Below are 57,671 nucleotides of genomic sequence, written 5' to 3'. Positions count from 1 at the left end.
ACGGTCCGCTCGTCGCACAATCGGCTCAGCCATGGCTCGGCGGCCGCGTTCTGGGTGTCCTTGACGGCCAGTAGCACGACGTTCACCGGGCCATCGACCTCGGCTGGGTCGGTATGGACCGGACCGGGCAGGACTATCGGATCGCCGACGCCCGGGTCGGGCCGCACCTCGATAGAATCTCGCGGGGTGTGCCCGCAGATCAGCACCGAGTTTCCGGCGGCGTGCAGGTAGGCGCCGAGCGTCGAGCCGATGGCGCCGGGGCCGACAAGTGCGATGGAGGTTCCCACCGACGCCAACGTACCGGCGAAACTGCCACTACTACACTGTTGCAGTCCTCATATCAGGCCTTACCAGATCCAACTTTTGGGAGTTTTTGTGCTGCGCAGTCACACCGCCGGATCGTTGAGAGCCACCGACGCCGGTGCGAAGGTGACGCTCGCCGGCTGGGTGGCGCGCCGGCGCGACCACGGTGGCGTCATCTTCATCGACCTGCGCGACGCGTCAGGGGTGTCGCAGGTGGTGTTCCGTGACGGTGAAGTCCTGGCTCAGGCGCACCGCCTGCGGGCCGAGTTCTGTATCGCCGTCGAGGGCATCGTCGAGGTCCGGCCCGACGGCAACGCCAACGCCGAGATCCCGACCGGTGAGATCGAGGTCAACGCGACATCGCTGACGGTGCTCGGCGAGTGCGCGCCGCTGCCGTTCCAGCTCGACGAGACTGCGGGTGAGGAAGCCCGGCTCAAGTACCGCTACTTGGACCTGCGCCGCGAGAACGGTCCCGGCGCGGCAATTCGCTTGCGCTCCAAGGTCAATGCCGCCGCCCGCGGGGTGCTGGCCGGACACGATTTCATCGAGATCGAGACGCCGACGCTGACCCATTCGACCCCCGAAGGCGCCCGTGACTTCCTGGTGCCCGCCCGGCTGCAGCCGGGCTCGTTCTACGCACTGCCGCAGAGCCCGCAGCTATTCAAGCAGCTGCTGATGGTGGCCGGGATGGAGCGCTACTACCAAGTCGCGCGGTGCTACCGCGACGAGGATTTCCGCGCGGATCGCCAGCCGGAGTTCACCCAGCTCGACATGGAAATGAGCTTCGTCGACGCCGATGACGTGATCGCGGTGGCGGAAGAGGTGCTGGCGGCGCTGTGGGCGTTGATCGGCTACGAGGTCCCGCTGCCGCTGCCGCGGATCGGCTACGCCGAGGCGATGCGCAGGTTCGGCTCCGACAAACCGGACCTGCGTTTCGGCGTCGAGCTGGTGGAGTGCGCGGAGTTCTTCTCCGACACCACCTTTCGGGTGTTTCAGGCGCCGTACGTGGGCGCGGTCGTCATGCCAGGCGGGGCGTCGCAGCCGCGTCGGACGCTGGATGGCTGGCAGGAGTTCGCCAAGCAACGCGGTCACAAGGGGCTGGCGTATGTACTGGTCGCCGAGGACGGCACCCTGGCCGGTCCGGTCGCGAAGAATCTCACCGACGCCGAGCGGGACGGACTGGCCGCGCATGTCGGTGCCAGCCCCGGTGACTGCATCTTCTTTGCCGCCGGCTCGGCGAAGTCGGCGCGCTCCCTGCTGGGCGCGGCGCGAATCGAGATCGCGCACCGCCTCGATCTGATCGACCCGAGCGCCTGGGCTTTCACCTGGGTGGTCGACTGGCCGCTGTTCGAACCGGCCGACGACGCCACCGCCTCCGGTGATGTCGCCGTCGGCTCCGGGGCGTGGACGGCAGTGCACCATGCCTTCACCTCCCCGAAGCCAGAGTCGGAGGCCACTTTCGACACCGATCCGGGTATCGCCCTGGCCAACGCCTACGACATCGTCTGCAATGGCAACGAGATCGGCGGCGGTTCGATCCGCATCCACCGCCGCGACATCCAGGAGCGGGTGTTCGCGATGATGGGAATAGACAACGCCGAAGCTCAGGAACAGTTCGGATTCCTGTTGGACGCGTTCGCCTTCGGTGCACCACCGCATGGCGGTATTGCGTTCGGCTGGGACCGCATCACTGCACTGTTGGCCGGTGTCGACTCGATCCGCGAGGTGATCGCCTTCCCGAAATCCGGCGGCGGTATCGACCCGCTGACCGATGCGCCCGCGCCGATCACCGCGCAGCAGCGCAAGGAGTCCGGCTTGGATGCCAAACCGAAGTCGGCCGAGGCGCCCAAGACCGATGCGCCCAAGGCCGAGGCGCCGACGCCGAACTAGCGTCTGCGGGGGCTCGGTTCCCCGGGCTCCAGGAGCTCCCTGGCGCAGTCGCCGAAATCCCTGACCAGGGAACTGGATTCATCTGTGCGGTGCATCAACGCCACCTGGCCGGGGCTCACGTCTCGCAACGGGATGGTGGTGAGTTCTGGCTGCAGATCGGGAACCCGACTGTCGGCGGGCACGATCAGCACCGCATCGCCCGCGGTGAGGTAATCGAACAAATCGGCTGCGTCGTCGAGGACGGGCCCGTCCGGTGCGGGTCGACCATCCGGCCGAGGGTCGATGCGCCAGAATGCATCCCACACAGGGTCGCTCACCCTCGGCATGATCTCGTCGGCGATGTCCGCGAGTTCGACGTCGTCGCGTGATGCCAATCGGTGCTCCCGTGACAAAAGCAGCGCCCTCGGTTCCTGGTAGATGACCTCGATCTCGACGCCCTCGGCAGGGGTGGGCAGGCGGGTGAGTGCGATGTCAACGACGTGCTCGGTGACCGCTGGGTGGGCGCCGTTCCAGGGCAGATGCCGGGTGGTTACCTCGGCGTCGGGATGACGTCGACGCAGCTCACGCACGGCGGCTCCGATGACGAGATTGGTGGTGTATCCGATTGTGATCGTGTGCGGTGCCGCGGCGGCGCGGGTGTGCGCGGCGGCCCGAGCCGCGGTGGCGAGCATCGTCCGGGCATGGATCAGGAACGCCTGGCCCGGGTCGGTCAGCCGGCTGCCCTGCGACGTCCGCAGCAGAAGCATTGCACCGAGCTGCTTTTCGAGCCCACGGATCTGTCTGCTCAGCGATGGCTGGGTCATGTGCAGCGCCGCCGCGGCCCGGCCGAAGTGGCCGTATTCGGCGACGGCGACGAAGTACCGCACCACGCGCAGGTCGAGGTCGACGGGGGACAGCCCAGAATCGGACCCGGCATCGGGCACCGGGCCAGCTTAGCGTGCGTTCATGCCCATCAGGCATGGACCGATGCGAAAGAGGCGTTGGACGCGTCGGCCCGGTGGACCGCACGGTGGAAGCATGGCCACTGGAGTGTTGCTGACCCCGAATCGTTCCGCCCAGCATGTCGTCGACGACGCCGTGGCGCAGGCAGCACTGGCGTACGAAGCCGGTGTGCGCCAGGTGTGGCTGGGACAGCAACTCGACCTCGACGCGATCGCGGTCGCCGGGATGATCGGCGCGATGGTCCCCGGGTTGGGAGTCGGGACCTCGGTGGTACCCATCAACCCTCGCCATCCGCTGATCCTGGCGGCCGCCGCGCAGACCGCGCAGTCCGCCGCCCACGGTCGCTTCAGCCTGGGTCTCGGACTGGGCGTCGCCGTACTCGAAGGGCTGGCTTTCGGCATATCCACCAGTCAAGCCGCCCAACGGCTTCGGGAGTACCTGACCGTACTCCGGGCGGTGCGTGACATCGGAACCGTCGAGTTCCGCGGCACCCACATCACCGCAGTGGACCCACACGTCATGCCGGTCGCGTTGCCGTCCGCAGCGCCTTACCCGCTCTACGTCGCCGCGATGGGCCCGCAGACCCTGCAGGTGACCGGCGAGCTGGCCGACGGCACCCTGCCCTACGCCGGCCCACGCACGCTCGAGGAGTTCGTCGTTCCGACCATCGGCAAGGCCGCGGCCGATGTGGGTCGGCCGGCCCCGCGGGTGTTCGGTCTGGTCAGCGTCGCGGTGACGGACGGCAGCGAGGGCGCCGACGCTGCCCGTGCGGTCGCCGTCGAGACCATGGCCATCTACGACCAGGTGCCGTCGTACCAACGCGTCAACGCCCGCGAGGGAGTGGACAGCGTGGTCGACCTCGCTCTGATCGGGACTGCCGAAGACGTCGCCCGCGGGCTGGCGCGGTACGTAGATGCCGGGGCGACCGATCTGGTGTTGATGCCGCTGCTGAGCGGCCATGAGGAGCGACGTCGGGTGTATGAGCTCGCGGCCGGATTCTCGGCCATTACGTCCTAGGTAGTCGCCTTACGCGCCGCGGTGCGTAACGCTGACCCGATGACGACACCTGATGCTGAGGCTACGGACTTCGCGGCGAAGATGCCGCTGGCAGCGACGCTCGGCATCACCATCGACCACGCCGACGCGGCGTGCGTCACGGGTTCGATGGCCTGGGCTGCGGACCGTTGCACGACGGGCGGGCTGTTGCACGGCGGTGTGTTGATGGCGTTCGCCGACACCATCGGTGCGGTGTGTGCCTTCCTGAATCTGCCGCCGGATGCCGGCACTTCTACCATCGAGTCGAAGACGAACTTCTTCCGTGGGGTCCGCGGCGGCGTGGTGGCTGCGACGTGCACACCGCTGCATGTGGGGCGGATGACGATAGTCGTACAGACGGACCTGATCGATGACCGCGGCAAACGGGTGGCACGGGTGACACAGACCCAGGCGGTGTTGCCGGCTTCGGCCTAGGTGGCGAACACCTGGCTGTCATCGGCAAATGCCTTGAACTCCAAGGCATTTCCCGCCGAATCGTAGAGAAACATCGTCCACTGTTCGCCGGTCTGTCCTTCGAACCGCACGTACGGTTCGATCGCGAATTGCACTTGCGCGGACTGCAGTCGCGTCGCGAGATCGTGAAACGTGGGCACCGTCAGGATCAGGCCGAAATGCGGTACCGGAACGTCGTGTCCGTCGACCGGATTGTGCGCACGAGCGGGCGGGTCGGCGACGAGGTGAGTGACCAGCTGGTGGCCGTACAGATTCCAGTCCACCCAAGTGTCTGCGCTACGGCCCCGCGCGCAACCCAGTAAGTCGCCGTAGAAATGCCGCGCCGCCTGGAGATCGTCGACAGGCACTGCCAGATGGAAACGGGGGATGGGGGAGTCGAGCTCCGAGGTCATGGGTACCTTCCAAGAATCGTCCAAGGATGGGAGAAGTCCGGCCGCATAAGCTGGACCACAACCCAAGTATGGGGAAGAGAAGCCAACCCGAAGGGTCTTGACCGACGACATGACCGAAATCGACAAGAGCAAACTCGCCTCCGACGTCGCCGCGCTCACCGACTTCAACCGCACTATCGTCGAGGAATTCCGCGCCAATGGTGGCAAAGTCGGTGGCCCCTTCGAGGGTGGCACCCTGCTGATTCTGCACACGACGGGGGCGAAGTCCGGCGAGTCACGGTTGTCGCCGCTGGCTTACAAGTGGATCGACGGGAAGATGATCATCTTCGGGTCGTACGCCGGTGCCGATCGCAATCCGGCCTGGGTGCACAACCTGCGCGCCGATGCGCGGGCGCACGTCGAGATCGGGTCCGACACCTACGATGTGACCGCGCGCGAACTTCCCGCCGGGGAGCGGGAGGCGATGTACGCCAAGATCATCGACGTCGTGCCTGTCTTCGCCGACTACCAGGCCAAGACCAGCCGGGTCATCCCGCTGTTCGAACTGACCCGGGCGTAGGTCGCCGGAACAGCTGTTGCCACCAGTTTCGGTGCGGCTCGGGCCTTGTCCGCTGTCCGGCCTGGCGGGACGTGGCGTCACGATTGCGTCAGAAATGGTATTGCAGTACCACTCCGCAGACACTGAACTGGACGTCCCGGTGGGGACGGCCAGTTCGTGCCTACTCGAGGTTGGTTGGGCGGCTACAACCGTTCGATGATCGTTGCGTTGGCCATGCCGCCGCCCTCGCACATCGTCTGCAGCCCGTAACGACCGCCGCGCTGCTCCAACGCGTTGACCAACGTCGTCATGATGCGGGCACCGCTGGCGCCGAGCGGGTGGCCGATCGCGATCGCACCGCCGTTGACGTTCGTGCGCGCCAGGTCGGCGCCGGTGTCCTTGGCCCAGGCCAGCACCACCGGCGCGAAAGCCTCGTTGACCTCGAACAGGTCGATATCCGGCAGTGACAACCCGGCGCGGGCCAGCACCTTCTCGGTCGCCGGAATGACGCCGGTCAGCATGTACAGCGGGTCCGATCCCACCACGGTCGTGGTGTGAATCCGGGCCAGCGGCTTGAGGCCGAGGCGTTTGGCGACCGCGCCGCTGGTGATCATCACCGCGGCGCTGCCATCGGACAGCGGCGACGAGTTGCCCGGTGTGATCTCCCAATTTATCTGCGGGAAGCGCTCTTTGAAGCTCTCGTTGTAGAACGCGGGCCGCAGACCGGCCAACGTCTCCACCGTCGTGCCCGGGCGGATGATCTCGTCGGTCGAGAGTCCGGCGATCGGGGCGAGCTCATTGTCGAACAAGCCGTCCTTGGTGGCGCGGGCCGCCTTCTCATGGCTGCTTGCGGAAAATTCGTCGAGTTCGGTGCGCGACAGGTTCCATTTCGCGGCGATCAGTTCGGCGCTGATGCCCTGGGCCACCAGACCCTCGGGATAGCGCTGCGCCATGCCGGCGCCGAACGGGTTGCTGCCCGGTAATACCGAGCTGCCCATCGGCACCCGGCTCATCGACTCCACGCCGGCGGCGATCACGATGTCGTAGGCCCCGGCGAGGACGCCCTGGGCGGCGAAGCTGATGGCCTGCTGGCTGCTGCCGCACTGGCGGTCGACGGTGGTGCCGGGCACGGTCTCGGGGAAGCCGGCGCCGAGCAGCGCGTTGCGCGCGATGTTGACCGCCTGGTCGCCCACCTGGGTGACGGCCCCGGCGATGACGTCGTCGACCCGGCCCGGATCGATCCCTGTGCGGGCAACGATCTCGCGCAGACTGTGGGCCAGTAGATCTGCGGGCAGGACGTCGTGTAAGGCACCGTTGGCTTTGCCTTTGCCTACCGGGGTGCGGACGGCCCCGATGATCACTGCATCCCGGTCCGAGTATCCGGTCATTATTTCCTCCTGAATCTCACCGCTGAGTAAACTGATATGTACCCAGATTGTGACACCTGGGTATAGTTGAAACAACTCAGTAGTGAGGATGATTCCTATGGCGGTGCTCCTGGGCCCCCTGGCCGACCGTGACGCATGGTCGGCAATAGGGGAGTGCCCGATCGAGAAGACGATGGCGGTGGCGGGGACCAAGTCGGCGATGCTGATCATGCGGGAGGCCTATTACGGCACCACCCGCTTCGACGATTTCGCCCGTCGCGTCGGAATCACCAAGGCCGCGACCTCGGCACGCCTTTCCGAACTCGTCTCGGCCGGCATGCTGCAGAAACGCCCCTATCAGGAGCCTGGTCAGCGGGTCCGAGACGAGTATGTGCTCACCGACGCGGGCCGGGATTTCATGCCGGTGGTGTGGGCGATGTTCGAGTGGGGCCGAAACCATCTGCCCAACAACACCCGGCTGCGGCTTACCCATCTGGACTGCGGCGCGGACGCATCCGTTGAAATCCGCTGCGAGAAGGGTCATTCCGTGCCGCCCGACGAGCTCGGTGTCCGAGTGGTCCGACGCAGCCGGCCCGAGGGGCAGTGACGCCCGGCGTGCGCGACGGCCTGGATTCGAGGGCGGGCCAAATCTGACAGATCCGAGCCGCCCGGTCCGGTTCGACCGGTCCAGCCGCGGCGTGGAGCGGGTCGTGAACCCTGTTCCGCGCCGCGCGCGCTCCGGTAACGCGGGATGGCGCTGAACTCGCGCAATGCGATTGCGTGCCGGTTGTGATGGGATCTTCGCTATGGGAATCAAAGTGGCGCTGGAGCATCGCACCAGCTACACGTTCGACCGCTTGGTTGAGGTGTACCCGCATGTGGTCAGGTTGCGGCCCGCTCCACACTCCCGCACTCCCATCGAGGCTTATTCGCTAGAGATCGAACCGGCCGACCACTTCATCAACTGGCAGCAGGATGCTTTCGGTAACTTCCTGGCCCGGCTGGTTTTCCCCAACCGCACCCGCAGCCTGACGATCACCGTGGGGCTGATCGCCGATCTGAAGGTGATCAACCCGTTCGACTTCTTCATCGAGGAATGGGCCGAGCAGATCGGTTGGGAGTACCCAAAGGCCCTGCTGGAAGACCTGAAGCCATACCTGCGTCCGGTCGACGAGGACGGTGAGGGATCAGGGCCCGGTGGGCTGGTCCAAGAATGGGTGCGCAATTTCCACACCCGCCCCGGCATGCGGACCATCGACTTCCTCGTCGCGCTGAACCACGCGGTGAACACCGACGTCGGATACAGCCTGCGGATGGAACCCGGCGTCCAGACACCGGACTTCACCTTGCGCACCGGGATCGGGTCCTGCCGGGATTCGGCGTGGCTGCTGGTCTCGATCCTGCGCCAAATGGGGCTGGCTGCCCGATTCGTCTCCGGCTATTTGGTGCAGCTGACCAGCGATGTCAAGGCTCTCGACGGGCCCTCCGGGCCAGCGGCCGACTTCACCGATCTGCATGCCTGGACCGAGGTCTACGTTCCGGGTGCGGGCTGGATCGGGATGGATCCGACGTCGGGACTGTTCGCAGGCGAGGGGCACATCCCACTCTCGGCCACCCCGCACCCCGCTTCGTCGGCGCCGATCAGCGGTGCGACGGACAAAGCCGAGACGGTGCTCGATTTTTCGAACACCGTCACCCGTGTGCACGAGGATCCCCGCGTCACGCTGCCCTACACCGATGACGCCTGGGCTGACATCACCGCACTGGGCGCCAAGGTCGATCAACGTCTGACCGCCGCCGATGTCCGGTTGACGGTGGGTGGTGAACCGACATTCGTCTCGATCGACAATCAGGTCGACCCGGAATGGACCACCGACGCTGACGGCCCCCACAAGCGTGAACGGGCCTCGGTGCTGGCCGGTCGGCTCAAGAAGATCTGGGCGCCGCAGGGCCTGGTGCAGCGCAGCCAAGGCAAGTGGTACCCGGGCGAACCCCTGCCGCGCTGGCAGATCGGGCTGTTCTGGCGGGCCGACGGCGAACCCTTGTGGACCAACCCCGAGTTGCTGGCCGATCCCTGGCCCACTCAGCCGAACACGGCCTCCATCGCGCCGGATGCTCCGGCGCAGCTTCTGGCGGCGATCGCCGACGGACTCGGGCTGCCGCTGACCCAGGTCCGGCCTGCGTACGAGGATGCGCTGAGTCGGTTGGCCAATGCCGTCCGGCTGCCCGCGGGCGACCCCCCGGCTCCCGAGGACGACCTGACCGAAGACACCCCCGACGCCAGGGCGGCGCTGCTGGCCCGGCTGGAGAATTCCGTGGCGGAGGCCGCCGCGTATGTCCTGCCGCTGCACCGTCGCGACGACGAGCTCGGCTGGGCCAGTGCGGACTGGCAGCTGCGTCGCGGCCGCATCGTCCTGCTCGACGGCGATTCGCCGGCCGGGCTGCGGCTGCCCCTGAACTCGATCAGCTGGCACCCGCCGCAACGGACGTACCAAGCCGACCCGCTGCTATCCCGGGGTGGTCTGCGAACCAAGCCCGAAGCGGTCGAGGCTGTCGTCGAAGTGGACGAGACCGCGCCACCGACGGCGATGGTGGCCGAGATCCGGGACGGCCTTCTGTACGTCTTCCTGCCACCCACCGAGGAGCTCGACCACTTCGTCGACCTCGTCGCCCGCATCGAGGCCGCGGCCGCCAAGATCGACTGCCCACTGGTGGTCGAGGGTTACGGACCGCCGTCCGACCCGCGGCTGACGTCGATGTCGGTGACCCCCGACCCGGGTGTCATCGAGGTCAACGTCGCGCCGACGAAGAGTTTCGTCGAGCAGAAGGAACAGCTGGAGACGCTCTACGAACAGGCCCGGCTGTCGCGGTTGTCCACCGAATCCTTCGACGTGGACGGCACCCACGGCGGTACCGGCGGCGGCAACCACATCACCCTCGGTGGGACGACGCCGGCGGACTCGCCGATGCTGCGTCGACCCGACCTGCTGGTCTCGCTGCTGACCTACTGGCAGCGGCATCCCTCGCTGTCCTACCTGTTCGCCGGGCGGTTCATCGGCACCACCTCGCAGGCCCCCCGAGTCGACGAGGGCCGGCCCGAGTCGCTCTACGAGCTGGAGATCGCCTTCGCCGAGATCGCCAGACTGGCCGGTACCGAAGGGTCAGCGAAACCGTGGATCACTGACCGCGCGCTGCGGCATCTGCTGACCGATATCACCGGTAACACGCACCGGGCCGAATTCTGCATCGATAAGCTCTACAGCCCCGACAGCGCCCGCGGGCGGCTCGGCCTGCTCGAGCTGCGTGGCTTCGAGATGCCGCCGCACTTCCAGATGGCGATGGTGCAGTCGCTGCTGGTCCGGTCGCTGGTCTCCTGGTTCTGGAACGAGCCGCTGCGGGCACCGCTGATCCGACACGACGCGAACCTGCACGGTCGGTACCTGTTGCCCCACTTCCTCATCAACGACATCGCCGACGTCGCCGCCGATCTGCGGGCACACGGCATCGATTTCGACACCAGCTGGCTCGATCCGTTTACGGAGTTCCGTTTCCCGCGGATCGGCACCGCGGTGTTCGACGGGGTGGAGATCGAGCTTCGTGGCGCGATCGAACCGTGGAATGTGCTGGGTGAGGAGTCCACGGCCGGGGGCACCGCGCGGTACGTCGACTCGTCGGTGGAACGGATTCAGGTGCGGATCATCGGCGCCGACCGGCACCGCTTCGTGGTGTTGTGCAACGACCAGCCGATCCCACTGTTGGCAACGAACAAGGCCGACATCCAGGTCGGTGGCGTGCGTTTCCGGGCTTGGCAGCCTCCGAGTGCGCTGCACCCGACGATCACCGTCGACGGCCCGCTGCGGTTCGAGCTGGTCGACCTGTCCACCGGCACCTCACGCGGTGGATGCACGTATCACGTCTCCCATCCCGGTGGCCTGGCTTACGAGACGCCACCGGTCAACGCCGTCGAAGCCGAGTCGCGGCGAGGCCGCCGATTCGAGGCGACGGGTTTCACCCCGGGGCCGATCGATCTGGCCGAGATCCGCGAGAGGCAGGCCAGACTGTCCACGGATGTGGGCGCGCCCGGCATCCTCGATCTGCGCCGGGTGCGTACCGTGCTCCAGTGATAGATCGCCGCACCGCAGTAGTCGGGTCGGCGTGGGAGGCAGTACGGCAGGGCCGCACTTCGTGTCGGTGTCTGTCTCAAGAGAGAGTCAGGAGGTAGGCGTTGTCTGTTCCGCTGCCCGCTTCCGGACCGGGCCTCCGCGCTGACGGGCACGACCACGATCAAATGCTCACCGGATATCGGGCGGCGCGGGCGCAGGAAGCGCTGTTCGATGTCCGCGGCCAGCGCAACGCCTCAGCCGGAAACGGATACGACGAATTCGTCGATGCCGCGGGCAACGTCCGGCCGACCTGGCAGGAGTTGGCCGAGGTCATCGGCGACCGCGGTCGGCAGGGCCTGGACCGGCTGCGCACGGTGGTGCGCGGACTTGTCGACAACGACGGCATCACCTACATCGAGGTCGACCGTCACGGCGACAAGGTCACCGATGGCGAAGGTGCGGCGTCGCCTGGGCCCTGGCACCTGGATTCGCTTCCGCTGCTGATCTCGTCGTCGGACTGGGACACCCTCGAAGCCGGCGTGGTGCAACGGTCCCGGCTACTCGATGCGGTCCTGGCCGATCTGTACGGGTCCCGGCGAGCCATCACCAGCGGGGTACTGCCGCCGCAACTGCTGTTCGCCCACCCTGGTTATATCCGGGCGGCCCGCGGTATCGACATTCCCGGGCGTCATCAGTTGTTTTTGCACGGCTGCGATGTCAGCCGGTCCGCTGACGGCACGTTCCGCGTCAACGCCGACTGGACCCAGGCGCCGTCCGGCGCGGGTTATGCACTGGCCGACCGCCGTGTCGTCGCGCACGCCATCCCTGATCTGTACGAACGGATCGGACCCAGCCCGACGTCGCCATTCGCGCAGGCGCTGCGCTTGGCGTTGATCGATTCGGCCCCCGAAGGTGCCGACGATCCCGTCGTGGTGGTGCTCAGCCCCGGCACCTACTCCGAGACCGCCTTCGACCAGGCGTACCTGGCCAGTGTGCTCGGCTTTCCGCTGGTGGAGAACGCCGACCTGGTGGTCCGCGACGGCAAACTGCTGATGCGTTCGCTGGGCACCCTCAAACGGGTCGACGTGGTGTTGCGCCGAGTCGATGCGGACTATGCCGATCCGCTCGATCTGCGCAAGGACTCCCGCCTCGGCGTGGTCGGCCTGGTCGAAGCCCAACGCCGCGGTGCGGTGACCGTCGTCAACACCTTGGGCAGCGGCATCCTGGAAAGCCCTGGGCTGCTTCGATTCCTGCCAGAGCTCGCCGACCTGCTGCTCGGTGAGACGCCGTTGCTGGAGACGCCGCGGGTGTACTGGGCCGGCATCGATACCGAACGGTCTCATCTGTTGGCCCGGCTGTCGTCGCTGCTGGTCAAGTCGACGATCGGCGGCGAGACGATCATCGGGCCGGCGTTGTCGTCGTTCGAGCGTGACGAGCTGGCCGCGCGCATCGAGGCCACCCCGTGGCAGTGGGTCGGCCAGGAGCTACCCCAGTTCTCCACGGCGCCAACGGATTATTTCCGCGGCGGGGTGTCTGCCGCGAGTGTCGGGATGCGTCTGTTCACCGTGGCGCAGCGCGGCGGTTACGCGCCGATGATCGGTGGACTGGGCTACGTACTGGCCCAGGGTAATGCTGCGCACAAGCTCAATACTGTTGCTGCTAAGGATATTTGGGTGCGTCCGCCGGCACGCGCCAAGGCTGAGCGGACACCGACGGTGCCGACGGTGCAACTGCCCGCGATGACTCCTAGCGGTACCCGCGGGATCAGCTCGCCGCGCGTGCTGTCGGATCTGTTCTGGATGGGCCGCTATTCGGAGCGTGCCGAGAGTCTGGCCCGGCTGTTGATCGTGACCCGCGAGCGTTATCACGAGTACCGATACCGGCAGGACATGGAGGGCAGCGAATGCGTGCCCGTGCTGTTGTCGGCACTCGGGCAGATCACGGGTACCGACGCTCGCGCCGGTGGGACCTATGCCGAGACCGTCGCCCAGGCCCCGGACACGTTGTGGTCGTTGACCGTCGACCGGCACCGTTCGGGATCGCTGGCACAGTCGGTCGAACGCCTTGGGCTGTCGGCGCGCGCGGTGCGTGACCAGATGTCCAACGACACCTGGATGGTGCTAGGCGCCGTCGAACGCGCGTTGGCCCAGCAGTCGGAGAAGCCGCCGATGTTGGGTCAGTCGAACCACCTGGACGACACTGTGCTGGCCGCGGCGCACACCCAGACACTGGCGGGCATGCTCGCACTGTCCGGTGTCGCCGCGGAGTCGATGGTGCACGACGTCGGTTGGACGTTGATGGACATCGGCAAACGAATCGAACGTGGGCTGGGGTTGACCGCGCTGCTGCGTGCCACCATCACCACGGTGCGCAGCCCGGGCGCAGAGCAAACGATTACCGAATCAGCACTGGTGGCGTGCGAGTCCTCGGTGATGTACCGGCGACGCACGCTGGGCAAGGTTAGTGTGGCCGCTGTGGCTGATCTGGTGCTTTTCGACGCGGAGAACCCTCGCTCGCTGGTGTACCAGTTGGAGCGGCTTCGGACGAACCTCAAATCGTTGCCGGGGTCGTCGGGTTCGTCGCGCGCCGAGCGGCTCGTCGACGAGATCAGCACCCGTCTGCGCCGCCTCGATCCGGCGGACCTCGAAGAGGTCGACAGCGACGGGGTACGGGCGGAACTGGCCGATCTGGTCGACGGGGTGCACTCCGCGCTGCGGGATCTGTCGCAGGTCATCACTGCGACCCAGCTCTCGTTGCCCGGTGGCACGCAACCGCTCTGGGGTCCCGACGAACGACGGGTGATGCCGTGACCGTCGTCGCCGACGGCTCGATCTTGTCACCTGGCGGCGCGGACGGCAGTCGTTGTTACCGGATCACCCATCGCACCGACTACCGCTACTCCGATGTGGTGACCAGCTCGTACGGTCGCGGTTTCCTGACTCCGCGGGATTCATCGCGTCAGCGTTGCCTGACGCACGATCTGGAGATCGACCCCGAACCCGCGGACAGCTCGACCAGCCGAGATGTGTACGGCAACCTCAGCTCGTACTTCCACGTAACCCAACGGCATTACGCGCTGAGCGTGACGGCTACCTCGGTTGTCGAGGTCGACCCACCGCCCCCCGATCTGTACGGCGCCGGTGCGGCCGTGGCACCGTGGGAGATCTCACGCCCGGTGGGGCCGGACGGAGCATTGGCCTCCGAATTCACTCTCGACCTGCAGCAGGCCGAGATCACCGACGCGGTTCGCGAATACGCCGCCCCGAGTTTCATACCAGGCCGGTCGCTGATCGAGGTGCTCATCGATTTGAATGCGCGCATCTTCGACGATTTCACCTATCGGTCCGGATCGACCACCGTGTCCACACTGGTGAGTGAGGTTTTGGCTGCACGTGAAGGGGTATGCCAGGATTTCGCGCGGCTGGCGATCGCCTGTCTGCGTGCAAATGGGTTGGCTGCCAGTTACGTTTCGGGATATCTGGCCACCGACCCGCCCCCGGGTAAGGAGCGGATGGTGGGTATCGATGCCACCCATGCGTGGGCAGCCGTATGGACCCCGCAAAACCAATGGCTGGGATTGGATCCCACCAACGATCAGATGGTCGACGAGCGATACATCATCGTCGGGTGGGGTCGCGATTACGCCGATGTGCCGCCGCTTCGCGGCATCATCTACACAGATTCTGAGCGCAGCGTGATCGACGTGTCCGTCGACGTGGCGCCCGTTGAAGATCCTGCAGAAGGAGTGCTTCACAATGCGTGATTTCATCTGTCCGAACTGCGGGCAGCACCTGGCGTTCGAGAACTCGGTATGTCTGTCGTGCGGGAGCAAGCTGGGTTTTTCGCTCGACGCCATGGCGTTTCTGGTGATCGCCAAGGGCGAGGAGAGCGAGCACGGCGGCGCCGTCGATGCCAACGAGTACCAGCTGTGCGCGAATTTGCATGCCGCCCAGTGCAACTGGTTGGTACACGTGGAACCGGTGCGCCAACTGTGCACCTCCTGCGCACTGACCCGCACCAGGCCCAGCGATGCCGACGCACCGGCGATGGCGGCCTTCGCGACGGCGGAGGCGGCCAAGCGGCGCCTCATTGTGGAGCTCGTCGATCTGAAGCTGCCGATCGTCGGGCGCGGCGAGGACCCGAACTACGGATTGGCATTCGACCTGCTCTCCAGCGAGTTCGAGAAGGTGTTCACCGGTCACGAGGACGGGGTGATCACCCTTGATCTCGCCGAAGGAGATGATGTGCACCGCGAGCAGCTGCGCATCGCGATGGCCGAACCGTACCGGACGCTGCTGGGACACTTCCGCCACGAGATCGGGCACTATTACTACTACCGGCTTGTCGGGGCGGCGCCGAAGTATCAGGAGCAGGCCCGCGCGCTGTTCGGTAACGCTGAGGCCGACTATCAGGCTGCGCTGGACCGCCATTACAGCGAGGGCGCTCCGCCGGGTTGGGAGAAGAACTACGTGTCGTCCTACGCGACGATGCACCCCGCCGAGGACTGGGCGGAGACGTTCGCGCACTACCTGCATATCCGCGACACCCTTGATACCGCAGCAGCTTTCAGCTTCGCGCCGGCGTCTGCTACGTTCGAACGCCGCAATCTGGGCCCCAGCGGTTTCGACTCCATCATCGAGATGTGGCTACCGCTGTCCTGGGCGCTGAACATGGTGAACCGCTCAATGGGTCACGACGATCTCTACCCGTTCGTGCTTCCGGCCAAGGTGCTGGAGAAGATGAGGTTCATCCACACGGTCATCGACGAGGTCACGTCTGACCCGGCGAAGCTGGCGGCGGCCGCCTCGCCGGCGTAGGGCTCGCGCGAGATTACGCGTATCGGCCTCGAATCGTGTTGATGACACGGGATGCGATGAGGTCGATATCTTCGTCGCTCATCGCGGTCGACAGTGCCAGTAGGCCGTTGGTGCCGACGAGAACGCCCGCTTCGTAGAGCCGCCACCACATCGCCGTGGCGTCATCGACGATCAGGCGTAGCAGCGACCCACTGCCGTTCACGGTCAGTCCCGCATCCACCAGCCGGTCGCGGAGCCGGTTTCCTTTTGCGTTGAGGGTGGCCACGCTGGACGCAGGAAAGCGATGTAAGGCTGCCAGGCCGGCGGCCATGGTGACCGGGTTGGCGCTGAAGGTGCCGCCCCACGCAACCGGTCCGTCTCCGAGTGGACTGAAGGCGTCGAGTACATCGGCGCGTCCGCCGATGGCGCCCACGGGGAACCCGCCACCAATGATCTTGCCGAGCGAGACGACATCTGGAGTGATGTCATAACTCTGGTGTAGTCCGCCGGCGCCGAGGCGGAACGTGATCACCTCGTCGATTGCCAGTAGTGCGCCGTAGGCAGTACTCAATGTGCGTGCAGCCATGGCGAATTCGCGCGTCACCGGCTGTAGGCCAGCCCGGTTGGGCATCAGGTCCAGCAGGATGACGGCAACGCGATCGCCATACTGTCGCATCGTTGCTTCGAGTTCGTCCAAGTCGTTTTGCGGCAGGACGATCGAAGCGGCGGCGACACTGTCGGGGACACCGGGCGCATCCGAGGCCACCACGCCGTCGTATGTTCCGTGATAGCTCCCGTCGAACCGCACGACCAGGTCGCGGCCGGTGTGGGCGCGCGCACCACGGATCAACATCATCACGGCCTCGGTTCCGGAATTGCAGAAGCGCCATCGTTGCAAACCGGTACGAGTGCTGAGTAGTTCAGCCATCTCGATTTCGTAGGAGGTCGGAAGGCCGAATGCGGTGCCTCTTGCGGCTGCATCCATTGCCGCAGAGAGAATCTCAGGGTCCGCGTGCCCGTGGATCAACGCGGTGTAATTGTTGTTGCAGTCGATACTGCGGTGCCCGACCGCGTCGACGACCGATGCTCCCTGGCCTTTCACGGCATAAGGCGGATGCGGGTTGACGAACAACGTCGAGCGGGTGTTGCCTCCCGGCATTACCTCGATGGCGCGGTGGAACAGGGCATCTGCGTCGTTCATCGGCCGGCGCTGATTGTGCGGCTCTGCTCTCGCATGAATCCGGGCAGGTACCACGGGCCGAGTCCGCCCTTGCCCGAGGAGCCGCTGGCCTTCCAGCCGCAGAACGACTGCAGGCCGGGCCATGCTCCTGTGGTGGCGCCCTCGCGACGATTCACGTAGACGACTCCGGCCTGGATCTCGTCGAGGAATCTGTCGGTCTCCTCCGTCGCGGCACTGAAGATGCCTGCGGACAAACCGTATTCGACGGCGTTTGCCTCGGCCAGCGCGTCGTCGATACCGTCCACGGTAGTGACGGTGACCACTGGGGCGAACAGCTCTTCTCGCGTCATCCGGTGACCCCGCGGTAGTCCGGTGACGAGCGTCGGGGCGATGAAGTGGCCCGGTCCGGGCGGGACGGAGCCGTTGATCACGGTTGCGCCGTCGGCGCGGGCCGCAGCCAGGGCCGCTGTCACCCGGGACGTGACGACTTCGTCGATCAGCGGTCCGACGAAGACGTCTGCTCGGCCGGGGTCGCCGACGACGATCTGTTCGATTCGTGCCGACAAGCGTGTGACCAGCTCGTCGTGAACCGAGCGGTCCACAATGACTCGTCTTGTCGCGCTGCACTTCTGGCCTGAAAATCCGTAAGCCGAGCGGACGATACCTTCTACCGCGTCATCGATGACGGCGCTGGCCATCACGATGGCCGGATTGCTGCCGCCCATTTCGGCCAGGACAGGTTTGGCGTACGCGCCGCTGGACAACGTCCTTATGATCCCCCAGCCGACGTCCGCCGATCCGGTGAAGGCCACGCCATCGATATCGGCATTGGCGAGGAGCTGGCCGGTCTGCGCACCGCCGTGTACGACGTTGAGCACCCCCGCGGGTAGCGACGCAGCCAGCAGTCGCGCGGCCAGATCGGTAGAGCGCGGCGTCTTGTCCGAGGGCTTCAAGACGGCTGTGTTCCCGGTGACCAAAGCCGCGGCGGTCATGTTCACCGCCAACGCGACGGGGAAGTTGAACGGCGCGAGAATCCCGAACACGCCGTAGGGCCGCAGTACATCGGTGGTCGTGTCGGTCGCAGTGGGTCGAAGCGGTGTGCTGAATCCGTTGTGGGATTCGATCTGCGCACAGTAGTGCTCGATCAGATCGATCGACTCCTGAGCCTCGGCCAGCGACTCGATGCGTGACTTGCCCGTTTCGGCGGAGATTGTTGCGGCGATGTGGATCGCGTTATCCGAGAAGCGAATCTTCGCCGCCCGCAGTGCGCTTACCCGCTCCGCAAAGGACAGGTTGCGCCAACCACGCGCGGCCGCTTGAGCCGCGGCGACGGCCTCGTCGACAATTTGCTGGTCACCGGCGTGCGCCTTGGCCACGACGCGCCCGGGGTCGGCAGGGTCGCGGCGGTCGAATACCTCACCCTGCGGGCGGTCGTCACCGGCGATCACGTGCGGTAGCGGCCCTGGAATCTCCGTGCGGCACGTCTGCAGAGCGCTCTCGAAGTCCCGATCGAGTTCGGGTGCCAGCGTTGTGCTTCCGTAGTTGAGAGTGGTCATGAGTGTCCGTTCAGGCAGAGGGGTGGGCGGGGGTGCCGACGATCACGCGGTCGGGGGCCCAGGTGGGCGACCAGGTGAAGATGGGGTCGGCATCGAGGACAGCGTCGGCGGCGACTACCCCGATGGAGGGAGCGAGCTGGATGCCCGATCCGCCTGCGCCCAGGGCGCAGATCACCGTCGGCTGGTCCGGATGGCGCCCCACTATCGGCCGGTGATCAGGACTCATCGGATAGATTCCCTGCCAGCTGCCGCTGATCGTCAGGTCATCGACAATGTGCAGACGCTCGGCCATCAACGTCAGAACTCGCTCGACGTCGGCGTCACCGACACGCCGGAGGCTCACGTCCGGTGAAACGGGTTCGTGTACCCCTTCGTCGGTGTGCAGACCCGCAATCAACTGATCGACTCGCTCGGACCGAAAGTAGACGCCATCGGTCCCGGAGTCGGGCACATAGTCCATGACGAAGGGAAGTAGCGGGTCCATCGGCGACCGTAGATCGACCGTGATGGCGCCATGCAACTGCGGATGAAGGGCGATGGGTGCTCCCAGGCGTTCACCGACACGCGCGCCCCAAGCGCCCGCCGCGTTGACGACGACGTCCGCCTCCACGAAACCTTTGGAGGTAGCCAATCGCCACCTGCCATTGGCGTCGACATCGGCACCCAGCAGTTCGGTTTTGGTCGAGATCCGTGCGCCCGCAGCGGTAATCATTCGTGCCGCGAGGGTGCAGTACTCGTAGCCGTCGATATAGCCGTCGGAAGCGCCGTACAGGCCGCCTATGCGGTCGGAGGTCACGAGCTGGGGCCACGTGCCGGCGATGTCGTCGGCCGTCATGACGCGTGCGTCGACAACACCGAAATCCCGCTGGATCTTCAGGCTGTCCTCGAAGGTGTCGATGTCAGCTGCGGTCGATCCCAACCGAAGATAACCGCATGAGACAAAGCCAAGACCGTGGTCCGCGGCCAATCTGTCATAGAAGCGCCGGCCATACACGCGGGCTTCGATGTCGTCTGCGCGAAAATACTGTGTCTCGACCATCCCCACCGAGCGGCCCGACGACCCTTCGCCCGGGTGGCTTCGTTCGATCACGTGAACGTCGGTGCTACCACGGTTGATGAGCTCGAGAGCAGTGGACAACCCGAGGACGCCAGCTCCGATCACGACCACGCTTGGGGCCGTTGTCATTACGCCTCCATGAAGATGGGAATCCCTGGCGGATTGGATGAGTCGCCCCGCCGTTCGTACCGACATCCGGCACTGCTCTAAATCCTATAGTTCAGTTTGTTTAAGGGCAAGGCTGCTCTGGTCGGCCGGCCATCAGACAGCCAGGGACACCACCGACCAGCCGTAGGTTGATACCGGGAATCGTTGCAGGACTGGCGATTGCGTCCGGGACTGATCAGCTCGAGACTGGATCGGGAGGCCCGTGCTGAGCACCGGAACCGTGGAGACGACGACGCGATCGGATTCGTTGACCAGTGCCAACGGCACCGAGATTCGGCGCAGGTCGGCGGTCAGCGACTCGGTGAATCGACGGACGTCGACGTCGGCGGCGACAACACCCTGTGGACCGGACGGGCCAGGCACGGGCAGGGAGACGGTGACGGTGTAGTCGTCAGCGCCCCACGCGTCGATGAATGGCCCTGACAGCGTGGGAAGCCCGCTGTCCCTGGCGGTTCGAAACCATCGCAGGGCCGCGTAGTCGTAGAAACTCTCGGAGTCGGGATCGACACTGTGGGATCGTTCTACTGTTGTGTCGCCCCGGTGCACCCACCACACCATCGCCGGAGGACGCCCCGAGTCGAGATAGGAGACCGCATACCCGGCACCGGCCAGAGCACCTGCGCTGCCGCCGTCTTCCAGCATCTGGCGGGTGGCGCTTGCCAAGTACTCGAAATCTTGCCTCGCCGAGGATACGTTGCCCGCCAGGACGTTCAGCTTATTGACGACAGAATCGATGCGGCTGGCCACCTCGATGGCCAGTTCCTCGATCTCTTGGCTCACATCTTTGCCGCGTCCGGTCATCTTGGCTTCCTTGCACTCGAGTCGACGCGCTGCCCGGCCAGGTCGCGGGCAACCTCGATGCCGGCGTTCCGTGCGGCGCGCAGCGCGTCTTCGTGCCGGCCGTCGCGGACCGCCTCTAGCAGAGACTTATGTTGTTGCCCAACAGTTTTACGTAGTTTCGCGTTGCTGTAGGCGACCGACAACAGGGGTCCGTAGTCGATCACACAGGTCACCGTGGCTCGGGTCAGCCGCACCGACTGCGACGCCGCGGCCAAGGAGATCGACAGTCTGCCCTCAGTGCGCCGAGCGCTCGTCGAGTCCTTAGCTCGGGCAAAGGTGCCCACATGGGACTGCATCCCGTTGACTTCATCGTCGGAAGCGCGCTCGGCGGCCAGGGCGGCGGCCGCTCCGGCGACGCTGATCCGCCAGTCTGACAAGTCTCGGATATCGACCAATGACATCTCCTGAAGGCGCGAATATCCATGTGCCACCGGGTCGTAACCATCGCGTCGAATGAAGCTGCCTCCGGTTCGGCCGCGTCTGGTCTCGACGAGTCCAGCCTGGCGCATGAGGGCCAGAGCATCACGTAACGTAACCGGGGAAATACCCAGTTGCGCAGCGAGTTCGGTCTCCGGTGGTAGTTGTTCGCCATCCTTGAAGACGTCCAGCGCGACCGCGCTTCGTAGCCGATCGAAGACCAGCTGGGTTCGCCCACCGTGCTCGAGGGGTGAAAAGATCACCTCGCGAAGTATGTCCGATGTTTGCGGTACCGCCATCGACGTCATACCAACTTTCGCGTCTCATGGTTGAGCCGCCCGGGAGCCGGCTTCGCCGACTCCCGGGGACTTCAGCGACCTAGTATGCCCAAGACTTCCTCGGCGGCAAGCCCCCCGGTGTGCAAAGCGCCTTCGACGCCCAGGCGCGCATCGAAGTCCGACCCGGCAAAGGTGATCCGGCCTTGGCGTTGGCGAGCCTTGGGGCGCAGTGTGGATTGCCCCGGTCGCAGGTAGCTCCAGGTGCCCCGGGAATACTGATCACCGGCCCAGTCGTGCCAGGCCACCGCATCCACTGTGATATCCGGTACGTACTGGCGTAGCGAGTTCTGCACCGCTCCAACGTCATCGAGATCCACGATGCCCGCTTCGGAGGTGAAGCCCACAACGATTGCCCGATCCCCGTCGTGGAAGGTGGTCGATGCTGTCGCGAACCCTCCGCCAGGCGGGATGCCGTGTGCGTAGAAGGGTTCGGGGCAATTGCTGACGAACACGGTGACCTTCTCGGCCTGTCCGGCGACCCCCTGGCTTGCCAGTGTGTTCAACTCCGGTGATAGCCCAGGGGAGAATCGAACCCCTGAGAGCACTCCGATGGGTAGTGCGCACACCACCGCCTCGACCGTGAGCGTGGCAGTGGACGTCGTCACCCGAACATCCGCGCCGGTGTCTTCGACCGCGACGACCTCGGTCCCGAGCAGGACGTCGGCGTCCGAGCCCGACATGACCGCATCATGCAGTGCACCCGTTCCGTCGGCCAGCTGCGGACCCAGGGTGCGTGCCATCGGTGTGTCGTACGGAGCGGCGAAGAACGTCGCTGCGGAAACTGATCCGCTCTTTGCGATGGTGTGCAGCAGAGGCAACGCCGACGGAACATCCCACGGGTCACCGGCCAGGGTGACGATGTGCGTGGAGAACAACTCGCGAGTGTGTGGTCCGAGCGCCAGACCCTCGAGCAAGCTCGGCCACGGCACGTCAAGATCTGCCACGTCCTGATCTTCGATCGGCTGGATCGGGTCAATCCGAGACGCCAGTTCCGAGATCCGTAGGAGGAGACGCTCGAAAGAGACGAGTTCATCGAGCGGAACCGGCATCGGTCCGACCCTGCGCTGGCCGTCGGACAGCCAGATCAGCTTGGTTTTCGCCAGTGAACCCCAATCCAGCCTCAGATCGTGCTCGTCGATCTCTTTCCAGGTCAGGGGATAACTGGGCCGGTCCAGCATGAACGCCCCGCCCCATTCCACGGCATGGCCGTCGAAGTAGGCCGGCTGCGACCACATCCGACCCGCGAGGCGATCGCGTGCCTCGATGATCAGCACGCGTAGACCGGCGCGGGTCAACTGCCGTGAGGCCGTGGCGCCGGCAAAGCCGCCGCCCAGAATCGCGACGTCGTACTTGCCCTGTGGGCTGTCCACAACGCGATGCATAACTCTCCTGCTCTCTTTTTCGAACTACTGAGACTGGAACGCTGCCAAGGCGTTCGACACGGGGTCGAGGTTGTCGGCGTAATACTTGGCGTCTTCGCTCACAGTGTTGGCGGCGGTTTCTTTCGATACGACGTAGGGCTGCACGGCGGGGTTGTAGTCCGACGGGCCCAAGTCCTTTATCGCGGTGGTGTAGGTCGTGCGGTCGACGAACCCGATCTGCCCCTTACGGTCGAGGATCCACATCGCGATGGCCGCCTGTCCCACCGCGGGGTCCGGAGCGCCCTTGGGCACCGCGAAGTAGGCCGCGGTCGTCAGGCCGCCGTTCCAGGTGAAGTCCAACGGCAGTTTTTGGTTGACGATCGCGTCGTATGCGCGGCCCGTCCACACCATGCCCATCGAGCATTCGCCGTTATTGAGCAGCTGCAGGACTGTCGAGCCCGACTCCCACCACACGATGTCGTCTTTGATGGTGCCGAGCTTCGCGAGTGCGCGATTGACGTCAAGGGGATACATCTTGTCGGCGGGAACGCCGTCCGCAAGCAGTGCCACCTCGAGGGTGCCTGCGCTCACCGGATACTTATACAGGCAGCGCTTGCCGGGAAAATCCTTGGTGTTGAACAGATCTGCGGTCGATGTAGGCTTTTTGCCGCCGAGCGCCTTGGTGTTCCAGACCAGCACCGAACCGTTGTCTTCGACCCTGACCCCGTACTTGTCGACACTGGCGCCGTCGATCTTGTCGACCGGGACTTTCGAGGTGTCGAGTTCTTCGAGCAGGCCGGCATTCGCAGCTTGGTAGAACTCGCCCCCGGTGCCGAACTCTATGAGGTTCCAGGGCACGTTGCCCGCCTCGGCAGCGGCCCGGAACTTCGTCGAGGTCCCGTCGGTGAACTCTGCCTGGGCCGGCAGGCCGGTCAGCGCCGTGAAGTCCTTCCACACCGTCTCGTTTTTCGCGTCGGTGGTGAGGCCACCCGACGAGTCGTACCAGGTCAGCGACCCGTTCAGGCCTTTGAAGGTGGAGTCCGGAAACACCGCGGGGTCGAAATCCCCGGCGCTTTGCGTCGGTGCCTGCGAATTACCGCACGCGGCGGTGATGGCACTGCAGACTGCCACGGCCAAGACCGCTGTCACCTGCTTCACTTTCGCTCTTGACATGGCTGCTCCTTTGGGCAAGGTTGTTTTAACCGATCGAACTGTATCTTTAATCTAGGTCACGTCAAGAGGAAACTGTGAGAACTGCTACACGAGCCCCCAATGAGGCCGAGCCCGATCCGGCTGAATCGGCTTCGCCCGCAGGGCCGTTGGAGGCCAGTCGATTCCGGCCGCGGCGGCCGGTGGGAACTGCCGTGCTGTTGGTGGCGCTGGTGGCCTTGTACGGGGTCTTCTTTTTCTGGCCGCTGGTGAGCATCGCGCTGCGCAGCCTCAGTTCGGACGGATCCCTGTCCTATACGCTTGCCAAGTTCTCGTTGGTCAACTACGCAAGTCTCTTCACCGACGCACTGCTGCGCGACGTGCTGGTGAACACCGTGATCACCGCGACGGTGTCCACGTTGGTGACGTTCGTCTTGGCGTTCCCGAGTGCGTATCTGATGTCACGCCTGCAGCGGTCGATGTCGACGACGTTGTTCATGATGATTCTCTTACCGTTCTGGGTGTCGATCCTGGTCCGGCTGTTCGCCTTCCTGGAATTGCTGTCGTCCAACGGTCCGGTCAATTCGATACTGGAGACGCTCGGTGTGGGACGCCAGCAACTCCTGTTCAACTCCGTCGGCACTGTTATCGGTATGGTGAATTACCTTCTGCCGTACATGATCCTGGTGCTGTTCGCAGCCATGAGCGGAGTGGACCCGAACCTCACCCGCGCGGCAAAGTCGCTCGGCTGCTCGAGTTGGCAGGCCTTCATCTCGGTGTATCTGCCGTCGATTCGCGGGTCGGTGGTCGGTGCGCTGCTGCTGAACTTCATCATCGCCACGGGTTTCTTCTTGACACCGGCAATCCTCGGCGGTCCGCGGGACATCACTATCTCCACCTACATCGCCACGCAGGTGCAGAACTATCGATGGGGGCCCGCGAGCGCATTCGGCGTCATCCTGCTCATCGTCACGTGTATCGGCTTCGCCGCCGCGGGCCGAATGACCGGCCTGACGGCGGGGTCGGGTATTACGATCACCGGATCCAAGGGCGTATCGCGCGACGAGGCAATGCCTTTCGGGCCGGCCAAGGTCGGGCTGTGGGCAGTGACAGTCGTCGTCATCGCATTCCTTTTCGCGCCGATCGCCTTCGTCTTCCCGCTGTCGTGGGGCGTCGACGCCACCATCGCCTGGCCGCCGCGCGGGTTCACTCTCGACTGGTATCACGTGGCGCTGACCAACCCCATGTGGACCGATGCGCTCCAGAAGAGTGTCACCGTCGGGTTGGCCGTCGCGGTGCTCTGCGTCGCGCTGGCCGTAATGATCGCCCGCTGGATCCGCACGCTGGACGGCCGCCCACGACTTCAATCGGCGATCATCAGCGTGGTGTATCTACCGGTCATCGTTCCGGTGATCCTGCTGGCCATCGGCACCTTCGACGTGCAGAACCGGATCGGACTTCTCGGTACGTGGTGGGGCCTGGTCTTGGTGGAAACCATTATGGCGCTGCCGTTTACCTATCTGGTGGTGGCAGCGGCGCTCAACAACGTCGATTCGAGCTTGGAAAAGGCCGCGTGGACGATGGGGGCGAGTCGCCTCTATGCCCTGCGCAAGGTCGTCATCCCGACGGTAGTGCCGGCAATCATCGGTGCGGCCTTACTGGCCTTCATCAGCTCGTGGGACGAGGCAGTGGTCGCGCTATTTCAGACCAGCTTCGACAAGACCCTGCCCGTCAACTTCTACGCTTCGTTGAAGAGTGGATCGAGCCCCGTCATCGCCGCTATCGGCGCGATGCTGATGCTGTTGGTCCTGATACTCGGCGCAGCATTCCTCACCATCGCGGCGGTGCGCAACCGCCGCAAGCACAACGCCGCACCACCTAACCCGACCCCGTAACGAGGCCTTCATGATCACCGAACAGAAGCCGGCACCCGCAACGACACCCGTCGGCGAGTCCTTCATCGAAATCCGGGATTTGCACCATGAGTACGCCGGTATCACCGCACTCGACAGCGTGTCGCTCGACGTTCGGGCAGGCGAATTCGTGACCCTGCTCGGTCCTAGCGGATCGGGCAAGAGTTCTCTGCTGCACATTCTTGCCGGACTCGTCAGCGCCACGTCGGGGACGATCAGCATCGCTGGTCGCGACATCACCCGTGTACCACCGCAGAAGCGCGAGATCGGCCTGGTCTTCCAAAACTACGCGCTGTTCCCACATCTGACGGCCGCCGAGAACATCCGGTTTCCCCACAACGTGCGCAAGACGCCCGAGCGGGACGCGTCGGCACGAGTCGCCGAGGTGCTCGAACTTGTCGAGCTCACCGCACTCGCGGATCGACGCCCCGATCAGCTCAGTGGTGGTCAGCAACAACGTGTGGCGGTCGGGCGAGCGATCTCGGCGGTCCCGAAGGTGCTGCTTCTCGACGAGCCGCTCGGTGCTCTCGACCGGCGTCTTCGCCAACAACTCGGTCACGAGATCCGGCGTGTGCAAAGGGAAACGGGAATCACCACGCTCTACGTCACTCACGATCAAGAAGAGGCGTTCACCATGTCCGATCGGGTGGTGGTGATGAACCACGGGGAGATCCGGCAGGTCGGCACTCCCGAAGAGGTTTATGCACGGCCTAGCGACTCCTTCGTCGCCAACTTTGTCGGTGAGGTGAACCTGTGGCCGGTCACCGTGGACAACCGCGAGTCGGGCACGACCATCGCGACCATCGCCGAGACGGCTCGGTTCAGCGCGCGCTGCGGCGATGACGCGCGCCGCTCGGCGGGGGCGCTGGTGGTCGCCGTGCGGCCCGAGCGTGTCTGGGTATGGCGGCCGGACGGCCCCCCGCCCCGCCCCGAGATTCAACTCGTCGATTCGGGCGTGATCGTGGAGTCCACATTCCTGGGCAACAGCCGAAGCGTGGTCGTCGAATCGGGGCGACTCGGCAGAACCACCGCGCTGCTCTATGACGGTGAGGAGCCGCGGGACCGCGGAGAGAATGTGTCGTTCGGCTGGGAAGCCAGACATGCCTTGGTAATTCCGCAATAGCTGTCGGCGCAGACGGGTTGGTCGGCGACCCCGCGGCCCGGCATCGGACATCGTCTAAGAACCTATTGCCGGCGGGGCCGTCGGCCAGCTTGCCCGTGGAAACCGGGCGGTGTCTGCGCTAGCCGCGGAATGCGGTCAACGCGTCGATGACGAAACGGTGATCGTCCTCTCCTGCGAGTCCTGACACGCCTACCGCGCCGATCAACGACCCGCGCACCCGCAGGGGAACCGCCCCACCTGCCAGTGCGATGAAGGCGCGGTCATACCCGCCCTCGACGAAGTAGTCCGAATCGCCGGACCATTGTTTGCAGGCTGTGGCGAAGGAGGAACAGTTGTGTTTGGCAACCGCCCGGAACTTTCGGATCAACCAATCGTCATTCGTGGCCGCCGCGCCACTTAAGGCGCGGTGGAATACCTTTTGTTCGCCGAAGTGGATGGCGATCGCGACGGGCAGCGCCGCCGCCGATGCCGTCGAGGCCATCGCGCTACCGAGGTTCCACGCATCGTCGTAGGAGAACCGGTCGAAGGTGATGGCGTTCTCTTCCGCCAGCACGGACTCGTATAGATCGAGCCATCCTGATGAATCGCTGGGCAGTTGCATGGTGTCCTTCACGGTAGAGGCGGCTGGCCGAAATATAGTGCATTGTCGACAATACTCTGCGTTCGGCCTGCTGGACTCAGGCCGTAACCACGCCGGACGACTCGTCAGTGACCCTCGTCCTGGTTGGTTGCTTCTACCGCTTCGCGGAAGGCGGCGACCTCGGCTGCCTCGTCGTCGCTGACTTCCTTCGTTGCCAGGAAGACTGCTATCAGCCGCGCATTGGGATCCGTGGCGAGTGCGGGCAGATAGCGGTCGCGCCAGGTCCACAGGTTCGGATGCGGATGATCGGTCAAGGCTTCGGCGGGGGCCAGTTGCCTGATCGCCCGTTCGAGTTCGCCTCGGCCGAGGGTGTAGGACGCTGTGCCACGTCGATAGCCGGTGACGTCCGCCATCACCACGCCGGGCAACGAATGCTGCCCGGCATCAACAACATTGACAACCTGGAAGTGCTCAGCAAGAGGGCCGGGGGCGTCTGCCGGTATGAATCCGACCCCGTGGGCGTAGGGGGGATGCCAACCGTGCAGAGTCCCGGCGAGCCGGTCATGCTCTGCGGCAATCTCCTCGGCGGTGTGCCACTGCTGCATCGTGAATCCCCTCGGTAGTCGTGACGGCGAAACCCGTGTTCGCCCCGATATGAGTGTTGGTCGTCCGAATGGCGACATGTCTGCGCCGCAATGTGCAAGCGCCCCTGCGCACTACGTATCGCAGCTGGTCTTCTTCACCAGGGCCGGCGTGAGCCTGCTGGAGGGTGGATGGCGATGTTCGGTACGGACTGGATATTGCTCCTTGTCGACAATAGCCTATCTGCCTTCCGTGCGTTCTCCGACCTGGGGCAGCCGCGTTTGTGAGGGTCTTCGCCCCGGTCCGGTATCGCACCGGCGCGGCAGGGGCGGTCGACAGTGAGTGTTGGGTCCGACGGTCGGTATCGATTCGCGCGAATACTTGACGCCGAAGGAGATCGACGCCAGAATCAAATTGGCTCATGTCGACAATGCACAATTATTCGATCTCGTCCGATTGTGTTCGACGTCTGAGACGCCCATCCGTTCGACGCAGCCCGCACGTCGTGACGGTGTCTTTCAAGAGAGGTCCTCATGGCATCACATACTTCCGGCGACGGGAACCCCCCGGTCGATGTCCTCGTGATCGGAGCCGGCCCGTCCGGTGCGGTCGTCGCACACACCGCTGCCGCCGCAGGCTTGAGTGTGGTCGTGTTGGAGCAGGGCGACTGGGTCAACCCGAGCGATTTCCCGGCGAACCACCCTGAATGGGAACTGCTGATCCAGCATGACTGGTCCCACGATCCCAACGTTCGTAACCTTCCGTCGGACTATCCCGTTGACGTCGCGGACTCCGACATGTGGCCGGTGATGTTCAACGCAGTCGGCGGCAGTTCCATCTTTTACGGCGCGGAGTGGCCGCGTTTGGTCCCTTCGGATTTCCGGGTGAAAACACTCGACGGCGTCAGCGACGACTGGCCTATCTGTTACGACGATCTCAAGCCGTATCACGACGAGGTCGACGCGTTCATCGGCGTATCGGGGGTTGACGGTGATACCGCCTACCCAGACGGGCTCGAGTACCCGCTGCCCCCGAATCCGTTGGGCAAGGCTGGGATCAAGGGCGCCGAGGCGGCCAACACCCTGGGCTGGCACTGGTGGCCGGGTACCAATGCCATCGCGAGTCAGAAGTTCAAAACCCTTGAGCAGTGCGGTCGTTGGGGCACCTGCGAATGGGGCTGCCCCCAAGGCGCGAAAGCATCGTTTGATTTGATCTACCTGCCGCAAGCTCAGAAACTTGGGGCCAAGGTCGTCACCGGCGCCCGGGTTCGCAAGGTGGTGACCGACGATGACACCGGGCTGGCCACTGGCGCGGAATATGTCGACCGCGAGGGCGTGGTGCAGTTTCAGGCCGCCCGCGCCGTGGTCATGTGCGCCAATGGGGTGGGTACACCGCGGCTGCTACTCCTGTCCGCCAGTGACAGACACCCCAATGGTCTGGCCAACTCTTCGGACATGGTCGGGCGAAACCTGATGCTGCATCCCAACTGCAGCGCACTCGGGTTCTACGAGGAGCCGCTGGAGAGCTGGCGCGGTCCGGCCGGGCAGTTGATCCATTCCCTCGAGTTTTACGAAACCGACGAATCGCGCGGGTTCGTACGGGGAAGCAAGATGCACATCCTGCCGACCCCGGGCCCGCTCAACGCCATCGAGGCCCACCGCCAACTCGACTTCGAAGAACTGTGGGGCCCGGCAGTACACGATGTCGCCCGACTGGCGCAGAACGGGATCCTCTGGGCCGCCAACACCGAGGATCTGCCCGAGCCGCACAACCGCGTCACCCTCTCGCCCGATCTGGTCGACAGTGATGGGCTGCCGGCGCCCAAGATCGAGTACCGCATCAGCGAAAACACCCGCAAAATCTTGAAATTCACCGTCGACCGGATGGTCGAGCTGCATGAAGCCGCGGGAGCGGTCCGCATCATCACCCAGGAAATCTGGGTGGACCAGCCGGGTCATCTACTGGGCACCGCCCGGATGGGGGACGACCCGGCGACCTCCGTCGTCGACTCGTACGGCAAGACCCACGACATCGACAACCTCTACATCGCCGACGGCAGCATCTTCGTCACCTCCGGATCCGCCAACCCGACGTGCACGATCAGCGCCCTGGCGCTGCGTGTCGCCAAGAACCTCGTCGACCAGTTCGCCACCCGAAAGGCAAACGTATGAGCTCCAACGGACGTCCAACCGCTACCCAGCAACGCCTTTCGGTGCCGCCCCGCAACACCCGTCCGCCGCGCGCGCTCGCCGGGACCGAGTTGGCGGCACTGCTGCGGGTGGCCGACTGCTTGATCCCCGCGTCGGGTGCCAACCCGAAAGCCAGTGACGCCGAGCAATACACGTCATACCTACAGCTTGCGCTCGCGGCACGGGCAGACGTGTTCGACGCCATCGTCGACGGGGCCACCAGCCTCGCCGATACCCCGGAGGACGGATTGTGGGATGCGCTCAAGAAGATGTCGGCTGAGGACGCGATCACTTTCGATCCGCTGTCAGCGGTAGTGGCCGGCGCCTACTTCATGACCCCGCAGGTGATGAAGCTGATCGGCTATCCCGGCCAGCACCGTGATCCTGCCCCGGTCGAACTGGCCGCAGACGAGATCGGCAGCGGAATCCTCGACCCGGTGTTGGAACGTGGCTTCATCTATGTTTCCGCGGCTGGTGAGTAAGGGGCAGGCGCCTTTTCCAGAGCTCGGCGGGCTCAGTGTCGTGGGGTGGGATCCGCGGCACTGAGCCCGCCGAGGCACAGTTTCGGCTCAGAAGTCCGACGCATCCGGTCCGGCGAGCACGAGCGGACGCAGGTCGGTAATCCAGTCGTTGTGAAGGCGTGGCGGTTCACTTACCCGCCAGTTCAGCCCGGCGGCCTCCAGGTCGCGGGAGTGGATTCCGGGGCGGGCGGCGGTGGCGATGACGTAGTCGTCCTCACGGTCGAGTCTGCCTCTCCACGCGTGTACGTCTGCGGGGGTAAGTCCTTGAGAGTCCTTGGTAAGAGCAAAGACTCCGTCCCATCGCCGTGCCCGGGCCACTGGGCCACGGTTGGTGCCGATGGAGGCCACCCAGATCGGCGGCCGCGGCCGTTGATAGCCCCTTGGGCTCAGGTGCGCGTGTACCGTGAACGCGGGTCCGACGTGATCAAGTGTTTCACCTGTGAACATCGCGTCGATGATTGTCAGGCCCTCGTCGAGTAGTTCGGCGCGTGCCCGGAGGTCGGTCGGTTCACCAAAATCGCCGAACTCCTCCTTTGGCGGGGCGCCCAGGCCGAACCCGGCGAGGACTCGACCGCCAGAGAGATGATCGATGGTGATGATCTCCTTGGCCACCTTCCAGGGGCGGCGACGGGGGAGCGCGACGACCATCGGGCCGAGTGCGATCTTCGAGGTCGACACAGCAATTGCCGAGAGGGTCGCGGCGGGGTCCAGTACGTCGACGCGCTGAGACGCATCGGTCTGCAGGGTGTCCCAGACGAAGAACCCGTCCCACCCCGCGGCTTCGGCCTGCATCGCCAATTCGACTATGGCGTTTGGGTTTCCGACGTTGGGTACGTTGAGTGCCTGCTTGAGTGACATGATCGCCTCCTGCCCGCGGTCGGCTAGTGCTGATGTGGCGCGGCGCCGTAGCACGCCACCGTGGTTCCGCCGTCGAGCGCGAGCGCAGTGCCCGTGGCGGTGCCGGCGTGTAGCAGCCACACCGCAGCGTCGCCAACCTCGGCGGCGCTCGCAATGGCGCGCAGCGGAACACGGGCAATCTCGGCCTTGTAGGCCTGGTCGAGATCGTCGGACAACGCAAGCTCGCTGCGCAGCATCGGGGTATCGACTGGTCCTGGGCACAGGGCGTTGACCCGCACCCGGGGGGCCAGCTCCGCGGCGAGGGCACGAGTGAGTCCTAGCACGCCGGCCTTACTCGCGCAGTACGCCGAGTAGTGCGGCATCCCGATGGATGCGGCTTCCGAGCCGAGGTTGACGATGCTGCCTACTTCCGTGGACGCGCGCCTGGCTGCGACTACGGCCTGGCACATGAGGAAGGTGCCGGTGAGGTTGACGGCCAGCGTGGTGTGCCAGCTGTCGGTTGTGATGTCCGACAGCGGTCCGGGAGCGCAGACACCCGCGGCGTTGATCAATCCGAACGGCGTTCCCAGTTCGTCCACGACGGCCCCGACTGCCGCGGTGACCTGTTCGGGATCAGTCACGTCGCAGGGGCGCACCAAGGATGTCGAGCCATCGGGAAGGGCCGCCGCGACTTCTCGCAGCGCCACCTCGTCGCGGGCCAACAGCGCGACTGCATGTCCACGCTGGGCGAGCAGGTGCGCAGTGGCGGCGCCGATACCGGACGATGCTCCAGTGACAATTGTGACGGGTAAGACCATGGCGGGAAACATCTTTCACTCGTTGGGGGTGCAGGGCTGCTCGGCTTCGACGGTCATCGTTCAGTCGGCAGTACCAGCACGCCGTCAAGCCTGCGTGCCACTGCGCCGAAGCTGTCGTGTAGTTCCTCGGGCAGTACTGATTCCGGCGCGTTCTGGTAGGTCACCGGGCGCAGGAACCGGCGGATCGCCGTGGCGCCGACCGATGTGTGCAACGAATTCGTCGCCGGCCACGGTCCGCCGTGCGTCTGAGCCCACGACACCGCGACTCCGGTGGGAAAACCGTTGTAGACGATGCGCCCGGCTGTCGGTCGCGCGATTTCGGTGAGCTGGGCTAGCAGGGTGTCCTCGTCCGCGCCATGGTGGATGGTGGCCGTCAGCGAGTGTGGCAGCAGCTCCATCGTCGAGCGGGTGGCTGCTTCGACGTCGCCGGCGGGGTACCGCACGATCACGGTTACCGGGCCGAAGATCTCAGTGACGAGATCTCGGTGCAGATTCGCCACGTTGGTCTCGAAGGCGATGGGCTCGACGGTGAAACCGGCGTGGGTAGACCCGTCGCGAGGGTCACCAAGGATGCTGAGGTGTTGCTGCTCCCGCAGGTCGCGGGTTTCGCTGCGGTAGCTGTTGAAGATGCGCTCGTTGAGCAGGGGGGCGGCGGCCACGTCGGTCAGTGCGTTACGCACCGCGTAGGCCAGGGCGTCGCCGTCGGCGTTGTCGGGAACGAGCACCAGGCCGGGCTTAGTGCACAGCTGACCGGCTCCGAGCGTGAACGAGGCGGCCAGCTCGGTGCCGATCGTCTCGCCGCGTTCCGCGGCGGCCGCCGGCGTGACGATCACCGGGTTGAGGCTGCTCAGCTCACCGTAGAACGGTATCGGGTCGGCGCGCCGATTGATGATGTCCAGCAAGGCTTTTCCACCGCTGAGTGAGCCGGTGAAGCCGACGGCCCGGATAGCGGGATGTGCCACCAGGTGGACGGCGGCACTGCGTCCGTACACGGCGCCGATCACTCCCTCGGGTGCCGCGGTCTGGACGGCAGTCGCGGCCAGCACGTCCAACGACAGTTTGGAGGTGGCCGGATGAGAGTCGTGTGCCTTGACCACCACCGGGCTGCCGGCAGCCAGAGCGGAGGCGGTGTCTCCGCCGAGTACCGAGAATGCGAAGGGGAAGTTGCTGGCTCCGAAGACCGCGACCGGGCCGATCGGGACCAGCATCCTCCGCAGGTCCGGCCGCGGCCCCATCGCACTGGCACCGGCGCGGTCGATCGTGGCTTCGAGGTAGCTGCCGTCGCGAAGTACGTCGGCGAAGAACCGAAGCTGATACACGGCGCGGGTTAGTTCGCCGTCGAGTTTGCCTACGGCGAAGCCGGTTTCGAGCGCCGCGGTCTTGACAAGTTCGTCGCGGTGGCGCTCAGTGGCGTCGGCCATGGCGTCGAGTAGTTCACCGCGCCCATGACGGCCCATGGCCTCGAGGCCTGCGGCAGCGGCTGCGGCGATCTCGGCGATGGTGTCGACCTGGTGATCGGGTGTTGCTTCGACGACCGCCGGAAGCGTCGCAGCGGTACGGGGATCGACGCCGGCGATGCGGGTCATGATCGTGCCTTTCGGTTGGCAAGTCGGCGCGGCCCGCCCATGCTGAGTCTGGGCGGGCCGCGATGAGCAGCTGCGGATCAGGTGAGGCTGATGCCGATCTGTTTGACGCGGGTGAACTCTTCGATGCCCAGCTGTCCACCCTCTTTGCCGTAGCCGGACGAGTTGAAGCCGCCGATCGGCAGGTCGGGCGCAACGACGAGGTGGTTGTTGATCCAGACGTTGCCGTAGTTGAGGGCGTTGACCACGCGCATACCACGGCCGATATCGCGGGTCCAGACGGATCCGGCCAGGCCGAAGTCCACGCCGTTGGCCAGGGCAACCGCTTCGGACTCGTCGGAAAAGGTCTGCGCGGTCATGACCGGACCGAAGATCTCCTGCTGAATGAGGTCGTCATCTTGGCTCAGGCCGCTGATGAGCGTGGGCTCCAAGTAGAAGCCCGGCCGGTCAGGCCGGTTGCCGCCGCAGAGAACCGTCGAGGAGGTGGGCCGGTTGGCGATGAGCTTCTCGACGCGGTCGAGTTGCTCGGCCGAGATCAACGGTCCCAGGGTCGTGTGCTCGTCGGTCGGGTCGCCCAGTGTCACCTTCTTGAGGTTGTCGACGACGGCTTCGAGGAACCGGTCGGCGACGGTGTCGGCGATGATGAGCCGGGTGGCGGCCATGCATTCCTGGCCGGCGTTGTAGAGGGCGGCACCGACGATGCTCTCCGCGGCCGAGTCGATATCCACGTCGTCGAACACGATGACGGGCGCGTTGCCGCCGAGTTCGAGAATCGCCCGGTTGGGGTTCTGCGCGGCCGCCGCGGCGATATTGCGGCCGGTGGCCGTCGACCCGGTGAAGGACACCAGGTCGACGCCCGGGTGGCCGGCCAAAGCAGCACCCACCACGCTCCCTTGGCCGTTGACGATGTTGAGCACCCCGGCCGGCAGATGCTGCTGGGCCAAGGCGGCGAATGCGACGGTCGACAGTGGCGTGATCTCGGCCGGTTTGATGACCACGGTGTTGCCGGCGGCCAGGGAAGGCATGATCTTCCACACCGCCTGCCACAATGGGTAGTTCCACGGCGTGACACCGGCGACGACGCCGAGGGGCTCGCGGCGGATGAAGGTCGTTGTGCCGGCGACGTATTCGCCGGCCGCCTGGCCGCTGAGCACACGGGCGGCGCCGGCGAAGTGGCGCACCGAATCGGCGATGTCGGGCAGTTCTTCCTCGGTGGCTGCGGTCAGCGGTTTGCCGGCGTCGAGTACTTCCAAGCCGATGAATTCGCTGAGGCGACTGGCGAATTCAACGGAAATAGCGTGCAACGCCTCAGATCGCTGACGAGCTGAGAGAGCTGCCCACCCCGGTTGTGCGGCGCGGGCAGCGGCCACTGCGCGATCGACGTCCTCGGCAGTGGAGGACCTGAACGACGTCAGTACCTGACCGGTGCCCGGGTTGAGAACGGTCAGAGTGTCGGTGCCGGAACCGTCGACCCACTGGCCATCGATCAGGTTGGCGACGGTGGGCACGGTGGGGGCGGTGAATGCCATGGTGCTTCCTACTCTTCGGTGGTGTGGCGTGGTGATGTGAACCTGTGCAGGGTGGTATCGGCGCGGGGCCGGCACCACCCTGCACCATTCAGTTGTGGATACCTTCGCGTTCCAGCTTGCCGCGGTGCGCCGAGGGGATGAGTGCGTAGATGCCGAATCCGATCGCGATGGCTACCAGCATGCCGACTCCGACCCGCAGCCAATCCGACCACACCAAGATGACGCACAGCACGATCGACCAGATGATCGCGATGGCGAACACCACGGGTGAAGCGGCTTTGAGGTTGAAGGGATGGTCAGGCAGCTTCTTGCGGAGTACCGCAACGAAGCCGACCGCGACGACCACACCGTAGGCCAGCGCCCAGGCGAGTGCCGTCATGGCCGATAGCACGCTCAGCAGTGAGGACCAGCAGCACACAGCGATCGAGATGAGGGTGACCACGAAGGTCGCGTTCATGGGAATGCGGTTGCCGTTGAGCTTGTGCAGCCAGTGTGCCGCCGGCATCTGGCGGTCACGGGCCTGGGACCAGACCACACGGACCGCAGTCAGCTGCAGCATGGCGATGCATGCCATCAGCGCGACGATGGCGACGGCCTCAAAGACGGTGGTCAGCGTGCTGCCCACCGCCGAGTCCAGGATCAGCTTGACGGGGGTGGGGCTGGCCATCACCGCGCCGACGTCGGGGATTGCTCGCACCAGCAGGTAGAAGAAGATGGTGCCGCCGATGACGGCCGCGGTATTGGCCAGCACGGTTCCCCACGCGGCGTTGCGGGCGGCGTTCTTGGTCTCCTCGGCCGCGTTTCCAGTGGCGTCGAAGCTAGAGATCGTATAGGCGGGCAGGATCATCGCGAACAGAAAGCCGATCCAGGCGACGTTCCCACCGGGCCCGACGGTGCCGGCGGTGTCGAACAGCACTGACGCCGGTGCTCGGTCGTACTTGGCGACCACGAGCGCGACGATGACCATGATGATGATTGCTGCTTCGGCGACCACGCCGATGTTGTTGAGCAGGGCGGCCGCCTTGACGCCGGCGATGTTGACCAGGGTGACCAGAATGATGATGCCGATGGCGGCCATGGTGATCTGGGTACCGGAGAGCTCTCCGAAGCCGAACCAGCCTGCGATGAACGGCACCATGCTCACCGATAGCGCGGCCACGGCCACGGTGTGGGCGACAACGAGCCACCAGCCGCCCTGCCAGGCCAGCCATTGCTGTTTGGGGGCCAGGCGACTGATGATCTGGTAGACCCCGCCGGAAAGCGGAAAGGCTGAGACCAGCTGAGCCACAGCCAATCCCACGCCGAATACCTGTAGCGCGCCGCCGATGATGAATGGCCAGAATGACGCCGGACCGAAGAAACCGAAGCCGACAACGATCGTGGTGAACACCACCGAGCCCACCGAGATCGAGGTGAACTGCACGCCGAAGGACGAGAACAGGCCGAGTGCTCGATTGAGTTCCTGCTTGTAGCCGTACTTCCGCAGATGGCTTTCATCGTTGGCCGCAATGTCGGCCAACGATTCACCGTTGCCCGCGGTGACGGGCGGGGGATTGTCAATTGTCATGGTCTCTTCGCTTCTGAGTCGGACGGTCTGGACAGTGCGGTTCAAGCCCGTGGTTCATTGTGCGTTGTCGACAATATGCCATCGCTCAAGGGTGTGCAATACCCAAATGCGATCTTGGACACAGAGATTTCAGCGAGTGGGTACCGCCCAAAAAAGGGTGATGAACAGCCACAACACGACAAATCCCCGATGGCGCTCGTGGGCGGGCCCTGGCATCATCGGGGAGGCGAATCGACTACGTGGTGCGGCCAATCTGCGAACCGAGTGCCGCGTCCTGCAACGGGTTGCCGACCTCGACTCCGGGCGCAAAGTGCACGTGGTGGCCGAAGGCCTCGCGGATGCGGTCGTGGTCGCCGGTCTCGATCACGGCGATGAGTTCCTCGTGCACGCCGGCGACGTCTTGAGCTGACTGGAAGGCCTCGTGATCAAAGATGAAGAACAGGCGCAGCTTCAATTCCCAGTCTTGCCACAAGGCGAGAAGGGTTGCATTGCCCGACTTCTCGTAGAAGTAGCGGTGGAACGCGAGGTGCTTCTCGATAGCAGACACCAGATCACGCCCGGATGCGCGGTCGAGCTGCTCCAGTAGTTTGCGTAGTTGCTTCCAATCGGCATCGCCGAGTCGCGGCAACGCCTGCGTCACCGCGTACGGTTCAATCAGCGCGCGAATGGCTGCGATCTCGGCGATCGTCTCCGGGGACACCGACGCGACGTAGGCGCCCTTGAACGGCACCTTTTCGACCAGGCCCTCCTCCTCGAGGCGACTCAACGCCTCTCGCACCGGAGAGCGACTGATCCCCATCTCCTCGGCGATGTGCGCCTCACGCAACTGCGATCCCGCAGGCAGACCGCCGGACAGAATCGCCTGTCTGATCTGAGCAAGAACCGCGGTCGGCGCTTTTTGGTGTGCCAGCGGGACGAAGGTAGCCACGTCTTTCCCCTCTGTGGGATCTAGTCGACAATACACCGCGCCTCCGGCCATGCGCGGTTCCACTCGCCGACACAGTGAGGAGATTCAGGACGTGGCGGAGCCCGCTTGGGGGCCCAACCAGGTGTCCGAGAGAGTGAAGCCGGTCGGGAACGGATCGCTCGGGTCCACCCCGACCTTACTGAAGTCGGTGATCCAAGCCTGTCCGGCGATGCTGGGCACGATGGCCGGCACGCCTCCGACAGTGGTCACGCTCTCGATGACTCCGTCAAAGTGGGTGTCCAGGATCGAACGATGGATGAAGTGCTCGCCGGGTTTGATCTGACCGCGCGCGTGAATGGCTGCCAGACGAGCCGAAGTTCCTGTGCCGCAGGCGGAACGATCGATGCGCCCCGGCGAGACGATGACTGCGTTGCGGGCCGTCAACGCGCCGTCGATGCGCTGCAGGGGAGTGGTGAACTCGGTTTGGGTAATGCCGGGAAACTCGGGATTCTCCGGATGTACCGCCGACAACTGTTCGGCGGCCGAGGTCTTGATTTGTTGCCCGACGACGCACAGGTCGCGGGCCTCCGACGGTTCGAGCGCGAATCCGACACTGGCGGCGTCGACCAAGACGTAGGCCATGCCACCCCACGCGACATCGACGATGACTGTGCCGTAGCCCGGCACTTCGATGGGGGCGTCGAGGTGGTAGACGAATGCCGGCTGGTTGACGAATCGGACGCTGGTGACCTTGCCGTCGCGGCAGGTGCACTCCAGGTCGATCAGGCCGGCGGGCGATTCGAGGGTCAAGGTGGTGACCGGCTCGGTCATCGGCACCATCCCGGTCTCGAGCAACACGGTTGCTACGCAGATCGTGTTGCTGCCCGACATCACCGGATATTCGGTGGACTCCATGATGACGTAGCCCATTGCGGCGGCGGGATTGTTTGAGGGTAGGACGACGTTCGTGGAGCGGACCACATTGCCGCGAGGTTCATGCAGCAGCCGCTGACGTAGATCGTCGCGGTGGTCCTGCAGATAGTTGCGCTTGTCGAGCATCGTGTGCCCCGGGACATTGCCGATCCCCCCTACGACGACGTTGCCGATCTCGCCTTCGGCGTGGCAGCCAACGACATCGACCATATTGCTGAACCGCATGAGATGACTCCGCTCTATCTAGCTTCGTGGTTGAGTGGCACGAAAACCGTTGAAGGCCAACGTGAAGACGGCAGCCTCCAACGGGTCTAACGTGTGATCAGCGGTAGCCGTTGGCCAGCGCCTTCTCGGTATCTTTGCGCACCGCGGCGGCGACGTCGGCGGGCAGTGCCAGCCGCGGGGGACGGCACGAACCACCGCGGAGGCCGGCGACGTCCATCGACAGCTTGATGGCTTGAACAAAGGCGGGCTTGGAGTCCCAGCGCAACAGCGAGTGCAAGTCGCGGTACATCGGGAGTGCCTTATCCAGATCCTTGGCCACCGCGAGCTCCCACAGTCGCACAGATGCGGTTGGGAGCGCGTTGGGATATCCGGCGATCCAGCCCTTCGCTCCGGCCAGCGCGAGTTCGAGCACGACGTCGTCGGTACCGACAAGCACGTCGAGTTCTGGTGCCAGTTCTTGGATTTCGTAGATCCTACGCACGTCACCGGAGAATTCTTTGACGGCAACGATCAGGCCGGCGGAGTGCAGCCGAGCCAACAACGCCGGAGATAGATCGACCTTGGTGTCGAGAGGGTTGTTGTACGCCACGACCGGCAGGCCGGCTGAGGCGACCTCTTCGTAGTGGGCGAACACGATATCGTCGTCGGCCCGGTAGGCGTTCGGTGGCAGCGACAGCAGCGCGTCGGCGCCGGCGTCCTTGGCCTGCTTGGCCCAGAACGTGGCCTCGCGCGATCCGTAGGCGCCGGTGCCGGGGACCACACTGAATCCCTCTGGTGCGGCTTCGACGGCGACCTCGACAACCTTGGCTCGTTCCTCGACGGTCAGGCACGAGTACTCGCCGAGCGAACCGTTGGGGGTAACTCCCTGGCAACCGTTTTCGGCCAACCAGCGGACGTGGTCGGCGAATGCACCGAAATCGACCGACTGGTCAGCGTTGAACGGTAGCGCGCTCGCCACCACCACGCCGTGCCAAGGCTGCGTGCTCATATTGGGATCTCCTCTGGTTCTGGTGGGGAAACATCACAAGTAAATTATTGTGTGTTGTCGACAATGTACTACAGCTGCTGCGCGGAGGAAAGCGGTATCTCGCCACCTCGGGTGGGCCGGTGGCCGCCCCTTTAGTCGTGGAGTTCGTCTTCGACGACGCGGTTAGCCGCTGCGATCCATCCGGTCGCCAGCAGCGCGGCCAGCGCGAGGGTCAACGCGAGAATGGTCGCGCTCCAACTGTCGGTGAGATCATGCAAGGCGCCCGCCAGTAGTGGGCCTGCGGCTGCGATCAGGTATCCGATCGTTTGCGCCATGCCGGAGAGATCAGCGGCCGCAGAGGCGCTCTGGGTCCGGAGTACGAAGAGTGTCAGCGCTAGACCGATCCCCGCGCCTTGCCCGATGCCCAGCAGGATGACCCACAACACCGGGGCGCCGTTGGGGGCGAGGAGGAGGCCGATGAGGCCGAACAAGAAACCCAGCACGGACACGCCGACGAAGACGCGCTGGTTGGTGCTCCGAGTCGCAAAGATCGGGATGAGTAGTGAGCTGGCCGTTCCCGCGATGCTCATTATCGACGCTGTCAGCCCGGCCCGGGACTGGCTCAGCCCGGCGTCGGTAAGCAGCGTCGGCAACCACGCAATCAGTGCGTAGTAGACCAGCGACTGCAGGGCCATGAACAACGACACTGCCCACGCGAGCTTTGATCTCCAGACCGGTAACCGTGTGACCGGTGCCGATATCTGCCGGTGCCCTGCCGTGCATATGCGAGGCAACCACAGTGCCAGTGCAACCAGGGTCATCAGCCCCCATGCCCCCAGGGTCACGCGCCAGTTCAGGCTCAGCGCGGAACCGAAGGGGACGGTGCCTGCGGCGGCCAGCGCCGCGCCGCCGTTGAGGCATAGTGAGTACAGGCCCATCATCGGTCCGGTGCGCAACGGGTAGTCCCGCTTGATCAGGCTGGGTAACAAGACGTTTGATACCGCAATCCCGATTCCGGCGACGGCCGAACCCACGAACAGTGCGGGCACGCTCGGCAACATTCGAAGTCCGATACCGGCCAGCAGAATGATCAAGGCGCCGGTCAAGGTGCGGTCTATTCCCCACCGTCTTCCGGCCACAGGAGCGGCCAGCGCAAATACGCCGAAGCACAACAATGGCAGTGTGGTGAGCACACTGACTGCGGTGGCGCCCAGTCCGGTGTCGGCGCGCAGCTGGGGTGTCAGCGGTCCGACGGCGACCAGGGCCGGGCGCTGATTGAGCGAAATCGCGACGACGGTGGACCCCAGCGCAAGCGAACGCCACGCGCCGACGTGGCTGCCCGCGGTGCGTTCCTGTGTGTTGGCCACGATGTACTTCACAACCGGCCGGTCCCGCTGGTCATCGAATTATGTAGCAAAACAATGCCATTGGCTTGGTACACAGTCCCGTCCAGGAGCGGCCCGTTGCGACCGGACCTTGCTACCTGGGGCGTGGCGGCGTTGCCTACCGGCTCGGAGACCCGGACCGACGCGACGCCTTGGCGAATCTCCCGACCGCCTCCAGGAACTCTGGTATCTCAACCTCGTCGCCAATCGGTTGGAGGATTATCGTGTCGAGTCCCGCCGCACAGTAGGGCGCGACACCGGCGCTGATATCGCTGGCAGAGCCACCGACGCCGAATTCGGATGCGGGCGTTACCTTCCACCGTCGGCTCTCCGCGGCCAACCGCTCGGTGGAGTTCGCACCCGGCGCGCAGGCGAGGTACATCACTTGGCGAAAGCGTGTGCAGTCTCGCCCGTGATTGACGTATCCGAGCGCGGTTTGCACGCTCTCCGCGGTCTGCTGGCAATCCAGGAGGACACCGTCAGCGACTTCGCTCGCCAATTTCAACGTCTTGGGGCCGGCGCCGCCGATGAACACGGGAACCTCGACTTCGGGGACGAATTCGAGCCGTACCGCATCGAGTCGAATGTAGTCGCCGGCGACACTGACGGTCTGCCCGGCGAGAAGGTGCCGGAGAGCTGTCACGTATTCGCGTAGCAGGGTTAGTGGCGACGTCACCGCGATTCCCGCTTGACGCATCCACGGCTGCACGCCGTGACCGATAGCCACTTGCACTCGGCCAGGGAACATGGTTGCCAGTGTCGAGATTTCCAACGCCGTGGCGACCACGGTGCGCAGGGGTGCCGGCAGTACTCCGACGCCGACTACCAACGATGTGGTCTGTGCCAGCGCGACCGCCGCCTGGGCAATTCCGCCTTGTAAGAAGCAGTCCTCCCACAGCCACAATTCGTCGACGCCGCTCTGCTCGGCCGCGGCGGCGAACGCCGCCAACGCACGGGGATCGAAATCTGGTCGCCAGACCACACCTACCCGCGCGGGAATGCCGTTGGCCGTCATGGGTTCGGACACAACCGTTCTCCTGAAATCTGTGGTTGACGACTAGGGCCCGCACAGTGGCAGATGGAATCCCGATCCGCGAAGATCGAACGGAATGTATGAGTTGTCCATCAAGCCGATGAAGACCTCGCCGCCGGCTGATTCGACGGCGGACACGAGGCTGCTGGGCAGGATCATGGGTCGCCCGGGACGAGCAATCTGAAAAAGCCGACGCGTCGCGATGATTCGACCACCTTGTGACACGGTCATGTGCGGCATCCATAGCCGCCGGTTGGACATCACCATCACGCGCGGGGCCGCGGTGCCGGTGCCGTCCCGACTCGCGTCGACGAACCAGGCTCCGATGAGGGGTGGCGCTGTCACCAGACGCAAGCCGGTCGCGTGCGTTGTCTGCCTGGTCCACATCATTTTCAGCCCGTCCATCGAAGCGCTGTGAGATCAGGGCCACTAGGTGGCACTGATAGTCCACAATCTGCGCGCTGGGTTCCTGTTCAGTTGCGGCTGCGAGCCGCGCTGTCGGAGCAATCGTAGTCGATTGTCGACAATGCGCAACTGTTGTGGCAATTGAACCGCTTAATCGATGCTCCGGTTGGGGCCCAGTGGCGCCGTTGATCGGACTGCGCCAGCACTGGCGATCACGACCAGCGACACAGCGAGGTAGTCGGTCAGCCCGAGCTGCTGGCGAAGAATGAGCCATCCGGCGACGGCCGCGATAGCTGGGGACAGGCTGGTCAGTACCGCGAACGTGCTGGCGGGCAGGGAGCGAAGCGCGATGAGTTCGAGTGAGTACGGAATGACCGAACACATCAAACCGACAACCACCACCAGCCCCGCGACCTCCCAATGCAGAGCTGCACCGAGATTGACCGACAACACCGCTGCGGGGGCGGTTAACAGAGCCCCGAGTACGGTCGCCAATGCAAGTGCATCGAGATTGGCGAACACCTTCCCTGCGTGCGCGGTGGCCAAGATGTACCCCGCCCAGCTGACGGCGGCTCCTGCGGCGAGCACGAGGCCGATCATGTTCGCGGCGGGCAGAGGGCCGCCACCGAGACCGAGCAGCGCAACCCCGGAGAACGCCACCAAGGCCCAGATCCAGCCGGCCCAGCGGCGATTCAGTAAAACCGATAGCAGCAGCGGCCCACATATCTCGACGGTGACTGCGATCCCTAGGGGAATGCGGGAAAGGGCTTCGTAAAAAAGAAGATTCATCGTCGTCAAGGTCACCGCCAGTGCGACGATAGCTCCGAAGGCTCGACGATCGAGTCCGTGGATACGCGGGCGGACCATCACACACAACACGATCGACGCGACCAAAAACCGCGCAAAGACTGTGCCGGCAACGCCCAACGACGCGAACAAACCGACAGCGAAGGCGGCGCCGAATTCTTGCGCGGTCGCTGCTGCGACCGCAAGCAGGGCCGGCAACGTTGGTGTGCCTCTGTGCTGCACTGATAGTCCCGTCATCGTCGTTCGCCCGGCGCTTCGATCGCCAAACCACGGGCGAGGATGAACGATATTGCCGCACGCCATGGTCACGCACTCGACGAGTCGGTCCGCAGCAGCCGCAGCCGAAGAGATCCCGGGGTAGCTGGTCCTACTTGAGGTAAGGGCCAAGCAAGGTACTCCAGGCCCGGTCTAGCTTCTGGTATTCGTCCGCGCAGCGCTCGGCGCGGTCCGCGGGCAGCAAGTTCTGTGCGACAACATCTCCGGTGGCCTCTGGGTCGGCGCCGTAGGCCCAGCAGACCATGTTGAACATCCGTGCTCGGCTGGGTGAGTGCACATCGGCGAGGGTCGCGTCATCGACCTCACCGTCGTTGAGGGTGCTCATCGCTGCGAACCATCGGGAGGAATCCATGATGGCGTCCACACTGTCCTGATCGATCTTCCCGTCGTCGCCCGGGCGGAGCAGCAGGTACACCGACGCCTGATCGGCAACGTCCTCTTCGCGACCGACGGCCGGCAGGTCGTAGAGGTCGATCGTCATATGACCCGTCTCGTGGTAGAACGCTGCCAATGCCTCATGAAAGGTGCCGGCATCGGGATCTTTGTCGCCGAATCCCTGATAGATGTCGAGGCTGTTCGCGATATCCTCGTAGCACAGGATCATCGCTTGATCCGAGGCACTCCAGTAGTCATTGGGCTCGTCGCACTGGGTGCCTTTCAACGGCACGTCGTAGGGCAGTTTGAGCGTCTCGTTGATGTCGTCGGCCAACTGGGGAAGCAAGTTGTTGTCCTGCATGAACTTCCGGCCGCGAATGGCGTCGGGGGTGGTGGCATCCCCGTAGACCACGGTCATCTTGCCGGGCCAATCGGTATCAGTGGGATCACTGTCGGGTTTGCCGTTACTGTTGACGTCCGTGTTGGTCGGCGTAGGAAAGTCGGGAGAGACGACTTCGGATGCCGAAGTGTTGGTGGGGGATTGCGGCTGGCTGGCTGAATCCCGGTGTCCGCAACCGTTCGCGACCACGGCCAGTGTGACTGCCAGTCCGACGACACCTGCGCGCCCGCCTCTTACCACGTGTGAGTCCTCGTTCTCTACCGGATATCAGTTTGGAACTTCGTCGCGAACCTAAAGGCGCTCAGCACGGCGTTTATTGATGACTGGCAGGCCTTTTCGAGGATCTGGGAATTCGAATCAACCTGGTTGTCTTTGGCCTAAATACGTTCACAACGTCCCGCGGGGCAGCATAAGATCAACGCGAAGCCTCCGTCAACAGTTGCATTCAAATCGAGAGCGCGGCAGCCGTTCGTCGATTACTCCTATCGCCGTTCCAGCGTCGTTATGGGAGATATGGGATTGCGCCTTGGTCTCGAGTGCGGAGGCCGAATTAGGTTCTGGGACTGGCGACGTGCGCACGGGCGTGTGCGACTGCTTCGTCGAGTGAGTCGATCAGATGATTTCCGTGACGGAGTGCCTCGGTGGCGCCGACATTCGTCAGCAACGCCAGATGTTCGGGACGAACTCCCTTGATAAGTACCGTGATTCCTCGGGACTCCAGCTCTGCAGTGATCCGACCGAGGCTGTGCGCCCCGGTGGCATCCAGCATCCCCAGTGAAGACATGCGGATTATCACCACCGACACCTGTGGATAGTCGGTGATCGCACTCGAGAGGCGATCGGCCGCACCGAAGAACATCGCGCCGTCGAGACGCAGCAGCGCGATCCGCTCATCGCCAGGCTGTTGTGGTCCCGGTAGCTCTTCCCGGGTGACCGCGCTGCGCTGGGCCACCGCGCGCAGCGCGAAGACGGCTGCTGCGAGTATGCCGATCTCGACCGCCTCGATCAGGTCGAAACAGACGGTGACAAAGGCAGTGCCGACAAATATCGAGGCGTCTGCCCACGACGAGCGCAGGACGTTCCTGGCGGTTCTCATCGATATCATCCGAAACGAGGTCACCATCAGAACAGCCGCCAGGGCTGCCAGCGGAATGGCTGCTACCGGCCCGGTGGCGAGGTAGACCACCGCCAACAGGACGATCGAGTGCACGATTGCCGAGAGTCGGGTTCGTGCGCCGGAACGAACGTTGACTGCGGTGCGGGCGATGGCGCCCGTCGCGGGCATACCCCCGAACAGCCCGGATGCGATGGACGCAAGTCCCTGCCCGACCAGCTCCCGATCCGGGTCGTACGGACCGGTGGGGGACATGCTCGCCGCCACTCGCGCCGAGAGTAACGACTCGATGGCAGCGAGCGCCGCAATGGCAACGGCGGCACCCAACAGTGAACGCAGGGCGCCGAGGTCAGCGTGCGGCAGCACCGGTGCGGCCAGATGAGAAGGCAGCTGCCCGATCCGGGCGACCGAGCTGTTCATGACCGTCACCAGCAGCGTTGCTGCGACGATGGCGGCCAGTGACTCGGGAATGGCGTGGTGTAACCGGCTCAACCCGATCATCAGGGCCGCAACCAAGGCCACGATGAGCAGAGCCGGTGCGGCAGTGGACCAGTGGGCATGCTGGAACACTCGCCATGCTGCCGCGAGTGGGGATGTTTCCGAGGGGGTCGGCTCACCGAACGCAGCCGGTATCTGTTGTAAGAAGATGACAGTCGCAATCCCCAGCGTGAACCCCTCGATGACAGGCCAGGGGATGAATGTCACCGCCCGCCCCAGGCCGCTGGCACCCGCGGCCATCACGAGTACCCCGGCTAAGAGGGTCACCAGGGCAATACTGCTCAATCCGTAGTGACCGACGACCGGAGCGAGCACTACGGCCATCGCGCCCGTCGGACCTGACACCTGCACACGTGATCCACCGAATACCGCGGCGACCACACCCGCAACCACTGCGGTGACCAGGCCGGCAGCGGCTCCGACGCCGGAGCTGATCCCGAAAGCCAACGCCAGGGGAAGGGCGACGACACCGACGGTGACGCCGGCGAGAACGTCGCGCCGCCAGGAGGTTCGTAGACCGGCATAGTCGGATCGGTGCGGCAGCAACCGGACCAACCTGTGTGCAGTGGCCGCGATCACTGCGGTGCGCCCAGCGGCGGCAGCGATGCCACTGCGTCGAGCTGATCGCTACGGGCAGCCAGGGTGTCGGAGAGAAACACCCGTGCCAGTTTGAGTAGTTCGGAGATATTGGGATGGGCGAGTTCGTAATGCACCGCATTCCCCGTTCGATGCCCCACCACAACGTAGTGACGTTTGAGTACTGCCAGGTGTTGCGACAGCAGCGTGGGTTCGAGTTCTGTGTCGGCGAGGATGTCGCTGACCGGCACGGCGCCCTTTGTTGCCGAGAGGATCTCCAGGATGCGAATTCGGGCGGGGTGCGCCAACGCCTTGAAGAGGTTCGCCTTGATTTCGTATAGCGGTCGCACGGCATCGCTGGGGAACATGTTGGGCACGGCGGCGACCTTACGAATGATGGATTGAACGAATTATCAATCCATAGTACGTCTCGATCTGATGGTTTCTGCTACCGGGCGCTCCTGCTGCCGGTGCAATGAGTGCTGCATGGCCGCCGAGTAGGCGTCAGCTGGCGAGTACGGCGAGCGCTTCGGCAGCACCGAGGCCGGCGTAGAGGGCCGGCTATTCAACGCAGCGCTCGGGCAGCTCTCTAGTGGGCAGAGGGGCTGAAGAACGGCAGCTGATCGCGCGGCGCAGTCATTTCTCGACTGCGGTACCGGTGTGCCGGTTGCGCGGTGCGGCGGAACGGGGCGGTCGAGAACGCATGTGATCGCGGGCATTTCCCATCATGTCCCCGAGGGTGCGAACGTCACGTTCGTCGAGGGAGTCGAAGAGTAACTCGCGCACGACTTGGATGTGACCGGGTAAGACCGTGTCGAGTCGGGCGCGGCCCTCCTCGGTGATGTGGACGACCGTGGCGCGCTGGTCGTCTGGGGACGCCGAACGGGTGATGAGGCCCTGCTTCTGCAGCAATCCGGCCTGATGGGTCAGTCCGGAGCGGCTGTACACCACACCGTCGGCCAAGTCGGTCATGGTCAAGGGCTGGTCCGTGTGGGCAAGTTTCGCGAGGATCTCGAACTGCACGTAACTCAGACCCCCCTCGGCGTGCAACTGCTCTCGCACCGCGTACTGCAGGAGACTGACCACTTCCATCAACCCGAAGTAGGCCCGTAGCTGGGCGGGGTTGAGGACATCGGTCATACGGTCAGTGTAGTGCTTCGACATCGAAGTGCCTGCTGGTAATTGGGACTCGATCCTGGACCCATGTGAGGGCGTAGACGGATGTTCGAAAACCTTGCGTGCGTAGCGATCACGAGAGCCCCGCGCAGCGGCGCGGCGCGGCGCGGTTGGTGCGATCCGCAGCCATCGGGATGAATATCACGGCTGTGATCACGCTCACGGTAAAAGCTGAGATTGCTTCGACATTGAAGGGAGTTGTAGCGCAAGTAACTGCTTCAAGTTTGAAGCAAATGATCGAGGAGGAAATGATGAGGGCTGTCCGATACCACCGCTACGGCGGCAGTGAAGTGCTCGAATACGAAGATGTCGCGCGACCGGTACCGGGCCCGGGGCAGGTGTTGATCAAGGTCGCCGCCACTTCGTTCAACCCGGTGGACGCCGGTATCCGCGGCGGCTATCTGGCTCAGGTGTACCAGATCGGTTTTCCGCACATTCCCGGCGTCGACGTGGCGGGGACCGTTGCCGAGCTCGGTGTAGGCGTGCTTGGCTGGAATTCCGGCGACGCCGTCGTGGCGTTTCTGCCGCTCGATGCCGATGGTGCTGCCGCGGAATACGCACTCGCGCCGGCTGACTCATTGGCTGCCGCCCCGGCGTCGGTGGCACTGGCCGATAGCGCAGCCTTGCCAGAGGCAGGGTTGACGGCGTGGCAGTCTCTATTCGAGGTGGCCGCTTTGGCTGGTGGTCAGTCGGTCCTCATCAACGGAGCTTCCGGCGCGGTCGGCGGCTACGCCATTCAACTGGCCAAGGCCGCCGGAGCTGTCGTCACCGCCACGGCGAAGGCGCGTGACGCAGACCGTCTGCTCGACTACGGCGCCGATCGCGTCGTGGATTACGTCGACTACACACAGTCGCCGATCACCGTCGACGGAGCGCCGTTCGATGTGGTGCTCAACTTGGTGAGTACCACCGACGAGCAGACCGAGGCCTTGATCGGTCTCCTCGTCGATGGCGGATTCCATGCCGGTACAATGGTTTTCGGCCCGGAGAACCCCGGACGAGGGATCCGCACGCAGCGGGTCTTCGTTCGCAGCGACGCCGCTCAACTCGCCGGACTCGTCAGGCGCGTCGATGCCGGAGAGCTGCGCATCGAGGTCGCCTATCGACGCCATCTTGCTGATGCCGCGGCGGTGCACGACGAGTCCGACGCCGGGCGCCTGCACGGCAAGACCATCCTCGTGCCAGGCGACCAGTAGCGCTCTCCCGCAACGACAGTCACCACCGAGACGATTTCGCGCAGGTGGTTGTTGTCGGCGGGATGCGACCGCTACCCGCAGAGCCACCGGCTAGGACAGTTCGATGTCCAACCGCTCGCGCAATTCGGCCACGCTGATGCCGAATGTCTGGCGTACGTGTACGCGTCCGTCACCAGAGGCGTCGATATCGAATACCGCGTGCTCGGTGTAGACGCGACTGACGCAGCGCTTTCCCGTGAGTGGGTAGGTGCAGTCCGTGACCAATTTGGCCGTGCCGTCCTTGGCGAACAGGTTCATCATCACGAAGACGCTCTTGGCGCCGATTGCCAGATCCATGGCACCCCCGACGGCCGGTATCGCGTCGGGGGCTCCGGTGTGCCAGTTCGCCAGGTCGCCGCGCGCACTGACCTGGAACGCCCCGAGTACGCATACGTCGAGGTGGCCGCCGCGCATCATCGCGAATGAGTCGGCGTGGTGGAAGTACGAAGCCCCGGGTGTTTCGGTCACCGGAAGCTTGCCGGCATTGGTCAGGTCGGGGTCGATCTCGTCGCCGACGGCCGCCCGTCCCATACCCAACATGCCGTTTTCGGTGTGCAGAATGACCTGCGAGTCCGGGGCCAGGTAGTCGGCGACAGTCGTCGGCTGCCCGATCCCGAGATTGACATAGGACGCCGGGGGAATGTCGCGGGCGACCACCGCGGCCATCTCGCGGCGCTCGAGTGGCCCACGGTCGAGGTGTTCACGCTCGGTCATGAGTCTGCCTTCGCATGGGTGCCGGCCAACGCCGACAGATCAAGTACCCGGTCGACGAAAATTCCCGGAGTCACTACCGTTTCGGGATCGATGTCGCCGGTCCCCACCACGCGCGATACCTCGACGATGGTCAGCGCTGCCGCCGTCGCCATCACCGGGCCGAAGTTACGTGCGGTCTTGCGATACAGCAGATTGCCTGCGCGGTCGGCAATGTGGGCGCCGACGAGTGCGACGTCACCGTGGATGGGGTACTCCAGGACGTAATCGCGGCCGCCGATGGTGCGGCTCTCCTTACCCTCGGCCAGCGGTGTGCCGACACCGGTGGGGCAGAAGAAAGCGCCGATTCCGGCGCCTGCGGCCCTGATCCGTTCGGCGAGATTGCCCTGGGGGACCACTTCGAGGTCGACTTCGCCGGCGCGGTAGAGCGCGTCGAAGACGTAGGAATCGGTTTGTCTGGGAAACGAGCAGATCACCTTGGCGACGCGGCGCTTCGCCAACAGGGCGGCAAGGCCGGTACCGCCGTTGCCCGCGTTATTGCTCACGATCGTCAGGCCGGACGCGCCCTGCGCGATCAGGGCGTCGATGAGTGTGGTCGGCATGCCCGCCATTCCGAAGCCACTCACCAGAATGGTTGCCCCGTCCTGGATTCCGGCGACAGCTTGCTGGGCGTCGGTGTGAATGATCGTGCGGCTCACGAGTTCCACCGTCCGTCGTCGGTCATGTCATCGCACTGTCTGGAATACCGCGGCCAATCCTTGGCCACCACCGATGCACATGGTTTCCAGCACATAGCGCGCGTCGCGACGGCGCGCTTCGTAGGCGGCGGTGGCCAGGATTCTTGCGCCCGTCGCCCCGATGGGATGCCCAAGCGAGATACCCGACCCATTGGGGTTGAGACGGTCATCGAGGGGGTCGAGCTGCCACTCTGCGAGCACGGCCAATACTTGCGCTGCGAATGCCTCGTTGAGTTCGATGAGGTCGACCTCGTCGAGGGTGATGTTCGCCCGGTGCAGCGCAGCCGAGGTGGCGGCGACGGGGCCGATGCCCATCGTCTCGGGCCGGCATCCGGTGACGGCCCAGGACCGCAATGCCAGCAACGGCGTCAGTCCGGTGCGTGCGGCGTGCTCACGGGTGGTGACGACGCACAGTGCGGCCCCGTCGTTCTGTCCTGACGCATTGCCTGCGGTGACAGTCGAATCCGGATCTGCGGTCGAGCGGATCGGGCGCAGGGCAGCGAGCGTGGCGGCCGAGATGTCGGCACGCGGGTGTTCGTCACTGTCGATCACCACATCGGGTTTTCCCCGACGCCCGGGGACGGCGACGGGCACGATTTCGTCGGCGAACCGACCCGCTTTCTGCGCGGCGATCGCACGCTCGTGTGAGCGGGCGGCGAGATCGTCCTGCGCGGCGCGGGTGATGCCGTAGTCGCGACGCAGGTTTTCGGCTGTCTCGATCATGCCGCCGCTGATCGGGTGCCCGTGGCCACCTGCGGTTTCGCGGGCACGGTCGAGGCGGTCGACCAGCGTGACGGCGCCCTGGCGGACCCCGGTGCGCAGTCCCAGTGCGTAGTGTTCAACGTTGGACATCGACTCAGCGCCACCTGCGATAACGAGTTCAGCTGCCCCAGTGGAGATTTGGCCGGCCGCGTACAGCACTGCCTGTAAGCCGGATCCGCAGCGCCGATCGACCTGTACGCCCGGTACGCCGACGCCAAGCCCTGCGTCCAGGGCGGCGATTCGGCCGATGGCGGGCGCCTCGCCATTGGCGTAGCCGTTGCCGAGGATGACATCGTCGACGTCACGTTCGCCCAATCCGGTTGCCTCGACGAGTGCGCGCAACGTCTGGCAAGCCAGCTCGACGGCGGTGAGCGGCGCCAGGACGCCACCCATCCGGCCGACCGGAGTACGGATCGGGTTGCAGATCACCACATCAGCCATATCTCGACCGTAGGCGCATAATTGGATAACCTGAAGTACCCATTCGGTTGTTATTAATATCTTTAAGGTCTTGGATATGGAACTGCGGCACCTTCGGTACTTCCGCGCCGTCGCCGAGGAGCTTCACTTCAATCGTGCGGCGGAGCGGCTCAATATCGCGCAACCGCCACTGTCTCAACAGATTCGGCAACTGGAGAACGAACTGGGCGTGACGTTGTTCCGACGCAGCACGCGCAAGGTGGAGCTGACTCCCGCCGGGCAGCGTTACCTCCAGGACGTCGTGACCATCCTGGGCGCCGTCGACGATGCCGCCGAGCAGGCTCGATTGGTGGCCGACGGGCAGCGCGGCCACCTCTCCATCGGATGCGTGGGGTCGGCGACGTATTCCCTACTCCCGCAGCTTGTCCGTGAATTGCGGGACCAGCTCCCGGGAATCAACGTCAGCATTCGTGGCGAGATGTTGGCACCGGCCCAGATCGAGGCATTGCTCGCCGGCACCATCGACGTGGCACTACTGCGTCCGCCCGTCGTGCATCCCGGCGTGACGACGATGGCGATCCGCCGGGACAGGCTGTTGGTCGCGTTGCCGGCGGATCACCCATTGGCAGGGAGTACCGAGTTACGCCCCGCCGACCTCCGCGACGCCGACTTCGTGGTGCATGCCGGCCACGGTCGATCGGCGATGAGCGGGGTCGTCACCGGGTTGTGCGCGGAGGCCGGATTCGTCCCGCGTATTCGTCACTCCGTCGAGGAGACCTCCACGTTGTTGACACTGGTTGCCGCCGGGCTCGGGCTGGCGGTCGTGCCATCCCCGACGGCCGCGCTCGGGATTCCCGCCGTCGCCTATGTTCCCCTTGGGCCCGGCTCGGTCGGCATCGACCTGCTGGCCGCCACCCGCGACCTGGACCGGTCAACGTTGATCGACCGCGTCCTTGCGGTCCTGCGCCGCGTGGCTGCGGAATAACCGCGCGCACTGAGGTTTTCGAGTCGATTCAAGTGTGGGCCGCCGGACGGCACCGCTTGGAACAGAGGCGGGGCAGATCATCTGTATCGAGCTTTCGCTGAGCATACCGTCTAGATCGCCGTCGGCCAGGGAAGTGGGGTGGGGGTAGGGGTAGGGATAGCGACAGGGATATGGTTCGGATAAGTGAAATGGGTGTCGTGACGACACGTACCCCGTCCCGGGATCAGTCGAGCCACGGTGCGTCCCTGGTGGTTAACCGGCGCCGTCACCGCGGCATGCCCATCGAAGTCACCCCGACCTGAGGATTTCCGTGAAGCTGGGCAAGATCGTGTTCATCGGGGCGGGTTCCCTGATCGTCGTTGTCGCGCTTGCGCTCGGAGCCTGCTCGATCTACGACGTCGTGGCCACCAAGTCGGAGTCATCGAGCCTGCGGCCGTACGGACGGCTGGTCCCGGTTAACGGCAAGAAGATGAACGTGGTGGTGCGGGGCTCCGGTACGCAGACCGTGGTGCTCCTGCCCGGCTACGGAACCGCCGCTCCCGGCCTTGACTTCGAGCCGATGATCGCAGCACTCGAGGGCACCTACCGGGTGGTGGTGGTGGAACCGTTCGGCTACGGTCGCAGCGACGTCTCCGACACGGAGCGAACCACGGCGAACATCGTGGGCGAGGTACACACCGCGCTGCAGCGCCTCGGCGTCAACCGCTATGTCCTGATGGGGCACTCGATCGCCGGCATCTACGCCCTCGACTACGTCAACACCTACCGCAGCGAAGTGAGCGGCTTCGTCGGGATCGACACCAGCGTGCCGAACCAACCCGGTATGGATAAGCCGATCCCGGTCAAGGAGCTGCGAATTCTCAAGTCGCTGGGCCTGATGCGCGTTCTCACTGCGATCATGCCGGACCCCTACGAGGGACGCCCCTTCACCGAAGACGCCAAGAAACAGATGCGTTCCCTGTCGCTCCGCAATTCGTTCAATGCCGACCTGGCGAGCGAGGCAGACCAGATGCCCCGCAACTTCGTTGCGGCCCAGGCGCAGTCATTCCCGAAGGACCTGCCGCTGTTGCTCTTCGTGGTCGATGACAACGCCGAGGTGGCCGGGTGGGTGGAGTTGCACGAGAAGCAGGTTGCGCAGTCCGATCGCGCAGAGATGGTCCTGCTCCGGGGGGATCACTATCTCCACCACACCCAGTCGCAGGCCATGGCTGACAAGCTCGCCCAGTTTCTGGGTCACGACCAGCCGACCAGCTAGCGATCCGCGTCTGAGTTCATTTAGGAGTGTGGGGGAGGACTTCGTCGGCTGGTTTGGTCCAGTCGAACGGGTGGCAGTGTTGATACCACCCGCGGCTGAACGCGGCGATGGCTGCCATCCGTTCCTTGACGCTGTCGAATGAGGCCCGCCGTATCAGTTGGCGGGTGCTGATCGAAAAGAACACCTCGACCATGTTCAGCGACGATCTCAGTTCAGGCGTGACATGCCATTCCGTACTCGATGGCTGGATGTTCGCCAGTTTCCTTGCGGACCAGTCGAATCACAGGACATCGCCGTGGATGACATGGAACCGATCGGTAGCTCAAGGCGCGGTAGTCCCGGACCAAGGACTGGGACGCGCTGCGCGAGCAGTCCGCCAGCGACGTGGTAGTGAACAGCAGGAAGTCCGGAGGACAGCGGATCTGCGGCACCATCGACTTCCTGGTCGTTCTGCGCTATATGCGATCAGCGGCGTGAACACTGTCCGCTCAAGCCGCAACAGCCGTTCAGACTGCAATCTCACCGCTCACCGTCGCCTCAGGTGAACCCGATGAGTACTGCGCGGGCATCAACCCGACGAACGATCCAATCGCGTTGCCGTTGACTCGATTCCAGTCACCGATTTCCACCGCCAACGCGAAACCAGTCAAGGTACTCCGCACGACCATGGGTGAGTGGGGCCCCGGCCCGCCCGCGTTTGAAGTGATTTGGCGGCCGTTTTAGTCCAGATGAAAGGGGTGGGCACGGTTGTTCCGGCCGTTGACGTAGGAAGCCGCGATATCGCCATCAGGAATTCCTGATCTTCCTGAAGCACCTCGCACAGACCTATCCCGACCAGAAACCAACGGCGCTGCTCGCATGCTCAATTCAACCAAACAAAACCGCCCAACTGATCTAGGTGCGCGGCACTAGAACGGCACAGGTATCTTGTGCTGAGCAATTCTGACGTCGGGGGCAACGTGGCACACCCAAGCGGTCCAGTCAGGCAGCCATGGTTTCTGAAGGCAGCTGCCGGCGGAGGCTCTGTGGACGCTGGCCGAATCCCTGCCTCGGACTGGCTCGACGGTTGGTGTCACGCTGACAACGATCCGCGGGCGATGGCCTCATCTGATCGAACTGGCACCATCAACGGCACGGCGATCGCGGCACTGGCTTTCGCGGTCGCGTGTGCGCCTATCGGCATTGTTCTGGGGCACGTCGCTCGTCGGCAAATCCGCCGCACGGGTCAAACAGGAGGTGGCCTGGCGGCCGCCGCACTGATTGTGGGGTACCTCCTCACGGTCGTGCCGGTTGTCCTCTGCATATCGGTCACTGTCACTTTTGCGCTGGCGGATGCGGTTCACCGTCGACATGACGCGGCGCCGGCAGTCAGCAACTCGTCGCTGCATACAGAATTCACGGCTGCAGCCGGCTACCCGAATTCTTCTGGCAGTCTGTAGGTTCAGTCGCCGGGGCCACTCGGCCAACGGCAGTGGGAGCGGGGCGGTGATGCCGTGAGCGCGCGCTTCGTCGAACTTGATTGGTCTGAGACCGGTATGGGAGTAATCAGCCTGCGCAGGCGGGTCGAGCCGTCTCTGAACGTTGACGTCTACGAGGTCAAGCTCGACGACGAGTTCTTGATGTCGAGTCTGTTCACGGTGGCCGAGGTGGAGCTCGCGCGCCTGGGACTGGCGCAGGCGGTTGATGCCGACCTCGATGTCGTCGTCGGAGGGTTGGGGCTCGGCTACACCGCGCAGACAGCGCTGAAGGATCCCCGCATTCGTTCGCTCGTCGTGGTGGAGGCACTGGCGGAGGTCATCGGCTGGCATCAACGTGCGTTACTTCCCGACACCGCGGAACTGGTGTCGGATTCGCGGGTCCGTCTCAAACGAGGAGACTTCTTCGCCATGGCCGACAGCGCTGCTGGTTTCGATCCGGAGGCGCCGGGCCGTCGGTTCCACGCCGTGCTCCTCGATATCGACCACACCCCGAGACATGTCCTGCATCCGAGCCACCGCGCGTTCTACACACCTGCGGGACTCGAAAAGCTGGGCGCACACCTGCATCCCGGCGGGGTCTTCGCGCTCTGGTCCGATGACCCGCCCGACCCTGACTTCGAGTCGGTCCTCGCCACGGTCTTCGACCGGTCCGAGGCCTCCGTCGTCCGGTTCCCCAACCCGCTGACGGGCGGGTACTCGACCAATACGGTGTACGTCGCGAGTTAGATGTCGGGGGAGCGCTGGGTCGCCTGATCAGGGGACAGTGGATTCACCCGGTGCAGTGACTCATTAGCGGACAGACCGTCGACCGCGAATGCGCCATCGTTATCTCACTGCCGGAAGCCCGGCCGACACAGAGCCAACACTCGTGCAAGGAGATTGACATGAACACCATCGACCGCGGCCTCGTCACCGCGACCGCTCTGCTCGCCGTGCCCGTCCTGATCATGCTCGGCGCACCGACAGCGAGCGCCAGCTCTGATCTGCAGTCACTGGTCCCTACGCCGGCCAACACCCAGCGCACCGACGGGCCGAGCTCGGTTCAGGAAAACGGCATCAACGAGCACTTCCTGGTCAACGGCGCACCCGGCGACGTGATGGGCTCCTACCAGACTGCACTCCAAGGTCGAGGTTGGACGCTGACAGTCACCAACGCCGGCGGCGGCTACGGAGGCGGCGGTGCCACCATCACGGGGACCAACGGCAGCGCATACGGCGTCTTCACCGGTGGAGGCTATGGCAGCACGACCGATATCCAGGCATGTGCATGGCCGACGAAGCCGTCGAACACCAACTGCGGACAACGCGATTGAGGTACGACCGACCGGCGCTACCTCGCGCCGGTCGGCGCTGCGGACCAGCTGAATGTGCGTTCGTCCGTAGCTCAAGCGGCCAGCGCGGCCAGGAAGACAGCGGCGATCGCTTCCAAGCCCCGCTGGTCATCATCGTCGAAACGGCTCGGGAGCGGGCTGTCGAGATCGAACACCCCGATCAGCTTCCCGTCCTGGATCAACGGGACCACCAATTCCGAATTGGTGTTCGCGTCACAGGCGATATGGTCGGCTACCGCGTGCACGTCATCTACGCGTTGCGTCTGGCCGGTTCGGGCCGCCGCACCGCATACCCCGCGGTCGAGGCTGATCCGCACGCACGCGGGTTGCCCCTGAAACGGGCCCACCACCAGCTCGGTACCGTCGAAGAAATAGAAGCCGACCCAGTTGAGATCTGGAAGACTATGGTAGACAAGCGAACTCACATTGGCCGCGTTGGCTATGCGGTCGTGTTCACCATCGATCAGTGCCGTGGCTTGCTGCGTCAAATCCTGGTACTGCTCGGTCTTGCTGCCGGACAGGGTCGACGGTA

52 protein-coding genes and 2 pseudogenes (2 of these 54 cut by a window edge) are annotated in these 57,671 nt (G+C 64.7%); 19 read left to right on the top strand and 35 right to left on the bottom strand.

Annotated elements, in window-relative coordinates:
• Nucleotides 1-287, bottom strand: the 5' end (the start) of a protein-coding gene (locus tag H7J73_RS13355; RefSeq protein WP_264067869.1) for an oxidoreductase. The gene continues 607 nt to the left of window position 1, outside the view; only the first 287 of its 894 coding nucleotides appear in the window; the start codon lies at nt 285-287; its stop codon lies beyond the left edge, outside the window.
• 88 nt (nt 288-375) lie between these two features.
• Between H7J73_RS13355 and aspS the strand changes: the two genes are divergently transcribed.
• The gene (gene aspS, locus H7J73_RS13350) at nt 376-2,193 is read left to right on the top strand and encodes an aspartate--tRNA ligase (RefSeq protein ID WP_264067868.1); all 1,818 of its coding nucleotides are present in this window, start codon (nt 376-378) and stop codon (nt 2,191-2,193) included.
• Here aspS and H7J73_RS13345 read toward each other — a convergent pair.
• Nucleotides 2,190-3,116: a LysR family transcriptional regulator gene (locus H7J73_RS13345; RefSeq protein ID WP_264067867.1), complete on the bottom strand. Its 927-nt coding sequence runs from the start codon at nt 3,114-3,116 to the stop codon at nt 2,190-2,192. The two genes, aspS and H7J73_RS13345, sit on opposite strands and share 4 nt — an antisense overlap.
• Before the next feature lie 94 nt (nt 3,117-3,210).
• Between H7J73_RS13345 and H7J73_RS13340 the strand changes: the two genes are divergently transcribed.
• Entirely contained in the window at nt 3,211-4,152 is a 942-nt protein-coding gene (locus H7J73_RS13340) for a TIGR03564 family F420-dependent LLM class oxidoreductase (RefSeq protein WP_264067866.1), read from the top strand.
• A gap of 39 nt (nt 4,153-4,191) precedes the next feature.
• Entirely contained in the window at nt 4,192-4,605 is a 414-nt protein-coding gene (locus H7J73_RS13335) for a PaaI family thioesterase (RefSeq protein ID WP_435405480.1), read from the top strand.
• Here H7J73_RS13335 and H7J73_RS13330 read toward each other — a convergent pair.
• Nucleotides 4,602-5,036, bottom strand: coding sequence for a VOC family protein (locus tag H7J73_RS13330; RefSeq protein WP_264067865.1), 435 nt, complete (start codon nt 5,034-5,036; stop codon nt 4,602-4,604). The two genes, H7J73_RS13335 and H7J73_RS13330, sit on opposite strands and share 4 nt — an antisense overlap.
• Before the next feature lie 109 nt (nt 5,037-5,145).
• Here H7J73_RS13330 and H7J73_RS13325 point away from each other — a divergent pair, with 109 nt between their 5' ends.
• On the top strand, nt 5,146-5,595 hold the full coding sequence (locus H7J73_RS13325) for a nitroreductase family deazaflavin-dependent oxidoreductase (RefSeq protein WP_264067864.1): 450 nt from the start codon (nt 5,146-5,148) through the stop codon (nt 5,593-5,595).
• 182 nt (nt 5,596-5,777) lie between these two features.
• Here H7J73_RS13325 and H7J73_RS13320 read toward each other — a convergent pair whose 3' ends face one another.
• On the bottom strand, nt 5,778-6,962 hold the full coding sequence (locus H7J73_RS13320; RefSeq protein WP_264067863.1) for a thiolase family protein: 1,185 nt from the start codon (nt 6,960-6,962) through the stop codon (nt 5,778-5,780).
• Between the two features lie 97 nt (nt 6,963-7,059).
• On the opposite strand from H7J73_RS13320, the gene H7J73_RS13315 reads away from it, so the two are divergent.
• The 5 genes from H7J73_RS13315 (at nt 7,060) to H7J73_RS13295 (ending at nt 15,861) form a co-directional block, all read left to right on the top strand.
• A complete protein-coding gene (locus H7J73_RS13315; protein ID WP_264067862.1) occupies nt 7,060-7,548 on the top strand; it encodes a winged helix-turn-helix transcriptional regulator in 489 nt (162 codons plus the stop codon).
• Between the two features lie 199 nt (nt 7,549-7,747).
• Nucleotides 7,748-11,065 (top strand): transglutaminase family protein, encoded by a 3,318-nt coding sequence (locus tag H7J73_RS13310; RefSeq protein ID WP_264067861.1) that lies wholly within the window; start codon nt 7,748-7,750, stop codon nt 11,063-11,065.
• Nucleotides 11,066-11,229: 164 nt separating this feature from the next.
• Complete coding sequence (locus tag H7J73_RS13305; RefSeq protein ID WP_264067931.1) at nt 11,230-13,854, top strand: circularly permuted type 2 ATP-grasp protein; 2,625 nt, start codon at nt 11,230-11,232, stop codon at nt 13,852-13,854.
• Nucleotides 13,851-14,807 (top strand): transglutaminase family protein, encoded by a 957-nt coding sequence (locus H7J73_RS13300; RefSeq protein WP_264067859.1) that lies wholly within the window; start codon nt 13,851-13,853, stop codon nt 14,805-14,807. The genes H7J73_RS13305 and H7J73_RS13300 overlap by 4 nt, the downstream gene beginning before the upstream one ends.
• Nucleotides 14,800-15,861: a zinc-binding metallopeptidase family protein gene (locus tag H7J73_RS13295; RefSeq protein WP_264067858.1), complete on the top strand. Its 1,062-nt coding sequence runs from the start codon at nt 14,800-14,802 to the stop codon at nt 15,859-15,861. The genes H7J73_RS13300 and H7J73_RS13295 overlap by 8 nt, the downstream gene beginning before the upstream one ends.
• Before the next feature lie 13 nt (nt 15,862-15,874).
• Here H7J73_RS13295 and H7J73_RS13290 read toward each other — a convergent pair whose 3' ends face one another.
• The 7 genes from H7J73_RS13290 to H7J73_RS13260 form a co-directional block, all read right to left on the bottom strand.
• The gene (locus tag H7J73_RS13290) at nt 15,875-17,041 is read right to left on the bottom strand and encodes an aspartate aminotransferase family protein (RefSeq protein ID WP_264067857.1); all 1,167 of its coding nucleotides are present in this window, start codon (nt 17,039-17,041) and stop codon (nt 15,875-15,877) included.
• Entirely contained in the window at nt 17,038-18,576 is a 1,539-nt protein-coding gene (locus H7J73_RS13285) for an aldehyde dehydrogenase family protein (protein WP_264067856.1), read from the bottom strand. The genes H7J73_RS13290 and H7J73_RS13285 overlap by 4 nt, the downstream gene beginning before the upstream one ends.
• A 10-nt stretch (nt 18,577-18,586) precedes the next feature.
• Complete coding sequence (locus H7J73_RS13280; protein WP_264067855.1) at nt 18,587-19,762, bottom strand: NAD(P)/FAD-dependent oxidoreductase; 1,176 nt, start codon at nt 19,760-19,762, stop codon at nt 18,587-18,589.
• Between the two features lie 132 nt (nt 19,763-19,894).
• Nucleotides 19,895-20,602, bottom strand: coding sequence for a PDC sensor domain-containing protein (locus H7J73_RS13275; protein ID WP_264067854.1), 708 nt, complete (start codon nt 20,600-20,602; stop codon nt 19,895-19,897).
• Nucleotides 20,599-21,321, bottom strand: a complete 723-nt coding sequence (locus H7J73_RS13270; protein WP_264067853.1) for a FadR/GntR family transcriptional regulator — start codon at nt 21,319-21,321, stop codon at nt 20,599-20,601. The genes H7J73_RS13275 and H7J73_RS13270 overlap by 4 nt, the downstream gene beginning before the upstream one ends.
• 107 nt (nt 21,322-21,428) lie before the next feature.
• A complete protein-coding gene (locus tag H7J73_RS13265) occupies nt 21,429-22,778 on the bottom strand; it encodes a flavin monoamine oxidase family protein (protein WP_264067852.1) in 1,350 nt (449 codons plus the stop codon).
• A 24-nt stretch (nt 22,779-22,802) separates the two neighbouring features.
• Entirely contained in the window at nt 22,803-23,930 is a 1,128-nt protein-coding gene (locus H7J73_RS13260; protein WP_264067851.1) for an extracellular solute-binding protein, read from the bottom strand.
• 74 nt (nt 23,931-24,004) lie between these two features.
• Between H7J73_RS13260 and H7J73_RS13255 the strand changes: the two genes are divergently transcribed.
• A complete protein-coding gene (locus H7J73_RS13255) occupies nt 24,005-25,801 on the top strand; it encodes an ABC transporter permease (protein WP_264067849.1) in 1,797 nt (598 codons plus the stop codon).
• A 10-nt stretch (nt 25,802-25,811) separates the two neighbouring features.
• On the top strand, nt 25,812-26,942 hold the full coding sequence (locus tag H7J73_RS13250) for an ABC transporter ATP-binding protein (RefSeq protein WP_264067848.1): 1,131 nt from the start codon (nt 25,812-25,814) through the stop codon (nt 26,940-26,942).
• A gap of 118 nt (nt 26,943-27,060) precedes the next feature.
• Here H7J73_RS13250 and H7J73_RS13245 read toward each other — a convergent pair whose 3' ends face one another.
• Together H7J73_RS13245 and H7J73_RS13240 are read right to left on the bottom strand one after the other, a co-directional pair.
• Nucleotides 27,061-27,543 carry a heme-binding protein gene (locus H7J73_RS13245; protein ID WP_264067847.1) on the bottom strand — a complete coding sequence of 161 codons (483 nt, stop codon included), beginning with the start codon at nt 27,541-27,543 and terminating at the stop codon, nt 27,061-27,063.
• A 104-nt stretch (nt 27,544-27,647) separates the two neighbouring features.
• Nucleotides 27,648-28,127, bottom strand: coding sequence for a hypothetical protein (locus H7J73_RS13240; protein WP_264067846.1), 480 nt, complete (start codon nt 28,125-28,127; stop codon nt 27,648-27,650).
• A 510-nt stretch (nt 28,128-28,637) separates the two neighbouring features.
• Here H7J73_RS13240 and H7J73_RS13235 point away from each other — a divergent pair.
• Both H7J73_RS13235 and H7J73_RS13230 read left to right on the top strand, forming a co-directional pair.
• Complete coding sequence (locus H7J73_RS13235; protein ID WP_264067844.1) at nt 28,638-30,275, top strand: GMC family oxidoreductase; 1,638 nt, start codon at nt 28,638-28,640, stop codon at nt 30,273-30,275.
• Nucleotides 30,272-30,775, top strand: coding sequence for a hypothetical protein (locus H7J73_RS13230; protein ID WP_264067843.1), 504 nt, complete (start codon nt 30,272-30,274; stop codon nt 30,773-30,775). Before H7J73_RS13235 ends, H7J73_RS13230 begins: the two co-directional genes overlap by 4 nt.
• A gap of 87 nt (nt 30,776-30,862) precedes the next feature.
• Here H7J73_RS13230 and H7J73_RS13225 read toward each other — a convergent pair whose 3' ends face one another.
• The 16 genes from H7J73_RS13225 to H7J73_RS13150 all read right to left on the bottom strand — a co-directional run bounded on the left by H7J73_RS13225 (nt 30,863) and on the right by H7J73_RS13150 (nt 48,189).
• On the bottom strand, nt 30,863-31,672 hold the full coding sequence (locus H7J73_RS13225) for an LLM class flavin-dependent oxidoreductase (RefSeq protein ID WP_264067842.1): 810 nt from the start codon (nt 31,670-31,672) through the stop codon (nt 30,863-30,865).
• A gap of 23 nt (nt 31,673-31,695) precedes the next feature.
• Nucleotides 31,696-32,481: an SDR family NAD(P)-dependent oxidoreductase gene (locus tag H7J73_RS13220; protein ID WP_264067841.1), complete on the bottom strand. Its 786-nt coding sequence runs from the start codon at nt 32,479-32,481 to the stop codon at nt 31,696-31,698.
• Between the two features lie 41 nt (nt 32,482-32,522).
• The gene (locus tag H7J73_RS13215) at nt 32,523-34,055 is read right to left on the bottom strand and encodes an aldehyde dehydrogenase (NADP(+)) (protein ID WP_264067840.1); all 1,533 of its coding nucleotides are present in this window, start codon (nt 34,053-34,055) and stop codon (nt 32,523-32,525) included.
• A 77-nt stretch (nt 34,056-34,132) separates the two neighbouring features.
• Complete coding sequence (locus H7J73_RS13210; RefSeq protein ID WP_264067839.1) at nt 34,133-35,581, bottom strand: aldehyde dehydrogenase family protein; 1,449 nt, start codon at nt 35,579-35,581, stop codon at nt 34,133-34,135.
• A gap of 88 nt (nt 35,582-35,669) precedes the next feature.
• Entirely contained in the window at nt 35,670-37,148 is a 1,479-nt protein-coding gene (locus H7J73_RS13205; protein WP_264067838.1) for an APC family permease, read from the bottom strand.
• A 235-nt stretch (nt 37,149-37,383) separates the two neighbouring features.
• Nucleotides 37,384-38,076, bottom strand: coding sequence for a GntR family transcriptional regulator (locus tag H7J73_RS13200; RefSeq protein ID WP_264067837.1), 693 nt, complete (start codon nt 38,074-38,076; stop codon nt 37,384-37,386).
• Between the two features lie 84 nt (nt 38,077-38,160).
• Nucleotides 38,161-39,213 (bottom strand): proline racemase family protein, encoded by a 1,053-nt coding sequence (locus H7J73_RS13195; protein ID WP_264067836.1) that lies wholly within the window; start codon nt 39,211-39,213, stop codon nt 38,161-38,163.
• 97 nt (nt 39,214-39,310) lie between these two features.
• Entirely contained in the window at nt 39,311-40,201 is an 891-nt protein-coding gene (locus H7J73_RS13190; RefSeq protein ID WP_264067835.1) for a dihydrodipicolinate synthase family protein, read from the bottom strand.
• A 131-nt stretch (nt 40,202-40,332) separates the two neighbouring features.
• Entirely contained in the window at nt 40,333-41,547 is a 1,215-nt protein-coding gene (locus H7J73_RS13185; protein ID WP_264067834.1) for a CynX/NimT family MFS transporter, read from the bottom strand.
• A 136-nt stretch (nt 41,548-41,683) separates the two neighbouring features.
• Nucleotides 41,684-42,592, bottom strand: coding sequence for an LLM class flavin-dependent oxidoreductase (locus tag H7J73_RS13180; protein WP_264067833.1), 909 nt, complete (start codon nt 42,590-42,592; stop codon nt 41,684-41,686).
• A 30-nt stretch (nt 42,593-42,622) separates the two neighbouring features.
• A complete protein-coding gene (locus H7J73_RS13175) occupies nt 42,623-43,003 on the bottom strand; it encodes a hypothetical protein (protein WP_264067832.1) in 381 nt (126 codons plus the stop codon).
• Nucleotides 43,004-43,153: 150 nt separating this feature from the next.
• Nucleotides 43,154-44,008, bottom strand: coding sequence for an EamA family transporter (locus H7J73_RS13170; RefSeq protein WP_264067831.1), 855 nt, complete (start codon nt 44,006-44,008; stop codon nt 43,154-43,156).
• Nucleotides 44,009-44,177: 169 nt separating this feature from the next.
• The gene (locus H7J73_RS13165; RefSeq protein ID WP_264067830.1) at nt 44,178-45,101 is read right to left on the bottom strand and encodes a DUF4344 domain-containing metallopeptidase; all 924 of its coding nucleotides are present in this window, start codon (nt 45,099-45,101) and stop codon (nt 44,178-44,180) included.
• A 310-nt stretch (nt 45,102-45,411) separates the two neighbouring features.
• Complete coding sequence (locus H7J73_RS13160) at nt 45,412-47,028, bottom strand: SulP family inorganic anion transporter (protein WP_264067930.1); 1,617 nt, start codon at nt 47,026-47,028, stop codon at nt 45,412-45,414.
• A gap of 20 nt (nt 47,029-47,048) precedes the next feature.
• Nucleotides 47,049-47,417 carry an ArsR/SmtB family transcription factor gene (locus H7J73_RS13155; RefSeq protein ID WP_264067929.1) on the bottom strand — a complete coding sequence of 123 codons (369 nt, stop codon included), beginning with the start codon at nt 47,415-47,417 and terminating at the stop codon, nt 47,049-47,051.
• A 268-nt stretch (nt 47,418-47,685) separates the two neighbouring features.
• The gene (locus tag H7J73_RS13150) at nt 47,686-48,189 is read right to left on the bottom strand and encodes a MarR family winged helix-turn-helix transcriptional regulator (protein ID WP_264067829.1); all 504 of its coding nucleotides are present in this window, start codon (nt 48,187-48,189) and stop codon (nt 47,686-47,688) included.
• A 287-nt stretch (nt 48,190-48,476) separates the two neighbouring features.
• Here H7J73_RS13150 and H7J73_RS13145 point away from each other — a divergent pair, with 287 nt between their 5' ends.
• Nucleotides 48,477-49,421 (top strand): NADP-dependent oxidoreductase, encoded by a 945-nt coding sequence (locus H7J73_RS13145; RefSeq protein WP_264067828.1) that lies wholly within the window; start codon nt 48,477-48,479, stop codon nt 49,419-49,421.
• 90 nt (nt 49,422-49,511) lie between these two features.
• On the opposite strand, the gene H7J73_RS13140 is transcribed toward H7J73_RS13145, so the two are convergent.
• The 3 genes from H7J73_RS13140 to H7J73_RS13130 are packed head-to-tail and all read right to left on the bottom strand — an operon-like array spanning nt 49,512 to nt 52,111.
• Complete coding sequence (locus H7J73_RS13140; protein WP_264067827.1) at nt 49,512-50,174, bottom strand: 3-oxoacid CoA-transferase subunit B; 663 nt, start codon at nt 50,172-50,174, stop codon at nt 49,512-49,514.
• Nucleotides 50,171-50,869, bottom strand: a complete 699-nt coding sequence (locus H7J73_RS13135; protein WP_264067826.1) for a 3-oxoacid CoA-transferase subunit A — start codon at nt 50,867-50,869, stop codon at nt 50,171-50,173. Before H7J73_RS13135 ends, H7J73_RS13140 begins: the two co-directional genes overlap by 4 nt.
• A 27-nt stretch (nt 50,870-50,896) precedes the next feature.
• Nucleotides 50,897-52,111 (bottom strand): acetyl-CoA C-acetyltransferase, encoded by a 1,215-nt coding sequence (locus tag H7J73_RS13130; RefSeq protein ID WP_264067825.1) that lies wholly within the window; start codon nt 52,109-52,111, stop codon nt 50,897-50,899.
• 76 nt (nt 52,112-52,187) lie between these two features.
• Here H7J73_RS13130 and H7J73_RS13125 point away from each other — a divergent pair, with 76 nt between their 5' ends.
• Together H7J73_RS13125 and H7J73_RS13120 are read left to right on the top strand one after the other, a co-directional pair.
• Nucleotides 52,188-53,075, top strand: a complete 888-nt coding sequence (locus H7J73_RS13125; protein ID WP_264067824.1) for a LysR substrate-binding domain-containing protein — start codon at nt 52,188-52,190, stop codon at nt 53,073-53,075.
• 310 nt (nt 53,076-53,385) lie between these two features.
• The gene (locus H7J73_RS13120; RefSeq protein WP_264067823.1) at nt 53,386-54,330 is read left to right on the top strand and encodes an alpha/beta hydrolase; all 945 of its coding nucleotides are present in this window, start codon (nt 53,386-53,388) and stop codon (nt 54,328-54,330) included.
• A 16-nt stretch (nt 54,331-54,346) separates the two neighbouring features.
• On the opposite strand, the pseudogene H7J73_RS13115 reads toward H7J73_RS13120, so the two are convergent.
• Both H7J73_RS13115 and H7J73_RS13110 read right to left on the bottom strand, forming a co-directional pair.
• Nucleotides 54,347-54,556, bottom strand: a pseudogene (locus H7J73_RS13115) (IS630 family transposase); the annotation flags it as partial.
• Between the two features lie 307 nt (nt 54,557-54,863).
• A pseudogene (locus H7J73_RS13110) lies at nt 54,864-54,986 on the bottom strand (transposase); the annotation flags it as partial.
• Between the two features lie 441 nt (nt 54,987-55,427).
• Here H7J73_RS13110 and H7J73_RS13105 point away from each other — a divergent pair.
• The 3 genes from H7J73_RS13105 to H7J73_RS13095 all read left to right on the top strand — a co-directional run bounded on the left by H7J73_RS13105 (nt 55,428) and on the right by H7J73_RS13095 (nt 57,121).
• Complete coding sequence (locus H7J73_RS13105; protein ID WP_264067822.1) at nt 55,428-55,769, top strand: DUF4190 domain-containing protein; 342 nt, start codon at nt 55,428-55,430, stop codon at nt 55,767-55,769.
• A gap of 54 nt (nt 55,770-55,823) precedes the next feature.
• A complete protein-coding gene (locus H7J73_RS13100; protein ID WP_264067821.1) occupies nt 55,824-56,534 on the top strand; it encodes a polyamine aminopropyltransferase in 711 nt (236 codons plus the stop codon).
• 158 nt (nt 56,535-56,692) lie between these two features.
• The gene (locus tag H7J73_RS13095; protein ID WP_264067820.1) at nt 56,693-57,121 is read left to right on the top strand and encodes a hypothetical protein; all 429 of its coding nucleotides are present in this window, start codon (nt 56,693-56,695) and stop codon (nt 57,119-57,121) included.
• Nucleotides 57,122-57,192: 71 nt separating this feature from the next.
• Here the strand turns inward: H7J73_RS13095 and H7J73_RS13090 are convergent, their stop codons facing one another.
• A protein-coding gene (locus tag H7J73_RS13090) for a free L-methionine (R)-S-oxide reductase MsrC (protein ID WP_264067818.1) crosses the window boundary here: on the bottom strand, nt 57,193-57,671 show its 3' portion. The gene runs 10 nt beyond the window's last position; 479 of the gene's 489 nt are visible here — the last part of the coding sequence; its start codon lies off the right edge, out of view; it ends in the stop codon at nt 57,193-57,195.

The sequence above is a fragment of the Mycolicibacterium komossense genome, assembly GCF_025822605.1.
Classification (GTDB): domain Bacteria; phylum Actinomycetota; class Actinomycetes; order Mycobacteriales; family Mycobacteriaceae; genus Mycobacterium; species Mycobacterium komossense.
Note: the sequence above shows the minus strand (reverse complement) of the source record. Positions and strands in the feature narration are given on the sequence as shown.

Coding starts and splice junctions, on each gene's coding strand:
- H7J73_RS13340 (WP_264067866.1), top strand. CDS start 3,211: ATGGCCACTGGAGTGTTGCTGACCCCGAATCGTTCCGCCCAGCATGTC.
- H7J73_RS13335 (WP_435405480.1), top strand. CDS start 4,192: ATGACGACACCTGATGCTGAGGCTACGGACTTCGCGGCGAAGATGCCG.
- H7J73_RS13330 (WP_264067865.1), bottom strand. CDS start 5,036: ATGACCTCGGAGCTCGACTCCCCCATCCCCCGTTTCCATCTGGCAGTG.
- H7J73_RS13325 (WP_264067864.1), top strand. CDS start 5,146: ATGACCGAAATCGACAAGAGCAAACTCGCCTCCGACGTCGCCGCGCTC.
- H7J73_RS13320 (WP_264067863.1), bottom strand. CDS start 6,962: ATGACCGGATACTCGGACCGGGATGCAGTGATCATCGGGGCCGTCCGC.
- H7J73_RS13315 (WP_264067862.1), top strand. CDS start 7,060: ATGGCGGTGCTCCTGGGCCCCCTGGCCGACCGTGACGCATGGTCGGCA.
- H7J73_RS13310 (WP_264067861.1), top strand. CDS start 7,748: ATGGGAATCAAAGTGGCGCTGGAGCATCGCACCAGCTACACGTTCGAC.
- H7J73_RS13305 (WP_264067931.1), top strand. CDS start 11,230: ATGCTCACCGGATATCGGGCGGCGCGGGCGCAGGAAGCGCTGTTCGAT.
- H7J73_RS13295 (WP_264067858.1), top strand. CDS start 14,800: ATGCGTGATTTCATCTGTCCGAACTGCGGGCAGCACCTGGCGTTCGAG.
- H7J73_RS13290 (WP_264067857.1), bottom strand. CDS start 17,041: ATGAACGACGCAGATGCCCTGTTCCACCGCGCCATCGAGGTAATGCCG.
- H7J73_RS13285 (WP_264067856.1), bottom strand. CDS start 18,576: ATGACCACTCTCAACTACGGAAGCACAACGCTGGCACCCGAACTCGAT.
- H7J73_RS13280 (WP_264067855.1), bottom strand. CDS start 19,762: ATGACAACGGCCCCAAGCGTGGTCGTGATCGGAGCTGGCGTCCTCGGG.
- H7J73_RS13275 (WP_264067854.1), bottom strand. CDS start 20,602: ATGACCGGACGCGGCAAAGATGTGAGCCAAGAGATCGAGGAACTGGCC.
- H7J73_RS13265 (WP_264067852.1), bottom strand. CDS start 22,778: ATGCATCGCGTTGTGGACAGCCCACAGGGCAAGTACGACGTCGCGATT.
- H7J73_RS13260 (WP_264067851.1), bottom strand. CDS start 23,930: ATGTCAAGAGCGAAAGTGAAGCAGGTGACAGCGGTCTTGGCCGTGGCA.
- H7J73_RS13250 (WP_264067848.1), top strand. CDS start 25,812: ATGATCACCGAACAGAAGCCGGCACCCGCAACGACACCCGTCGGCGAG.
- H7J73_RS13245 (WP_264067847.1), bottom strand. CDS start 27,543: ATGCAACTGCCCAGCGATTCATCAGGATGGCTCGATCTATACGAGTCC.
- H7J73_RS13240 (WP_264067846.1), bottom strand. CDS start 28,127: ATGCAGCAGTGGCACACCGCCGAGGAGATTGCCGCAGAGCATGACCGG.
- H7J73_RS13235 (WP_264067844.1), top strand. CDS start 28,638: ATGGCATCACATACTTCCGGCGACGGGAACCCCCCGGTCGATGTCCTC.
- H7J73_RS13230 (WP_264067843.1), top strand. CDS start 30,272: ATGAGCTCCAACGGACGTCCAACCGCTACCCAGCAACGCCTTTCGGTG.
- H7J73_RS13225 (WP_264067842.1), bottom strand. CDS start 31,672: ATGTCACTCAAGCAGGCACTCAACGTACCCAACGTCGGAAACCCAAAC.
- H7J73_RS13220 (WP_264067841.1), bottom strand. CDS start 32,481: ATGTTTCCCGCCATGGTCTTACCCGTCACAATTGTCACTGGAGCATCG.
- H7J73_RS13215 (WP_264067840.1), bottom strand. CDS start 34,055: ATGACCCGCATCGCCGGCGTCGATCCCCGTACCGCTGCGACGCTTCCG.
- H7J73_RS13210 (WP_264067839.1), bottom strand. CDS start 35,581: ATGGCATTCACCGCCCCCACCGTGCCCACCGTCGCCAACCTGATCGAT.
- H7J73_RS13205 (WP_264067838.1), bottom strand. CDS start 37,148: ATGACAATTGACAATCCCCCGCCCGTCACCGCGGGCAACGGTGAATCG.
- H7J73_RS13195 (WP_264067836.1), bottom strand. CDS start 39,213: ATGCGGTTCAGCAATATGGTCGATGTCGTTGGCTGCCACGCCGAAGGC.
- H7J73_RS13190 (WP_264067835.1), bottom strand. CDS start 40,201: ATGAGCACGCAGCCTTGGCACGGCGTGGTGGTGGCGAGCGCGCTACCG.
- H7J73_RS13175 (WP_264067832.1), bottom strand. CDS start 43,003: ATGGACGGGCTGAAAATGATGTGGACCAGGCAGACAACGCACGCGACC.
- H7J73_RS13155 (WP_264067929.1), bottom strand. CDS start 47,417: ATGTTCCCCAGCGATGCCGTGCGACCGCTATACGAAATCAAGGCGAAC.
- H7J73_RS13150 (WP_264067829.1), bottom strand. CDS start 48,189: ATGACCGATGTCCTCAACCCCGCCCAGCTACGGGCCTACTTCGGGTTG.
- H7J73_RS13145 (WP_264067828.1), top strand. CDS start 48,477: ATGAGGGCTGTCCGATACCACCGCTACGGCGGCAGTGAAGTGCTCGAA.
- H7J73_RS13140 (WP_264067827.1), bottom strand. CDS start 50,174: ATGACCGAGCGTGAACACCTCGACCGTGGGCCACTCGAGCGCCGCGAG.
- H7J73_RS13130 (WP_264067825.1), bottom strand. CDS start 52,111: ATGGCTGATGTGGTGATCTGCAACCCGATCCGTACTCCGGTCGGCCGG.
- H7J73_RS13125 (WP_264067824.1), top strand. CDS start 52,188: ATGGAACTGCGGCACCTTCGGTACTTCCGCGCCGTCGCCGAGGAGCTT.
- H7J73_RS13105 (WP_264067822.1), top strand. CDS start 55,428: ATGGCCTCATCTGATCGAACTGGCACCATCAACGGCACGGCGATCGCG.
- H7J73_RS13095 (WP_264067820.1), top strand. CDS start 56,693: ATGAACACCATCGACCGCGGCCTCGTCACCGCGACCGCTCTGCTCGCC.